Below are 55768 nucleotides of genomic sequence, written 5' to 3' on the forward strand. Positions count from 1 at the left end.
TGGTCGGCAGGTCCGGCGGCGGCAAGACCACACTCACCCGGCTCCTGCTGCGGATGTCGGACATCGTCGACGGACGCATCCTGATCGGCGGGCAGGACATCAGCCGGCTGCGCCAGACCGACCTGCGCTCACTGATCGCCTACGTCCCGCAGGAACCCGCCATGTTCCACCGCAGCCTGCGGGACAACATCGCCTTCGCCCGGCCCGGCGCCACCGACGAGGAGATCCACGCCGCGGCCGCGGCCGCGCACGTCACGGAGTTCGCCGACCAACTCCCCGACGGTTTCGGCACTCTGGTGGGGGAGCGGGGGGTGAAACTCTCGGGCGGCCAGCGCCAGCGCGTCGCCCTCGCCAGGGCCATCCTGCGCGACGCCCCGATCCTGCTGCTCGACGAGGCGACCAGCGCGCTGGACTCGGAGAGCGAGCTCCTCGTCCAGGACGCCCTGTGGCGGTTGATGGACGGACGTACGGCCCTCGTGGTCGCCCACCGTCTGAGCACCGTCGCCGGCATGGACCGTCTCGTCGTCCTCGACCGCGGAAGCGTCGTCGAGCAGGGCCCCCACGCGGAGCTGCTCGCGGCGAACGGTGCCTATGCCAAGCTGTGGCAGCACCAGTCGGGCGGCTTCCTCGGCGAGAGCACCGAGTCGGCCCTCGACCGCCCGGTCCCAGGAGCCGGTTCCAGCGGGCTGCCCGGGCCGGCCGACCCGTTGCCGGACGGGGACCGCAGGAAGTCGTCGCACGCTCGTACGAGCACTGGGTCCACATGACCGCTGGCTGTCCTCCCGCGGCATCAGGCACCGCCTCGCCCGCAAGGGCATCGAGTTCCCGGGCAACGACTCGTCCTGGGCCTTTCACGCACCTGATGAGCCGTCAGGTAAGAGGAGAGCGATGTTTCTCACAGTCATCGGGTCCCAGTGCGCCGTTGTAGAGTGAAGAACGCCTTTGACCTGCAGAAAGCAGGCAGGGAGCCGTCTTCCAGGAGTCCAAAGTGCTGCGTACTCTGTTCAAGTCCAAGATCCATCGCGCCACCGTCACCCAGGCCGACCTGCACTACGTCGGATCCGTGACCATCGATGCCGATCTGCTGGACGCCGCCGACCTGCTGCCCGGCGAGCTGGTCCACATCGTCGACATCACCAACGGGGCGCGGCTGGAGACGTACGTCATCGAGGGCGAGCGCGGCTCGGGGGTCGTCGGGATCAATGGTGCCGCCGCCCATCTCGTGCATCCCGGCGATCTGGTGATCATCATCAGTTACGCTCAGGTCACCGACGCCGAGGCGAGGGCGCTGAAGCCACGGGTCGTGCACGTGGACGGCGACAACCGGATCGTGGCCCTGGGGGCCGACGCCTCGGAGCCGGTACCGGGCTCCGACCAGCGGCGCAGCCCGCAGGCGGTGTCCGCCTGAGTGAGGCGTCGGCCGTACCGTCCGTACGCATCGCACCGGGAGTGCCCATGAGCGACATCGAGATCCGCGACGACCGGGCGGCGGGCCGCCTCGAAGCCGTCGGCGACGGCGGCGAGGTCGTGGGCCGCATCGAGTACTTCGTGCTGGAGTCGCCCGCCCGGGCCCTCGTCCCGGTGCACACCATCGTCGAGCCGGCCCACGAGGGCAAGGGCATAGCGGGCTCCCTGGCGCGCGAGCTGTACGTCACGGCCGCGCGCGAGGGCGTCCCGGTCGCCCCGCTCTGCCCGTACGTCGTGAAGTGGGCCGCCCGCCACCCCGAGGAGGCCCCGGCGGCCGACCCCGAGCTGCTGACCGCCGCCAAGGACTGGCTGCGGGCGCACCCCGGCCGGTTCTGACCACCGGCCGGGCCCACCCGGGTGAGTGGCCAGGGCGGCGCCGGGTACGCGGGGAGTAGTCCAGAGCCAAGCCACGCGACTGGCCGGAGGACACGATGACCACCCCACCCCCCGATCCCGCCCCGCCGCCGGGCCCACCGGACCCGTACCCCAGCCCGGTACCCGGCCCCGAGCCCTCACCGGCCCCCCAGCCACCTCCCATCCCGGGCCCCCCGCCCGAGCCCTCCCCGTCCCCGATCCCTCCAGGCCCGGAACCCGTCCCCAACCCGGAACCGGGCCCACCCCTGACGTAATGACCGGTGAGCGGTGCCTCAAAGACACCGCCCACCCTGACGGGGCGCGGGACTCTGTCGATTTGCGGCTCCGCCGCGTGGGCGCGACCAGCTCCCACACACCCGCACTCGCCGAACCGGAGATCCACCCTCCTCAGTGGGCGTTACGCCGAAACCTCCGACCGATCCCCACCCCACAACGTGTGGAACGCCCCCTCCCGGTCCACCCTCCGATACGTGTGCGCCCCGAAGAAGTCCCGCTGCCCCTGCGTGAGCGCCGCAGGCAGCCGCTCGGCACGCAACGCGTCGTAATACGCCAGCGCCGCGGCGAACCCGGGCGTGGGCACACCCTGACGCGTCGCGGACACCAGCACCTCACGCCAGTCGTCCTGCGCCGCCGCGATCTCGGAGGCGAACGTCTCGTCCGACAGCAGGCTCGGCAGATCCGCCCGCGCGTCGTACGCCGCGCGGATCCGGTCCAGGAAGGCCGCCCGGATGATGCAGCCGCCGCGCCAGATCGCGGAGACGGCACCGAGGTCGATGTCCCAGCCGTACTCCTCGCTGCCCGCGGCGATCTCGTGGAAGCCCTGTGTGTACGACACGATCTTCGACGCGTACAGCGCCTGCTCCACGCGGTCGGCGAAGGCCGCCGCCTCCGCCTCGCCCAGCGGGGCCGCCTTCGGCCCGGCCAGCCCGCGCGACGCGTCCCGCAGCGCCGCGTGGCCGGACAGCGAGCGGGCGAAGACCGCCTCCGCGATGCCCGACACCGGTACGCCCAGATCGAGGGCGATCTGGACGGTCCAGCGGCCCGTGCCCTTCTGTTCGGCCTCGTCCACGACCACGTCCACGAACGGCTCGCCGGTCGCCGCGTCCACGTGGGACAGCACCTCGGCCGTGATCTCGATCAGGTAGGAGTCGAGCCGGCCCGTGTTCCACGTGCGGAAGATCTCCGCGATCTGCGCCGGCGCGTACCCGGCGACATCGCGCAGCAGCTGGTACGCCTCGCCGATCAGCTGCATGTCGGCGTACTCGATGCCGTTGTGGACCATCTTCACGAAGTGCCCGGCGCCGTCCGGCCCGACGTGCGTCACACAGGGCGCGCCGTCCGCCGCCTTCGCGGAGATCCTCTCCAGCATGGGGCCGAGCGAGTCGTACGACTCCTTCGAACCGCCCGGCATGATGCTCGGTCCGTGCAGCGCGCCCTCCTCGCCGCCGGAGATGCCCGTGCCGACGAAGTGGATGCCCTGCTCGCGCAGTTCGCGCTCGCGGCGCCGGGTGTCCGCGAAGTGCGCGTTGCCGCCGTCGATGATCATGTCGCCGGGTTCGAGGAGCGGGGCGAACTCCTGGATGACGGCGTCGGTCGGCTCACCGGCCTTCACCATGATGACCAGGCGGCGGGGCCGCTCCAGCGCCGCCACGAAGTCCTTGGCGGTCTCCGCCGCCACGAACGCGCCCTCGTGCCCGAACTCCTCCACCAGCGCGTGGGTCCGCGCCACCGTCCGGTTGTGCAGCGCCACCGTGTAACCGTTGCGCGCGAAGTTGCGGGCGAGGTTGCGGCCCATGACCGCGAGTCCCGTCACGCCGATCTGCGCTGTAGTGCTCATAAAGCTGGCTCCTAGAAGTGGTGCCCGTCTGTTTCGTTGCTGTTGTTTCCCGCAGGGCCATCCTGACGGGTTTTCCGGTGTTCGTGGGGGAGCCGGAGCGGCTGATTGCCGTCTTGTCACGGGCTGTGAGCGGACCTTACTTTGGCCCCTTCCGACGCATGTCGAGGGGGATCTCCATGGCCGTACGCGGCCGGCACCGCCGGTACCAGCCGAACAGGATCAACCGGGCCTCACTCACGGTCACCGCGGGCGGCGCCGGCATGGCGATACCGCTCATCGGCACCGGCGTCGCCCACGCCGCCGACGTGGACACGTGGAACAAGGTCGCCGCGTGCGAGTCCAGCAACAACTGGCACATCAACACCGGCAACGGCTTCTACGGCGGACTGCAGTTCACCCAGTCGACCTGGGAGGCGTACGGCGGCAAGCGGTACGCGCAGCGCGCGGACCTGGCCACCAAGGACCAGCAGATCGCCGTCGCGGAGAAGGTCCTGGATGGTCAGGGGCCCGGCGCCTGGCCGGTGTGCTCGGTGCGGGCCGGACTGTCCCGGGGCGGCGACAGCCCCGACATCCACCCGAGCGGTACGTCGGACGGCGGCTCCGGCGGTACCTCCAAGGCCGGGAAGACGTCGCTGAAGGACGTACAGCCGCAGTCCACGCCCCAGTCCCGGGCCGGCACGGCTCAGATGTACACCGTCGTCCGCGGCGACACCCTCTCCGAGATCGCCGACACCCAGGAGGTCAAGGGCGGCTGGCGACGGCTCTACGCCGCCAACCGGACCACCATCGGCGCCGATCCCGACCTGATCCTGCCGGGTCAGCGGCTGAAACTGCGCGCCGCGGGCGGCACCTCCACGACCACGACGAGCCCCGGCACCTCCAAGCCGCGGACCGAGAACGACTCCGACGCCGACGACAAGGCGCAGACCGGCCATTCCCTCGTCGCGCCGGTCGCCGCGGCCACCGGAACGCCGTACCACGCGACCGGCTCCTCCTGGTCGAAGGGCTACCACACCGGCGTTGACTTCCCCGTGCCCACCGGGACCTCCGTGAAGGCGGTCGCGTCGGGCACGGTGGTCAGCGCGGGCTGGGGCGGATCCTTCGGCTACCAGGTGGTCATCAGACACGCCGACGGCCGCTACACCCAGTACGCCCACCTGTCCGCGATCTCCGTGCGGGACGGGCAGTCGGTGGGCGGCGGCCAGCGCATCGGGCGTTCCGGCTCCACGGGCAACAGCACGGGCCCGCATCTGCACTTCGAGGTGCGGACGGGACCCGGCTTCGGATCGGACGTCGACCCGCTGGCGTACCTGCGGGCCGGCGGCGTCAGGATTTGACCCGCACCCGGTGCCGGTCGACGGCCGGCACCGGGATGTAGGCGGCGCTGTAGAGCGGGTTGTGGAAGAAGACCGGCGGCACGTCCCGCAGCTCCGCCGGGTCCTCTTCCGAGGAGGGTTCCCCGGCCTGGGCCGGTACCAGCGCCCGGGCCGGCACGAGCAGCTCCTCCTCGAGGGCCTCTTCCTGCCGCGGCGGCGTGACCGGCTGCCGCAGCACCTCCTTGGGCAACTCCTCGGCGGCCGGCGTCAGTGCCGGTTCGGCCTGCGCAGGCGGAAGCCCGGCCACAGCGGATCCGCCTTGAAGACGCTCGGTGGTCAGCAGGATCAGACCGCCCGCAGCCACCACACCACAGCTCAGCGCGAGCACGGTGCCCGTGGTGCCGTAGCGGAACGTCTCGCCGAACATCGTGATGCCGACCGCGGCCGCCACCACCGGGTTGACCACGGTCAGCGTGGCCAGCGGGGCCGCGAGGCCCGCGCCGCGGTAGGCGGCCTGCGACAGCAGCATGCCGGCCGTGGCCAGCACACCGATCACAGCCAGGGAGGGCACGTCGGCCGTGGAGACGCCGTCGGTCCAGTCGACCGCGACGGTCTTGGTGAACACCGACGACATGCCGAAGGCGATGCCCGACGCCGTCGCCAGCAGCATGCTGCGCACCGCCGGGTGCCGGTGCGCGGTCCGCGCGGCGACCATCAGCGCCACCACCGCACCGGCGGTGACCACGGCCACGCTCACCCGCTGCGGGGTGCTCAGCGACTGCGCGTCGGAGGCGCCGACCAGGGCCAGCAGACCCGCCAGACCCACCGTCGCCATGATCGCGCCCCGCCAGGCCGCCGCCCCGGCCCTGCGGCCGACGAACAGCGCGGCCATGGGCAACGCGAACACGATGGTCAGCGCGCCCAGCGGCTGCACCAGACTCAGCGGACCGTAGGCGAGCGCCACCACGTGCAGCAGTCCACCGAGGCCGTTCAGCGCGACCGCCGCCCACCAGCCCGGGCGGCGCAGCGGCGCGTATTCCTCACTGGGGGAGGACACCGCGACCTGCTCCTGCACGATCGCACCGGACGCGTACGCGACGGCGGAGATCAGCGACAGGACCACGGACAACGCGAGGGCGCTCATGAGCTGCTCCTCTGCGTGAGGCCGGGGCTCGGGGCCCGGCGCGGCGAACGGTCGGCTTCCATAACCAACACGATGCCTTGTCGATCTGTTCCCGTCGTCGTACCTGAGCACGCAATGCGTCCTACTGCCGATGGAGTACGACGGACCCACGGTCCTCCCTCAGACGGGTGACGTGTAGGGGATCCCCCTGATCACCCCTCCGAATCCCCTTGGTACTACTGCACGTCGTGGACCTCGACCCCGAACTCGCCGCGCTGCGCCCGCTCGGCGGCTTCTTCCTCCTACGCGTCGCCGGAGAGCCGCCGCGGCCCCTGCCGACCCTCGCGCAGACCTACGCACACCTGTCATCGGACGTTCACGGAGATCCGCTGACCTTCCGCGTCCGGAAAGTGGCCCGGGCACTGCGGGCCCCCGAGGAGCGGATCGGGGCCTCCGTGGCCCAGCAGGGACTCGCGGCCCGGCTGTGGTCGGCCGCGCTGGGCTGTGCCGTCCTGTACGGCGGTCTGCCCGACCTGGACCCGCGGCTGCTGCGCTGGGACCCGGACGGGAGCGCCCCCGACGACCTGTGGCTGACCGAGGTCAGGGCCCTGCCCGGCGACGCGGCGACCCTCGCCGCGACCGTCCTGGACGGTCACCTCGAACCCCTGTCGGCGGCCCTGCGCGCCCGCCACCCCGTCGCCCCGGGCCTGCTGCGGGGCAACGCCGCCTCCGCCCTGGCGGGAGCCGCCCGGCAGCTGGAGCGGTGGGCGCACGCGCACCGGCGCCCCGAGGCCGCCGCACGCGCGCGTGCCCTCACCGCCGAACTCCTCGCCCACCCCCTCCTCGCGGACACCGGCACCCGCACCGACACCCCCGCCGGCACCGCCTTCCGCCGGCGCAGCTGCTGCCTCTACTACCGGGTGCCCGGCGGGGGCGTCTGCGGTGACTGTTGCTTCACACGACCCCCGCGCTCTTCCCCGCACGCCCCGTCTGGGTGACCATGAAGGAACAAGCCGCTGAGAATGGGGGGTTCCGGGTGCGAGTGGGACTGCTGACCCGGGAGTACCCCCCGGACGTGTACGGCGGTGCGGGCGTCCATGTCGAGTTCCTCGCCCGGGAGTTGCGCCGGCTCGTCGACCTCGACGTGCACTGCTGGGGCGAGAGCTCCCTGAGGGAACGGGCGGAGGGCGTCCAGCGCCACCGCCCCTGGTCCGCCCTGGACGGCTCCAACGACGCGCTGCGCACCTTCTCCGTGGACCTCGCCATGGCCGCCGCCCTCGAAGGCCGCGAACTCGTCCACTCGCACACCTGGTACGCCAATCTCGCCGGCCACCTCGCCCAGCAGCTGCACGGCGTCCCGCACGTGGTGACCGCGCACTCGCTGGAGCCCCTGCGCCCCTGGAAGGCCGAGCAACTCGGCGGCGGCTACGCCCTGTCGAGCTGGGCCGAGCGGACCGCCGTGGAGGCCGCCGACGCGGTGATCGCCGTCTCCGGCGCGATGCGCGAGGACATCCTCACCTGCTACCCGGCGCTCGCCCCGGACCGCGTGCACGTCGTGCACAACGGCATCGACACCAGCCTGTACCGGCCCGACCACGGCACCGACGCCCTCGACCGCATCGGCCTCGACCCGGACCGCCCGTTCGTGCTGTTCGTCGGCCGGATCACCCGCCAGAAGGGCGTGCCCCATCTGCTGCGCGCCGTCCGGGACATCGACCCGGCGGCCCAGGTCGTGCTGTGCGCGGGAGCCCCCGACACCCCGGAGATAGACCAGGAGTTCCGCGACCTGTTCGCCGAGCTCAGCCGCGCCCGGGACGGCGTGCACTGGATCCCGCGCATGCTGCCGCGTCCCGAGGTGATCCAACTCCTCACGCACGCGGCCGTGTTCGTCTGCCCGTCGGTGTACGAACCCCTCGGCATCGTCAACCTGGAGGCGATGGCCTGCGGCACTCCCGTCGTGGCCTCCCGGGTCGGCGGGATCCCGGAGGTCGTGGAGGACGGGGTGACCGGACTCCTCGTCCCCGTGGACTTTGGCGGCGACGCCTTCGAGGCGGGCCTGGCCCGTGCGCTGGACTCGGTCCTCGGCGATCCGGAGGCCGGGCGCCGTATGGGCGAGGCCGGACGGGCACGTGCGGTGGACGAGTTCGGCTGGGACGCGGTGGCCCGGCGGACGGTCCGGCTGTACGAGGAGATCCTCAAACAGGCGTAGCGTGCCCCGCAGCGGGGCAAGCATGGGTTCCATACCAGGGTGAGGGGAGCGGCCATGCGGCGTGGCGGACCTTCGGTGCTCGGCATCGTACTCGCGGGCGGTGAGGGCAAGCGCCTGATGCCCCTGACCGCGGACCGCGCCAAACCAGCGGTCACCTTCGGCGGGACCTACCGGCTCGTCGACTTCGTCCTGTCCAACCTCGTCAACGCCGACGTCCTGCGCATCTGCGTGCTGACCCAGTACAAGTCGCACTCGCTGGACCGGCACATCACCACCACCTGGCGGATGTCCAGCCTGCTCGGCAACTACGTCACCCCCGTCCCCGCCCAGCAGCGGCTCGGCAAGCGCTGGTACCTGGGCAGCGCCGACGCCATCCTGCAGTCGCTGAACCTGGTCTACGACGAACGGCCCGAGTACGTGGCCGTGTTCGGCGCCGACCACGTCTACCGCATGGACCCGCGGCAGATGCTCACCCAGCACATCGACAGCGGAGCGGGGGTCACGGTGGCCGGGATCCGCGTCCCGCGAGCCGAGTCCTCCTCCTTCGGCGTGATCACCCCGGGCTCGGACGGCCAGACGATCGAGCGCTTCCTGGAGAAGCCCGCCGACCCGCCCGGGCTCGTGGACGACCCGGAGACGGTGTTCGCCTCCATGGGCAACTACCTCTTCACCACCAAGGCCCTCATCGAGGCACTCCAGCGGGACGCCGAGGACGAGGACTCCGTGCACGACATGGGCGGCTCGATCCTGCCCCAGCTCACCGAGCGCGGCGAGGCCCACCTGTACGACTTCAACGACAACCACGTCCCCGGCGAGACCACCCGCGACCAGGGCTACTGGCGGGACGTCGGCACGCTCGACGCGTACTACGACGCCCACATGGACCTGATCGCCGAGCGCCCCGCCTTCAACCTGTTCAACCGCAACTGGCCCATCTACACCCACTCCAACCAGCTCTCCCCGGCCCGCTTCAACGCCGGCGGCATGGCCAGCGAGTCGATCATCAGTGCGGGATGCCTCATCCGCGGGCAGGTCACCCGGTCCGTGCTGTCGCCGGGCGTCAGAGTCGACCCCGGAGCGGTCGTGCAGGGCTCGATCCTCCACGACAACGTCCACATCGGCCGGGGCGCGGTGGTGCGCGGAGCGGTCCTGGACAAGAACGTCGAGGTACCGCCGGGCGCCACGATCGGCGTCAACCCGGACCGCGACGGGGAGCTGTACACCGTCTCGGAGGGCGGGGTGATCGCCCTCGGGAAGGGGCAGCAGGTGTCATGAACTTAATCGGCTGTTAACTGCGTGTAGCACGGCGGTGCTTGACCGTAATCACCTCGAAGAGGTTGACTGCTTCCTCACCCGTCGTCGACGCGAGGCAAGCCCTTGTCTGCTGATGATCTCCTGGCACCTCTCGACCTGGCGTTCTGGAACATCGAGTCCCCCGAGCATCCGATGCACCTCGGTGCCCTCGGCGTGTTCTCCGCGCAGTCGCCCACCGCCGGTGCCCACGCGGCCGACCTGCTCGCAGCCCGCGCGGCGGGCGTCCCTGGGCTGCGCATGCGGATCCGGGACGTGTGGCGGCCCTTCGACACCGCGCTGCCGCTCGACCTGCGCCGGCCGCTGGCCCTCGGCGGCGCGGTGCGCGAACCCGACCCGGACTTCGATCCCCTCCGGCACGTCCGCCTGCACGCGCCCACCGCCGACTTCCAGGCCGCGGCCGGCCGGCTCATGGAGCGCCCCCTGGAACGCGACCGCCCGCCCTGGGAGGCACACGTGCTGCCGGGGGAGGACGGCGTGTCCTTCGCCGTGCTGTTCAAGTTCCACCACGCCCTCGCGGACGGACTGCGCGCCCTGACGCTCGCCGCCGCCGTCCTGGACCCCATGGACCTGCCCGCACCCCGGCCCCGCCCCGCGGAGCCCGCCCGGGGCCTGATCCCCGACGTGCGCAGACTCCCCGGGCTGCTGCGCGGAGCCGTCTCCGACGTGGGGCGCGCCCTCGACATCGGCGCCTCCGTCGCCGTGTCGACCCTGGGCGTACGGTCCACCCCCGCGCTCGCCGCCGAACCCACCGGCACCCGCCGCACCGCCGGCGTGGTCCTCGACCTCGACGACGTGCACCGCGTCCGCAAGGTCGTCGGCGGCACCGTCAACGACGTCCTGATCGCGGTCGTCGCCGGGGCCCTGCGCCGCTGGCTGGACGAGCGCGGCGACGGCAGCGAGGGCGTCCGGCCGCGTGCGCTGATCCCCGTCTCCAAGCGCCGCCCGCGCACCGCGCACCCACAGGGCAACCGGCTCTCCGGGTACCTGATACGGCTTCCGGTCAACGACCCCGACCCGCTCGCCCGGCTCGCCCACGTCCGCACGGCCATGGACGCCAACAAGGACGCCGGACCGGGCCGGGGCGCGGGGGCCGTCGCGCTGCTGGCCGACCACGTCCCGGCGCTCGGCCACCGGCTCGGCGGACCGCTGGTCAGCCAGGCCGCCCGGCTCTGGTTCGACATCCTCGTCACCAGCGTGCCCCTGCCCAGCCTCGGTCTGAAGCTCGGCGGGAACCCGGTCACCGAGGTCTTCCCGTACGCCCCGCTCGCCCGCGGCCAGTCCCTGGCGGTCGCCGTCTCGACGTACCGCGGCCGCGTCCACTACGGGCTCGTCGCCGACGCCGAGGCCGTACCGGATCTCGACCGGTTCGCGCACGCGCTGACCGCCGAGGTGGAGACACTCATCACGGCCTGCGGTTCCTGACCGGAACGGGTTTGGAGGAGGGGCCCGGCGCTCCGTAGACTTCCCCGTTCGAAAGCGGGCGCGGTCGGAGCGCCGCACGGGTCAGCAGGGAACGGCAGCGCGATGACGGTGACAGAGGAAGGCACGGCGGCGGCCGAGGAGGTCGTGTACGGGCCCGGCATCGACCCCGAGCGGCTGGCCGTCTGCCTCGGCGTGCTCGAGGAGCTCGACAAGCTGGAGGTGGACCACCCCGACGCGATCGCCGTGCGCCGGGCCACCGCGGGCATCTACCGCACGGTCAAGCAGCGCCGCCGCCAGGAGCGCCGGGCCGCCAAGACCGCCCACGACAAGGCGGTCACGGAGGCCACGGCGACCGGCTCCGCCCAGCGCATCGACGACGAGACCGAGGGCATCCTCCCGTCGTCGGTCACCGAGGCGGGCAGGATCGCGGGGATACTCCAGCGCCCGCGCTCCTGCTACACCTGCAAGACCCGGTACGTGGAAGTCGACTACTTCTACCACCAGCTCTGTCCGGACTGCGCCGCCCTGAACCGCGCCAAGCGGGACGTCCGCGCCGACCTCAGCGGCAAGCGCGCGCTGCTCACCGGCGGCCGCGCCAAGATCGGCATGTACATCGCGCTGCGGCTGCTGCGCGACGGCGCGCACACCACGATCACCACGCGCTTCCCCAAGGACGCCATCCGCCGCTTCAAGGCCATGGACGACTCGGCCGACTGGCTGCACCGCCTGGAGGTCGTCGGCATCGACCTGCGCGACCCGGCGCAGGCCGTCGCCCTCGCCGACCAGGTCGCCGAGGCGGGCCCGCTCGACATCCTCATCAACAACGCGACGCAGACCGTACGCCGGCTGCCCACCGCCTACGCCGCCCTGGTCGACGGCGAGAGCGCCCCGCTGCCCGCCGGTGAGCTGCCCGCCCACCACGTCATCGGCGCCTTCAACTCCGGCGCCGTCGACGGACTCGCCGCGCTGCCCCTCGGCACCAGCGGCCTGGACGCGCAGAAGGTCGCCGACCTCGCCCTGGTCGCGGGCAACGCCAGCGTCGCCCGGCACCTCGACGGCACCGCCATCGACGCGGGCGGTCTGGTCCCCGACGTCGTCGAGAGCAACACCTGGGTGCAGACCATCGAGCAGATCTCCCCGGTGGAGCTCCTCGAGACCCAGCTGTGCAACTACACGGCGCCCTTCATCCTGATCAGCAAGCTGCGGCCGGCCATGGCCGCGGCCGCCCGCGCGGCGGCGAGCGGGCGCGCGTACGTCGTGAACGTCTCGGCGATGGAGGGGGTCTTCGGGCGGGGCTACAAGGGCGCGGGACATCCGAACACCAACGCCGCCAAGGCCGCGATGAACATGGTCACGCGGACCAGTGCGGCGGAGATGTTCCAGGCCGACGGGATCCTGATGACCTCCGTCGACACCGGGTGGATCACCGACGAGCGGCCGCACTTCGACAAGCTGCGGTTGGCGGAGGAGGGGTTCCATGCGCCGCTGGATCTTGTCGACGGGGCGGCTCGGGTCTATGACCCCGTTGTGCGGGGTGAGGCTGGGGAGGACGTGTACGGGGTCTTCTTGAAGGACTACGTGCCGGGTAAGTGGTAGTGATTTCGGGTGCGGGTTTGTGGGGGCTGGTCGCGCCCACGCGGCGGAGCCGCAAATTTACACAGCCCCGCGCCCCTCAGCGTGCGATGCGTGCCGCTCGTGATCTCGTACCGCCGTCCACCAGTAGGTCCGTGCCTGTGATCCAGTCGGCGTTGTCCGAGCACAGCCACAGCACCGCTCGCGCCACGTCCTCCGGCTCGCCGATCCGTTCCAGCGGTAAGCCCGCCGCTATCTCCCCCTCTCCCGGCTCCCACACGAACCGTGCCATCTCGGTGCGTACGAGGCCGGGGGAGACCGAGTTGACCCGGACGCCCGGGCCCAGTTCTCCGGCCAGTTGCTGGGTGAGGTGGAGGAGGGCCGCCTTGCTGGTGCCGTAGGCGCCCACGCCGGGGCCCACGTGGCCGGCGCCCTCCGTGCAGATGTTGACCACCGTTCCGCCGTGCTCGCGCATCCAGCCGTGCCAGGCGCACTGCACCAGCCGCAGCGGTGCCTCGACGTTGATCGTGAAGGCCTCGCGCCAGACGTCCGGGTCGGCGGCCATGAGGGGGCCGTACGGCTGGTTCGTCGCCGCGTTGTTGACCAGGACGTCCAGTCGGCCGAACTCGCGCAGGCAGAGGTCGGTGAGGGCCTCCGGATGGCCGGGGTCCGCGACGCTGCCGGCCAGTCCGGTTCCGTCGAGCTCGGCGGCGGCGCGCCGCACCTCGTCGGGGTCCCGTGCGCTCACGCACACCCGCGCCCCCGCGTCCGCGAGGGCCCGTGCCACCGCCCGGCCGATGCCGCGGGTGGCTCCGGTGACCACGGCGGCCCTGCCGCGCAACCCGTACGACGACGTCATCGGCGTACGGTCTCACGGCGCACCCTCAATCGACAGCCCCGAGACGTGAGTTGCGGTCGGCGACCAGTTCCAGCACCGTCCGCCAGTCCTCGAGGACGCCCGCGTCGAAACCGGCGGACAGGCCGTCCTCGTCGGCCTGGCGCAGGCGGTTCAGGTCGTCGTCGGCGGGGGCGCCGAGCCAGGGGTGCAGCCGCAGCAGGTGCGAGACGCGGGGGCCGAGCAGGGGGCGTACGGCGTCGGCGGCACGCTCGGCGCGGCCGACGGGGTCGGTGGGACGCAGGAGGTGCCCGATGGGGTGGACCAGCCCGGTCAGCTGGAGTTCCTTGTCCGCGGGACGACTTCGGCGCAGCAGCGCCGCCGTCTGCAGCGCGTGGTCGTGCAGGTCGACCCCGTGGGCCGGACCCTCCGGTGTCTCCCGTACGCCCCGGCACGCGTACAGCAGGTCCATCAGCTCCTCGACGCTGCGCAGCTCCATGCGTCGGTCCTCCCGCGAGACAGCCGTTCGGTACCTCAGCAGATCATGGCCTGCTTTCGACCGGGCGAACGGGACTTGAACGACACGACAGGCCCGTGGCCGCGTTCGGCTTTGTACGCCGGACGGGTGAACTCGACGCGTACATATGTGACGAAAGGGGTTCAATTCACCTGCGAGGATACGCAGGTGACGCGCCATGGTTACCCCAAATTTTCGGCCCTATCGAGCGGCACCCCGCTCATTTGGTTAATCTGTAGCGGACGGACAGCAGGACGGAGTGCCACCCACACCCACCGTCCGTCTGGGACAAGCCGGTTCACAACGGCCAGCTCTCCTAGGAGTCACCGGCACCACCGCGTCGCCACCGACTCCAGCCAGACCCCAGGGAGCGTTGACAGCCGGACCGCAGACTGGCCGGCACGCCCCGAGGGTGACCCGACACATAAGGAGTGCGCGGTGACACCGGAGAAGACGAATCGCGAACCACGCCCCAAGGAACGCACGGAGCGCGCCGGCCGCAGGCCCGGTGAGATCGGCAGCCTCGACGTGTGGGCGCGCTCCGCCCCGATCCGCCTGGCGGGCTACGAGGAGGACCTCGCCGAGGACCACATCCTGCCCAGCGTGGACTGAGCCCGGCCGGACCCTCGCGATTCCCCCCGCATGGGCGTGTGCGCACCCGGACCACGCCCATGCGGACCCCGACCGCTCGCGCTCAGTCGAGCGGCGCCGTCCGCCGCCACGGACGCAGACCCTCCAACTGCTCCGCCACCCGCAGCAGTTCCGCCTCCGACCCCGGCCGCCCCACCAGCTGTACGGCGGCCGGCGCACCGGACGGCAGGGTGCCGAACGGAACCGCCATCGCGGGCCACCCGGTCAGGTTCCACGGCGGGGTCAGCGGCGAGTAGTTCGTGTTCACCAGGACATTGCGCAGCCAGCCCCGCTCGTGCCACGGCTCCGACCGCGGCGAGCGCCGCGCCAGCGCCGGGGTGAGCAGTACGTCGTACTCCTCGAAGAACGGCTCGAGGCGCCGGCGCAGCTCCTCCCGTGCCGAGCCGCCCCGCACCCCGTTCAGGAAGCGCCTGCCGAGCGCCGCGTGCACCCGGGTGCGGCGGGTCAGCAGCCGCGGGTCGAGCGCCGCCGCGTCCACCGCCGTGCCCGCCGTCCAGTGGGCGAGCGAGGTGACGCCCAGCGAGAGCGGATACCGCGGGTCGGCCCGGCGCACCTGATGGCCCGCCTTCATCAGCACGCCGGCCGCGTCCCGGGCCGCGGCCGCGTACGGGGCGCTCACCGTGACGCCGGCCAGCGGGCTGCGCACCGACACGGCGACCCTCAGCGCACCGGGCTCCCCGTCCCGCCGTACGGCCCCGGTGTCCGCCAGGACCGACAGCATCAGCCGGGCGTCCTCGACGGTCGTGGCCAGCGGGCCGTTCTCCGACATCCCGAACCAGTCGCCGTCGCCGATGCCCGCCGGCACCACCCCGTGGCCCGGCTTGATCGTCACCAGACCGCAGTTGGCGGCCGGTATGCGCAGCGAGCCCATGCCGTCGTTGCCGAGCGCGATCGGCACCATCCCCGCGGCGACCGCGGCCGCGCTGCCGCCGGACGAGCCGCCCGCCGTGCGCGAGGTGTCCCACGGATTGCGGGCGGTGCCGTGCACACCCTCCGTGGTGCCGAAGACACACAGCTCCGGCACGTTCGTCAGACCCACGACCACCGCGCCGGCCGCCCGCAGCCGGGCCACGGTCACATGGTCGGCGTCCGCCGGGATCTCCGGGGTCGCGGCCGAGCCGACCCGCGTCGACTCGCCCCGAACGGCCAGGTTGTCCTTGACCGCCACCGGCACCCCGGCCAGCGGCAGTTCGGCCAGATCGCCCCGGGCGGCCACCTCGTCCGCCTCGGCGAGCGCGGCCTCGGCCCGCACCACCCGGAACGCCCCGATGCCCCCGTCCAGCCGTTCGATCCGCGCGAGATGCTCCGCCACCACCTCGCGCGCAGTGGCCTGCTTCTCCCGCACGGCGGCGGCGATCTCGACGGCGGTCCGGCCGACCCAGGTGGTCACGGCAGCTCCTTGGCGCTACTGGTGAGTACGTAGGGAGAACTGTGCCCCGCCCGGCCCCTCGCGTCGAGGGTCCGCCCGTATCGCAGCGGGGCTCAGGAACCCACCTGCGCCCTGAGCCACTCCTCCACCTCGCCCACATGAGCGGCCGCCGCCGCCCGGGCCGCCTCCGGGTCGCGGGCGGCGAGCGCGCGATGGATGGCGGTGTGCTCACGGCGGGTGCGGTCGAAGGCGCCCTCCTCGCGGTAGCCGCGCCAGACCCGGGCCCGCAGGGTGCGCGAGGACAGGCCCTCCAGGATCGCCGCCATCGTCTCGTTGCCCGCCGCCCGGGCGATCTCGCGGTGGAAGGCGAGATCGTGGGCGAGGATCTCCTCCGGGTCGTCCGTGGCGTTCATCGCGGCCAGATGGCCCTCCACGACGGCCAGTTGCCCGGGTGTGATCCGGGCGGCGGCCAGCGCGGTCGCCGTGGACTCCAGGATCCGCCGGACCTCGAGCAGCTCCACCAGCCGGGGCCCGCGCGAGAGATCGGCGACGACCCCGAACGTCTCCAGCAGACCACCGGCCTGGAGCTGCGTGACGTAGATGCCGGAGCCGTGCCGGGCCTCCAGCACGCCGAGGACCGTCAGCGCCCGGATGGCCTCACGCATCGAACTGCGGGAGATGCCCAGCTGGACCGCGAGATCACGCTCCGTCGGCAGCCTCTGGCCCGGCTCCAGCAGCCCTTCGCCGATCATCGCCTTGATCCGCTCGATGGCGCGCTGGGTCACCGTGCCCTTCGGGGCACCCCCGCCCTGTCGCGGCTCGTCCACGTGCTCTCTCCTGTCGCCGGTGCCGCGCAGTCTAGCCATCGATGTGGTCTGACCACTTGGGTCAATCATGCGGCTGTTTCCCGGTTGAGGGCTGTTGTCAGACGGAAGTGGTCTGATAAATATGCGGCTGTCGCATGAGTACGCCAGATAGAGGAGCCGGCCGATGGCGCCGCCGACCACCGCCCGCGTCACCGCGGTCGAGACCCACGACGTCCGCTTCCCCACCTCGCGCGAGCTCGACGGCTCCGACGCGATGAACCCGGACCCCGACTATTCGGCCGCCTACCTCGTGCTGCGCACGGACGCCGCCGACGGCCCCGAGGGACACGGCTTCACCTTCACCATCGGCCGGGGCAACGAGGTGCAGGTCGCCGCCGTCGAGGCACTGCGCGAGCATGTCGTCGGCCGGTCCGTCGACGAGCTCTGCGCCGACCCGGGCACGCTCAGCCGCGACCTGATCGGCGACAGCCAGCTGCGCTGGCTCGGCCCCGAGAAGGGCGTGATGCACATGGCGATCGGCGCGGTCGTCAACGCCGCCTGGGACCTCGCCGCCAAGCGCGCGGACAAGCCCCTGTGGCGGCTGCTCGCCGAGGCCGACCCCGAGTGGCTGGTGAGCCAGGTCGACTTCCGCTACCTCACCGACGCCCTCACCCCCGACGAGGCCCTCGACCTGCTGCGCCGCGGCCGGGACGGCGCCGAGGAGCGCACGGCCCGCCTCCTGGAGCGCGGCTACCCCGCCTACACCACCTCCGCCGGCTGGCTCGGCTACGACGACGAGAAGCTGACCCGGCTCGCCACCGAGGCCGTCGCCGACGGCTTCCGGCAGATCAAGCTCAAGGTCGGCGCGGACCTCGCCGACGACGTACGGCGCTGCCGCGTCGCCCGCGCCGCCGTCGGACCCGGCATCCGGCTCGCTGTCGACGCCAACCAGCGCTGGGACGTCGACGAGGCCATCCGCTGGACCCGGGCCCTCGCCGAGTTCGACCCGTACTGGATCGAGGAGCCCACCAGCCCCGACGACGTCCTCGGCCACGCCGCGGTCCGCAGGGCCGTCGCCCCCGTCAAGGTCGCCACCGGCGAACACGTCCAGAACCGCGTGATCTTCAAGCAGCTCCTCCAGGCCGACGCCCTCGATGTCCTCCAGCTCGACGCGGCCCGCGTCGGCGGCGTCAACGAGAACCTCGCGATCCTGCTGCTCGCCGCCAAGTTCGGCGTCCCGGTCTGTCCGCACGCGGGCGGCGTCGGCCTGTGCGAACTCGTCCAGCACCTGTCGATGTTCGACTACGTCGCCCTCACCGGCACCACCGAGGACCGCGTCATCGAATACGTCGACCATCTGCACGACCACTTCCTCGACCCGGTGGTGATCCGCGAGGGTCACTACACGGCGCCGACCGCGCCCGGCTTCTCGGCCGCCATGCGGCCCGAGTCCATCGCGCGGTACACCTACCCGGACGGCACCTTCTGGGCCGCCGACCGGGATCCCGCAGGACGGAAGGAGAGCGCGGCGTGAGCGACTTCGAAGGGCTGAGCGCCCTGGTGACCGGCGGCGCGTCCGGCATCGGCCGGGCCACCGCCGAGCTGCTGGCCGAACGCGGCGCCCGGGTCGCCGTCCTCGACCTCGACCCCTCCGGCGTCGACAAGCCCCTCCTCGGCTTCCGCGCCGACGTCACCGACGACACCTCCGTCCGCGAGGCCGTCGCGGCCGCCGTCGCCGACCTCGGCGGCCTGGACGTACTGGTCAACAACGCGGGCATCGGCGCCCAGGGCACCGTCGAGGACAACGACGACGCCGAATGGCACCGCGTCCTCGACGTCAACGTGGTCGGCATGGTCCGCGTGGCCCGCGCCGCCCTGCCGCACCTGCGCGTCTCCGACCACGCCGCGATCGTCAACACCTGCTCCATCGCCGCCACCGCGGGCCTGCCGCAGCGGGCGCTGTACAGCGCGACCAAGGGCGCGGTGTACGCGCTGACCCTCGCCATGGCCGCCGACCACGTCCGCGAGGGCATCCGCGTCAACTGCGTCAACCCCGGCACCGCCGACACCCCGTGGATCGGCCGCCTCCTGGGCGCCGCGGACGACCCGGCCGCCGAACGCGCCGCCCTGGAGGCCCGCCAGCCCACCGGCCGTCTGGTCAGTGCCGCCGAGGTCGCGGGCGCCATCGCCTACCTGGCCAGCCCCCTGTCCGGCGCCACCACCGGCACCTCCCTCGCCGTCGACGGCGGCATGCAGGGCCTCCGACTCCGCCCGGCGACGAACCGATGACCGGCACCCCCACCCGCGGAGGCGACCCGGTGGCCGGCCCGGGCCAGAGCGACGACCCGACGACCGCCCCCGGCCCCAGCGGCGGCCCGGCGGCCGCGCCCGGCTCCGGTGGCGGCTCGGCGGCCGCGCCCGGCTCCGGTGGCGGCTCGGCGGCTGCGCCCGGCTCCGGTGGCGGCTCGGCGGCTGCGCCCGGCTCCGGTGGCGGCTCGGCGGCTGCGCCCGGCTCCGGTGGCGGCTCGGCGGCCGCGCCCGGCTCCGGTGGCGGCCCGATGGCCTCCCTCGGTCGCGGCCGCGACTCGGTGACTGCCCCCGGCTCCGGCGGCGATCCGGCGACCGCGCCCGGCTCCGGTGGCGGCCCGGTGGTCGGCCCGGGCCAGAGCGGCGATCCGGCGACCGCTCCCGGCCCCGGCGGCGGCCCGATGGCCTCCCGCGGCCGTGGCGGCGGCCCGGTGGTCGGCCCGGGGCAGAGCGGCGGTCCGACGACCCCCCTCGGCCGCAGTGCCGTTCAGGTCACCGGTCTCGGCCTCGGTGCCGCTCCGCTCGCCAACCTCTACACCGAGGTCACCGAGGAGCAGGCGTACGGCACCGTGGCCGCGGCCTGGCGTCGGGGTGTGCGGTACTTCGACACCGCGCCCCACTACGGGCTCGGGCTGTCCGAGCGGCGTCTCGGCGCGGCCCTGCGCGAGCATCCGCGCTCCGCGTACACGGTGTCGACGAAGGTGGGCCGCCGCCTGGAGCCCGTCTCGGACGGCGGCGACGACCTCGCCCACGGCTTCGCCGTACCCGCCACGCATCGGCGGGTGTGGGACTTCAGCGCCGACGGCGTACGCCGCTCGCTGGAGGACTCCCTCGAACGGCTGGGCCTGGACCACGTCGACGTCGTGTACCTGCACGACCCGGACGACCACGCCGAGCAGGCCTTCCGCGAGGGCTACCCGGCCCTGGAGCGCCTGCGCTCGGAGGGCGTGGTGGGCGCCATCGGCGCAGGGATGAACCAGGCCGAGATGCTCACCCGGTTCGTCCGCGAGACGGACGTGGACGTGGTGCTCTGCGCGGGCCGCTACACCCTGCTCGACCAGCGCGCGAGCGCCGAACTGCTGCCCGCCGCCGTCGAGCGGGGCGTCTCGGTCGTCATCGGCGGTGCCTTCAACTCGGGCCTGCTGGCGGACCCCCGACCCGGGGCGACGTACAACTACGACCGGGCGCCCGCCGAGTTGCTGGAGAAGGCCCTGCGGATGAGGGCCGTCGCCGAACGCCACGGCACCACCCTGCGGGCCGCCGCGCTCGCCTTCTGCGCGGCCCATCCGGCGGTCGCGAGCGTCCTGGTCGGTGCCCGCTCCGCGGCCGAGGCCGACGACTGCGCCGAACAGTTCGCCACCCCCGTCCCCGCCGCCCTCTGGGAGAAGCTGAGGGACACCGGACTGCTCCCTTCGGAGTCCTTGGAGGAACCGTCATGAGGGTCGCCCTGCACACCAGGGTCCGCGCCGACCGCATCGCCGAGTACGAGGCCGCGCACCGCGAGGTCCCCAGGGAACTGACGGACGCCATCAGCGCCGCCGGAGCCACCTCCTGGACCATCTGGCGCAGCGGCACCGACCTCTTCCACGTCCTGGAGTGCGAGGACTACGCCCGTCTCCTCGCCGAGCTGGAGAAGCTGCCGGTCAACGTGGCCTGGCAGGCCCGTATGGCCGAACTCCTGGACGTCGTGCACGACTACTCCGACGCGGGCGCGGACGCCGGTCTGCCGGTCGTGTGGGAGCTGCCGTGACCGTCGACGCCCACCACCACGTGTGGGACCTGTCCGTCCGGGACCAGGACTGGATCGGCGCGGGCAGTCCGATCCGCCGCGACTTCACGATGGCGGACCTGGAACCCGAGGCCCGCGCGGCCGGAGTCGACCGCACGGTCCTCGTCCAGACGGTCACCGTCGCCGAGGAGACCCCGGAGTTCCTCGCGCTCGCCGCCGCCCACGAACTGATCGCGGGAGTCGTCGGCTGGACCGACCTCACCCGCCCCGACGTGGCCGGCGAACTGGCCCGGCTGCGGGAGCTCCCGGGCGGCCGGTACCTCAAGGGCATCCGGCACCAGGTCCAGGGCGAACCCGACCCCGGGTGGCTGCTGCGCCCCGACGTCCACCGGGGCCTGGCCGCCGTGGCCGACGCGGGCCTGGTCTACGACCTGGTCGTCCTCCCGCGCCAGCTGCCCGCCTGCGCGAAGGCGGCCGCCGCCCTGCCCGGACTCACCTTCGTCCTCGACCACCTCGGCAAACCGCCCATCGCCTCCGGCGCCCTCGAACCCTGGGCCTCCGACGTCCGTGCCCTCGCCGCCCTCCCCAACTCCGTCTGCAAGCTCTCCGGCATGCTCACCGAGGCCGACCCCGCAGCCTGGACCGCCGACGAACTGCGCCCGTACGCGGACACCGTCCTGGACGCGTTCGGCCCGGACCGGCTGATGTTCGGCTCGGACTGGCCCGTGTCCACGCTCGCGGCCCCGTACGGCGCGGTGCTCGACGTCACGGCCGCCCTGCTGAGCCCCACCGAACGCGACCGGATCCTCGGGACCACCGCCGTCCGCGTCTACGGCCTCCACGACTCCTGACCCGGCTGGAACCTCTGGGCCGCCGCCGTCAGCCGCGTCGGCGGCAGGTACTCGCGCACGTACGTCCGGTCCCAGCAGGCGCCCGTCTCCCTCAGCTCCCGCCAGGTGGTGTACCGGTAGCGGAACAGACGGGCGCGGACGTAACGCGGCGGTTCGTCGGGCGGGAAGGGGGAGCGGCGCAGCAGCCTCAGGGTGTCGCGGTCGTTCTCCAGCAGCCGCTCCACCAGCGCGCCGAACCACGGGCCGGCGTACGCCGGGGAGAGCGCCGCGAACCACATCAGCCAGTCCAGGCGCAGATGGTAGGGGGCGAACTGGCGCGGCCAGTGCCGGGGATCGCCCGGCTTGCCCCGGAACTCGTACTCCCGCCAGTCGGAGTCCTCACGCGGCACGTCGTCGAGCGTGCCCTCGACCACCACCTCGTAGCGGATCCGGCTCACGCTGCCGAACGCGCCGTAGGTGTTGACCAGGTGCAGCGGATCGAACGAGCGGTTCATGACCTGGCGGCGGGAGAGCATGTTGACCACCGGGTGGTAGCTGAGGAGGACGATCAGCGCCGCCGCGGCGAGGACCACCACCTCGTACCAGAGCGGCGGACCGGCGACCCGCCGGTGGTCCGTGGGCAGGTCCAGCGCGGGCACGGCCAGCACCACGGTGATCCAGTTCAGCCAGGAGAAGTTGCCCGACAGGATCAGCCACAGCTGGGTCAGGATCATCAGCGACGCGGCCGCCGTGGCCACCGGCTGCGGAGTGAACAGCAGGAACGGCACGAGGAGTTGCGTGACATGGTTGGCGGCCACCTCGACCCGGTGCAGCGGCTTCGGCAGATGATGGAAGAACCAGCTCAGCGGGCCGGGCATCGGCTGGGTCTCGTGGTGGTGGTACAGACAGGTCAGCTTCCGCCAGCAGGCGTCGCCCCGCATCTTGATCAGGCCCGCCCCGAACTCCACCCGGAACAGCAGCCAGCGCAGCAGGAAGAGCACGACGATCGGTGGGTCCACCTCGTCGTTGCCGAGGAACACCGCGAGGAAGCCGGTCTCCAGCAGCAGCGACTCCCAGCCGAACGCGTACCAGGTCTGGCCGACGTTCACGATCGACAGGTACAGCGCCCACGGCACCAGCCACAGCAGCATCCCCGCCCACAGCGGGAGCCGGCTGTCGAGCCCCGCCAGCAGCGCCGCCGACACCGCGCACCCCGCCCAGGCGCAGCCCGCGAACAGACGGTCGGAGTAGCGCCACTGGAACAGACTCGGCGCCCGCCGGAACGGCACCCGCTCGACGTAACGGGGGACCGGCAGCATCCCGCGCTCGCCCAGCAGCGCCCGGAACTGCAGGGCCGCCGTCAGGAACGCGACCAGGTACACACCGGCCAGCGCCCGCTGGAACACCAGTCGGCTCAGCCAGTAGTCGGGTGCGGTGAACCAGTCCACGGCCGCGCTCTCCTTCTCTCCGTTCCGACCATCGTGACGGTGCGTGTTCCAAGCCTCCGCTTGCGTAACCCGAGCGAGTGAAGCAGACAATAGTGGGCGAATGGCCCACTTCGTTCGGGAGGTAGAGGTGCGAGTACCCGTTGCGACCCTCACCGCCTGCGCCCTGTCGGCGGTGCTTCTCGTCGCCGGACGCGGTGGTACGGCGACGGCCGGCGAGGAGAACGGCACACCGCCGGACGCCGGAGTCGTCCTCCCGGCGGCCGAGGGACAGGATGCCGTCGAGGACACCGGGGAGGCCGTCGAGGACACCGGGGAGATCGGTCCCGAGACCGTCCCCGAGCTGCCCGACCTGCCCGACGGCGGCGGCCTGGTGCCGGACGGGCCCGACGAGTCCGACACGACCGAGGTGGTCGACGGCATCGCCCTCGACTGACAGCGCCCCCTCCCCGGTCGAAGAATCGGACGAATCCTGGCAAGGTGGCCCCATGGCTGATCGGGGAGCGAGTGCCCTGTCACTCCCGGACGACTGGCCCGCCCACCCGGATCCGATCCTGGCGCTCAACCGCATGGGCAGCTTCGACTGGGACCTGGACTCGGGGCTGTTCCACATGGACGCCCGGGCGCACGAGATCTTCGACCTGCGGCCCGACGAGTACGACGGCAACCCGGTCTCCCTCGCCGTGCGCGTCCCGCCCGGTGAGGGCGAACGCCTGGACGAACTGGTCTCCCAGGCCATCAAGGACGGCAGCGAGAACTACGGCGCCTACTTCCGCATGCGGCTGCGCGACGGCACCCTGCGCTGGACCCACACCCAGGGCTACATCCGCCGCGACGGCACCGGCCGTCCCCGCCGGATCGTCGGCATCGTCCGCGACGCCACCGACGAGCTCAACGACCTCGCCGAGCGCCAGGAGGCGGCCGCCGTCGACGACGCGCGCCGCGAGCAGACCAACGTCGTGCAGCTGACCACGGCCGCCCTCGCGCACGCCCGGACCGTGCAGGACGTCATCGACGTCCTCAAGGACACCCAGGGCCTCACCCACCTCGGCGCGACCAGCCTCGTCATGGGCCTGGTCGAGGCCGGCCGCATCCGGCTGATCGCCGAGGGCCCCGAGGGCAGCTTCGTCCCCGGCACCCTGGTCACCGGGATCGACGAGCCGTACCCGATGAGCGAGGTCGTCCGCACCCTCACCCCCCGCTTCATCGAGTCGCCGGAGGAGTTCGCGGCCGGCTATCCCGTGCTCTGGCCGCACATCACCGACCTGAGGATCACCTCCGCGGCCTATCTGCCGCTGATCGTCCAGGCCCGCCCGATCGGCGCGATGGGCCTGCTCTACAGCAACCGCGAGGGCTTCAGCCAGGAGGAGCGCAACATCCTCGTCGCCCTCGGCAGCAGCATCGCCCAGAGCCTGCAGCGGGCCATGTTCTACGAGCAGGAGAAGGACATCGCCCAGGGCCTCCAGCAGGCCATGCTGCCGCGCACCATCCCCAGCGTGCCCGGCGCCGACGTCGCCGTCCGCTACCGCGCCGCCACCATCGGCGGCTCCCACGGCCGGGACATCGGCGGCGACTGGTACGACCTCATCCCGCTGCCCGGCGGCCGGGTCGGCGCCGTCATCGGCGACGTCCAGGGCCACGACACACACGCCGCCGCCGTCATGGGCCAGCTGCGCATCGTCCTCAAGGCCTACGCCGCCGAGGGCCACACCCCGGCCACGGTGATGGCCCGCGCCTCCGTCTTCCTCCACGAACTCGACACCGACCGCTTCGCCACCTGCCTCTACGCCGAGGCCGACCTGTCCACCGGCGTCGTCCAGGTGGTCCGCGCCGGGCACATCGACCCCCTGCTGCGCGGCCCCGACGGCACCTGCCGGCGCGTCCCCGTCCCCGGCGGGCTGCCGCTCGGCCTGTCCGCCGAGTTCGGCAGCCTGGAGTACCCGGTCGGCACCGTCGAGCTCGACCCCGGCCACACCCTGCTGCTGTGCACCGACGGCCTGGTCGAACAGCCCGGCGCCGACCTCGACGACGGCATGCGCAACCTCGCCGCCCTCATCGCCGCCGGGCCCGCCGACGTACGCCGCCTCGCCGACCAGCTGATCGACGTCGCCGAGGAACGCGGCGGGGACGACGACGTCGCCCTGCTCCTGCTGCGCCGGCGCGGACTGGACACCGCGCAGACCGGCGGCCGGCTCCAGCAGCACGTCGCGCCCGGCGACCCGGAGGCCCTCGCCGCCGCCCGGCACATGATCAGGGCCGCCGTCCGCGCCTGGGGCGCCCGCGACCGCGCCGACGAGATCGAGCTGGTCGCCGACGAACTGGTCACCAACGCCCTCATGCACACCGAGGGCGCCGCGATCGTCACCCTGCGGGTCCTCACCGGCGGCGGCGACCGGCGGCTGCGCGTCGAGGTCGAGGACTCCTCCAGCGCCCTGCCGCGCCGTCGCGAGGCCGGCGAGTCGGGCGTCTCCGGACGGGGCCTGCTCCTGGTGGACCTGCTCGCCGACGTGTGGGGCGTGGAGGCGCGGGGCGGCGGCAAGTGCGTGTGGTGCGAGTTCGTCGTACGCGAGGACCGCTGACCCCTCGTGGCACTCTGGACGTATGCCGGAACTCCCCGAGGTCGAAGCGCTGAAGGACTTCCTGACCGAGCACGCCGTCGGCCATGAGATCGTGCGCGTGCTGCCGGTGGCGATCAGCGTCCTGAAGACGTACGACCCTCCCCTCGCCGCCGTCGAGGGCCACGAGGTCACCGCGGTGCACCGGTACGGGAAGTTCCTCGGCCTGGAGACGGAGGGCGGCCCGTTCCTCGTCACCCACCTCGCCCGGGCCGGCTGGCTGCAGTGGAAGGACCGCCTGCCCGACGGCCCGCCCCGCCCCGGCAAGGGCCCCCTCGCGCTGCGGGTCGCCCTGGAGACGGGCGAGGGCTTCGACCTCACCGAGGCCGGCACCCAGAAGCGGCTCGCGGTGTACGTCGTCCACGACCCGCAGGAGGTCCCCGGCGTGGCGCGCCTGGGCCCGGACCCCCTCGCCGCCGACTTCGACGAACCGCGCCTGGCCGCGCTCCTGGCGGGTGAACGCCGGCAGCTCAAGGGAGCGTTGCGCGACCAGAGCCTCATCGCGGGTGTCGGCAACGCCTACAGCGACGAGATCCTGCACGCGGCGCGGATGTCCCCGTTCAAACTCGCGGCCTCCCTCACCCCGCAGGAGACCCACACCCTCTACGAGGCCCTGCGCGGCACGCTCACCGAGGCGGTCGAGCGCTCCCGGGGGCTGGCCGCCGGGCGGCTGAAGGCCGAGAAGAAGAGCGGGCTGCGCGTCCACGGCCGCACCGGGGAACCCTGCCCGGTCTGCGGCGACACCATCCGCGAGGTCGCCTTCAGTGACTCCTCCCTCCAGTACTGCCCCACCTGCCAGACCGGCGGCAAACCACTCGCGGACCGGCGGATGTCGCGGCTGCTGAAGTGACGCCGGCGGGAGCCGGGTTCACCAGACGCTGTTGGTGATCGGGTACGCGATCACCATGATCGCCCCCACGACCAGTGCCGGGACCGCCAGCAGCCTCGCCGTCCAGATCACCGAGCCGGTCGTACCCGCCGAGGAACTCGTGTAGTGGCGCGGGCGCGCCTCCAGTTCGTGCCGGGCGAGGGCGCACAGCAGCAGGGCCACCGCCGCCGTGACCAGCGAGGCGATGAGCGCGACGAACATGCCCGAGTCGCGGACGTGGTCCCCGAGGTCGCCCTTCAGGTCCTGCAGCGCCTGCAGCGCCGACCACCCCTTGAAGACGGCCCGTGCGGCGGTGCCGACGGAGACGACGGCGAGGACCAGCGCGCACCCCGCGAGCACCGGTGCCCGCTGTGCGGTCGTCGTCCGGGTCCGACCGGTGGTACCGGCCGAGGGCCCGGGCGAGCGTGCGGGCGCGGGCGCCCGGCCCGGCGCGGGCGGTCGCTGCGGCGCGGGCTCCTCGCGGACCGACGCGGACGTCCCGCCCGGCCGGGTCGGCGCTCCGCCGTCGCCGTGGGCGGGTGCGTTGCCATGGGGCGCGGCGCGGGGAGGGGTGTGGCCCGTGCCGCGGTTGCCCCTCAGCAGGCGTCCCCGAAGCAGGCCTCCGCCCCGGCTCGCGGGCCCGCCCTTGCCCCCGGCAGCCCGGCCCTCGCTCGTCGGCCTGTCGTGGACTTCGGCCCGGCCGCCGCTCGCCGGCCCGTCATGAACCCCGGCATGGCCCCCGCCCCATCCCGGCCCGTCATGAACCCCGGCACGACCGTCACCCGTCGGCCCGCCGAACATCTCGCCCCGGCCCTCGCTCGTCGGCGCGCCAGGCACCCCGCCCCGGTCTCCGCTCGTCGGCGCGCCAAGGGCGCCGGCCCCGCCCCCGCCCCCGCTCGTCGGCCCGGCCTGGACCCCGGCTCCGCCTCCGCTCGTCGGCCCGCCGGGCACCCCGCCCGCACCCACCGGCGCGCCGGGTACCCCGCCCGCCGGCCCGCCAGGCACCCCGCTCTGACCGCCTGTCGCTCGCGCGCCAACGCCCTCGGCTCCGCCCCCGCTCGTCGGCCCGCCCGGGCCCTCGGCTCCGCCCCCGCTCGCCGGCCCGCCGGGCACCCCGCCCGCACCCACCGGCGCGCCAGGTACCCCGCCCGCCGGCCCGCCAGGCACTTTAGGCACTCCAGCCCCGCCATGGACGCCGACCCCGTCTCCCCTCGTCGGCTCGTCGTGGACGCCGCCCGCGACGGCTCCCCGTGCCGGCTCGGCGGTGGGCAGGATTTCCTCCACCGGTCGTCTCATCGGCGGTGGCGGGGGAGGGGGAGGCGGGGGAGGTGGTGCCTCGGGCTCGGGCTGGGGGACGGGTGCCGGTACGACCTCCGCCTCCACGCGCAGCGTCACCTCACCGGCGGCGCCCCTCAGCTGCAGTTCCCCGCTGAGCCGCCCCGGCTTGGAGGTGTCGATGCTGACGTCCAGCCCCTCGGGCGACTCCTCCGCCCGCAGCCAGTCGCCCGCCGGAGGTGCGGGATGCGCGGTGACGGTGTGGGCCAGGGGCGGGCCGAGCAGATGGACGGGCCGGTGCGGGGCCTGCGCGTCCTGCGGTACCCGGCCGAAGTCCAGCCGCACCGGATCGGGCCGCAGATCGGAGTCGGCCACGGCCTTCCTCGCCTCGTCCGAGACCACCCGTATGTCGTTCTGCACGATCTCCTCGAGCGCCTCGCGCGCCCCCAGCGCCTTGGCGAGGTCCGTGCTCTCCAGCCAGGCGTGCAGTTCGGCCACCGCACCCAGCCGGGTGTAGAAGTTGGCGGCCTCCATGGCCTTGCGCAGGGCCGGCGGGACCGGCTTGGCCACGATGCGCCGTCGCCGGCTGTGCGCGAGGTACATGTCGCCCTGCATGTCGACGGTGCGGCCCGGCGTCTGGTTCGGGCTCTGCTGCCGGACGTGGTCGAAGACGTACTCGTACAACTCGTCCAGGGAGACCTCGCCGTCCGCGTCGAGGTCGGCCTCACCGGTGGTCAGGCCCTCCACCACCGCGTGGGTGAAGACGGAGGGCCGCGGGGCGGCGGTCCGGGTGAGCTCGGTGCCCTCGAAGGCGTACTCCATGGAGTTGGAGGCGGTGATCACGGCCCAGCCCCGTCCGCCGCCGAGCCGCTCCCCGGCGAAGGACTCCAGGACGTGGACGTCCCCGGTGGCGCGGACCGAGGACGCGCCCCGGGAGAACGCGCCGCCGTAGCAGCAGTCGAGGAACAGCACGGTGCGCCGGGCCCGGGTGCGGAACATGCAGTGGCGGACGAACTGCGCCGAGATCGCCGTCGCCTCCAGCAGCCGGGGCTCCGTGTCACGGGCGGCGAAATACAGGGATCCGGATTCGCTTTTCAGGCCGTGACACGAGAAGTGCACCATCAGCGTGTCCTCGCGGCTGCCCTCGGAAAAGAAACGCTCGACGCCGCGCCGGATGGCATCCACCCGTTCGTTTCTCAACACTTCCACATCGAAATCGCCGACCTCGGGATCGCCCAGGACTTCGGCGAGCAAGACGGCGTCCTGCGCCGGTGCCCGCAATTGTCTGAGGCCCTGGTCGTCGTACTGGTCATTGGCGATGATCAGCGCATGCCGGGTGGTGGTCATGGCTCACGCCTCGATCGTGGAATGGCGGCTGACGAACAGGTCGAACGCCTCCGACACCTGTTCCGTCGTCGCCTCGGTGATCTCCAGCTCGTCGTGGTCCAGGGTCAGCCGCAGGGTGGGGCGCGAGCCCCGGCAGCGGCCGAGCCAGTCCCGGAGGGCGTTCATGACCTGGGACAGTCCGGCGGCGGAGCTCCCCAGGCTCACCAGCAGGGCGCCGATCGTGGTGACGTCCACGGCCCGGGCGCCGGGTGGGAGCTCTTCCTCGCCGGTGACCGTCGTGACCTCGTCCACGTCGAGCTGCAGCAGTTCTTCGCGCAGAAAGCCGGTCAGTGCCGCGATGTCCTCGGCTTCCGCGCCTTCCTCGGTCAGGAGGATTCGCAAAGTCTTTTCCATCGTTGGCTCCACGTCTCGACAACATTTTGTGCCGAAACGCGTGCCGACGCAAATCACGATTTGTCGGATTTCTCCGAGCGGAATGCTGCCCGGAATCACCGTCCGGAGGAATCGCTGTCCGGTGAAATCACTGTGCGGGCTTTTGGTTGAACGTCGTCCTCGAAGTGACCTGAACTCACTCCGGGCCGGTGTCAGTGGGAGGGCAGCGTGACCAGGTGCTCGCCCTCGGCCGTGCGCAGTTCGTACCGGGCGACCTCGTCGGGGTGATAGGCGGTGCCGCCCTTCATCGTGTTCGGGCGGGCGTCGTGCAGGGGAACGTTCCAGCTGGTGACGGTCTGCTCGGAGCCGTCGTGGCCGACGGCGATCAACCGGCAGTCACGGGGACCCGCCCCGTCCTTCACCTGCAGCTCGATGTCGCTGCCCCACGCCTCGTCCTCGATGGTCACCTGCGCCCACACGCCCGACTTCTCGTCGGTGGCGGTGACCTGTACCGCGTCGTCGCCTTCGCTGCCGCCGCCCGCCATCATCGCGACTGCGGGGCCGACCAGCGCGATCACCACGGAGGCCGCCAGGGCGAACATGACCCGCCGGCGGGCGGCCCGGTGCCGGACGGCCACCTCGGCGAGCAGTTTGTCCAGCATCCGCGGCCCGGGCCCCGCGAAGGGGTGCACGGTGCGCGGCGTGGCCCGCCGGTAGAGCATCATCTGCCGCGCGGTGGGGCCGAACTCCGTGACCGCCGCCGCGCATTGAGGACACTCCATGAGGTGGTCCTCGAAGCGGAAGGCCTCCGCCTCGTCCAGCACGCCGAGCGCGTACGCGCCGACGTCGCGATGCCTCTCCAGGGACCTCATGCCGAAACCTCGTGCCGTTGAGTGCCAGTGGGGTTACTCCTTGCTCCCACCGGTACGGACCAGGCACTCGAATCACTCAGGCGCGTACCGAATCGTGACCCAGATGTTCGGAGCGGCCGGGTCCCCGGATTGGTCCCAATCTAAAAAAGATGGATCGCGAGGTGTCCGAGGGGCAGTCCGAGCTGCCACGCGGGCGTCCAGACCTTCGGTCCCTCGTCCTCGCCGACCGGCGTACCGCCCGGCACCGCGTTGAGATCGGGGGCGAGCAGCTCGGTCTCCTCCAGCCATCGCCAGGCCGCCGCGGCCAGCTCCAGATCGGGAGCGGGCCCCTCCGACTCGGCGGCCTCGGCCGTCAGTTGATCCATACGTTCGGCGACCCAGTCCTGCCACGGCTGGTCGTACGCCGTGAGCGAAAGCCAGGTCTCCAGTTGGGTGACCACCCGGATGCCGGGCAGTTCGCCGTCGGTGTCGGACAGGAAGATGGTGAGCGCCAGGGCGTCGCGCCCGGCGCGGAACTCGAAGGACGTCGGCGGCATCAGATCGCCGGTCCGCAGCAGTTCGTCGGCGATGTACTCGGCGTACAACCAGGCCATGGGGACGGTCAGTTCACCGCCGCCGGCGCCGTCCGTGCTCTGATGACCTCTGTGCAGCATCCCTTCCTGCCTTCCTCCGGTGCGTGCGCGTCGCCCGTCGCCGGGCCCCTGGAGTCCGGTGGCCGGCCCTCAGTCCGGAACACGGATAAGGACACCCGATTACTCAACCGGGGTCCTCGGCAAGGCGCTTTACGAAGGCTTGACTCGGCCGTGGGTTTCAGCCCAGGTCGGGCGCGTAGCCGGGAAGCACCCGGCGCAGGGCGCGCAGCGCGTAGTACGCGCGGGACTTCACGGTACCGGGCGGGATGCCGAGGGTTTCGGCGGCCTCCGCCACACTCGCCCCCTGGAAGTACACCAGCACCAGGACTTCACGGTGTTCGGGAGTGAGTGTCTTCACAGCCTCGCGCACATCGAGGGTCGCGGCGGCCCGCTCGGCGTGGTCGGCACAGACCGGCGCGTTCTCCAGCACCGCGTCCCCGACCTCCGGGGGCCGCGCCTGCCGGGCCCGCCGCGCGTCGATCGCGAGCCGCCGGCCGACGGTGAGCAGCCAGGGCCGTACGGACTCGAAGGCGTCGGTGCGCAGGGCTTCGGGATGCTGCCAGGCGCGGACGAGGGTCTCCTGGACGAGGTCCTCGGCGCGCTGGCGGTCGCCGTCACAGAGCCTCAGCAGCAGCGCGAAGAGCGGCCGGCCGTGCTCGCGCTGCAGTGCGGCGAGTTCGTGGTCGGCGGTCGTCGTCCGTGTGGTGAGGGTGGTTCCGGCGGTCATGGGCGTATGGCACCGCAAGGGACCGGTTCCGGACAGGGCGCGCACACGGCTCTGCGACGGACGGTCGATCGCGTCGACGAACGGTTCGACGAACGGTCGGGGATGAGGGTCCGTCCTCCGGATCGGGGCGGGTGCTTAGGCCGTTCGCGCGCAACGGGCGGGCCGTCGGGAGCGGCGGGTCGGTCTGTCCGGGGTGATGCGCTAGGAGTGAAGCATGCGTAAATATGACAATCCATCCGAAGCGGGGTGATCCATGTTCCTCGCGCGCAGACACCAAGTGGCCCTGGCCGTCACCGCCCTCCTCGCCGCGGGCGCCGCCTGCCAGGCCCATGAGCGGCAACCGCCCCAGCGGCCGGGTCCCCCGGCCTCCTCCGCCGCCCGCGGGTTCACCCTCGTCGCCTCCGGGGACGTCATCCCGCACAGCTCGGTCATCGAGCGCGCCCAGTTCGACGCCGGCGGCACCGGCTACGACTTCCGCCCCATGTTCGAGGACGCCAAACCCGTCGTCTCCCGGGCCGACCTGGCTCTGTGTCACATGGAGACCGTCTACGGCGCGAACGGCTTCTACACCGGCTCCCCCGTCTTCAGGTCCCCGCCCGAGATCGCCCAGGCCCTCGCCGCCACCGGCTACGACGGCTGCTCCACCGCCTCCAACCACAGCCTCGACGACGGCGTGGCCGGTGTGCAGCGCACCCTGGACGCCCTCGACGGCGCGGGCGTACGGCACGCGGGCACCGCCCGCTCCCCGTCCGAGGCCGACTCGGTCACCCTGCTGCGCGCGGGCCCCGCCAAGGTCGCCCACCTCGCCTACACCTACGGCACCAGCTCCCCGGTGCCCCAGGGACAGCCCTGGACCGTCGACCTCCTCGACGAGAACCGCATCCGCGCCGACGCCAAGGCCGCCCGGAAGGCGGGCGCCGACGTGGTCGTCGTCTCCCTGCACTGGGGTACGGAGTGGCAGGACGCGCCGGACGACCGCCAGCTCGCCGTCGCCCGCACGCTCACCGCGTCCCGCACCGGCGACCGCCCGGACATCGACCTGATCCTCGGCACCCACGCCCATGTCCCGCAGGCGTACGAGAAGGTCAACGGCACCTGGGTCGTCTACGGCATGGGCGACCAGATCGCCGGTGAGATGTTCAACCTCCAGGGCGTCCAGGACCCGCGCGGCAACGAGTCGACCGTCGCCCGCTTCACCTTCGTCCCGCCCGCCCGGGCCGGCGGCCGCTGGGAGGTGGCCAGGGCGGAGTTCGTGCCGCAGCAGTTCGACGTCGACGCGGGCCGGGTGGTCGACCTCAACGAGGCGCTGGCCCGGGGTGCCGGTGTCCAGGGCGTACGCGACCGGATCCGGGACGTCGTCCTCAGCCGGGGCGCGGCGAAGGACGGGCTGGTGATGGGGGAGTAGGCGGTCACTCCTCGACGTCGACGTGCTCGAACGTCCTCAGCATCTCCGTCAGCACACGGACGCAGCCGCGGACCTCGGCGTCGGTGAGGCCGCCGCCGACCTGGCGGTTCAGGGTGTGCTCGCGGTCGAGGACGGCGGTGACGAGCGCCCGGCCCGGTTCGGTGAGCCGGATCAGCGACGAGCGCTGATGGGCCGGGTTCGGGATGCTCTCCACCCACCCCTGTGCCGCCGCGTCGTTGACCATGCGCTGGACGAACTGCCGGCTCAGCGCCATGACCCGGCCCATCTGCGGAACCGTCATGTCCCCTTTCTTGCGCAGCAGGTCCAGCACGGAACGGACGCCGACCGAGGCGCCTTCGACCGTCTCGCCCTGCTCCACCTTGCGCAACGCGCGCCGGTAGAGCGGTCCGACGAGGTCGAAGACCTCGGCGAGACGCCGGCCCAGTTCGTCGGGCGGGAGGGGTGCGTCGCGGTCGTCGGCGGCTGCGGGACTGGCGGTGTCGTTCACCCCCACATCATGCACGCCCCCCACATGACAACCAGGTTGCCAAAATCTGGGAAGGATGACACCTTGGTTGTCATGACTGCTGCTTCGGAACTGAAGTACTTCACCTCCTCCGACGGCGACCTCGCCTACCGCGAGGCCGGGGCCGGGGACCTCGTGGTCCTCGTCCACTCCGGATTCGTCGACCACCATGTCTACGACGCCCAGCTGCCGGCGCTCGCCCGGACCCACCGGGTGATCGCGCCGGACGTGCGCGGCCACGGCTCCTCCGCCAACGCGTCACGGCCGTTCCGCTGGACCGACGACCTCGCCGAGCTGCTGCGCCACCTCGACGCGGGCCCCGCCGTACTCGTCGGCGTCTCGATGGGCGGCATCATCGTCAGCGACACGCTGCTGGAACACCCGGAGCTGGTCCGCGCGGCCGTCGTGTGCGGCGCCTCCACCGGCGAGTTCGAGGACTCGGACCCCTGGCACCAGGAGATCCAGGCCGAGACCACGCGCGCCCTGGCCGCGGGAGACATCGAGGGCTGGATGAAGGCCTTCCTGGCCTACGCCCCCGGCCCCCGCCGCACGCTCGACGACGTCGCCCCGGACATCCCGCGCCGACTGCGCGAGATGGCTCTCAGCACCCTCTCCAAGCACACCCCGGGAGAGAAGGACTGGCTCGTGCGGGTGACCGACACCTGGTCCCGGCTGCCGAAGGTCGACGTCCCGGTGCTCACCCTGAACGGCGCGCTCGAGACCGCCGACGTGATCACCGCGGCGCGGCGGCTGGCCGACACCGTCCAGAACGGACGGTCCGTGCTCATCGAGGGCACCGGGCACTACCCGAACATGGAGAAGCCGGAGGAGTTCACCGCGACCATCCGGGAGTTCCTCCGCACCCTCTGAACCCTCCGAACAGCACCTGCGGCTACGGCACCACCGTCACCGGCCACCGTCCCGCCTTCACCAGCCGCACCGCCACCGAGCCCACGATCCGGTGTCCGGCCTGCTCGGAGGCGCCCACCACCACCGCGTCGGCCTTCAGTTCGTCCGCGGCCTTCGACAGCCCGGTGAACGGATCGCCGTGGAAGGTGTGGAACTCCCAGCGCACGTCGAATATCCCGCGCATGCGCTCGGTGGCCTCCCGGATCTGCGCGACCAGGTCCTCGGCGATCTGCCCGGTCGTCTCCGCCACCGGCACCCCGAAGGCCGCACCCGCCGCCATCACCGGCTGCACGTACACGACGGCGAGCAGCGCGTGCTGGCGGCGGGCCAGACCGCCCGCGTAGGCCGCGGCACGCAGGGAGGAGTCGGAGCCGTCGACCCCGACCAGGATGACCTTGGGGCCGTCCGTCCCCCGCTCGAACCGCTGCGAGGGCTCCTGCGAGGGCTGCTGCGAGTGCTGTTCCGTCACGGCCCCGAGGCTATCGGAACCCCCAGGTCCGGCCCCTGCCCGGGCCGCACCGCGAGCTCGGCCGGCGGCAGGCCGCCCACCACCGCGGCACCACGCTGGGGGGAGCCGTTTTCAACTCCTGGGACTGAATCGGCGCTGCGCCGGAGGGTGGAATCGTGTGACCGGTGCGGTGCGGCCGGGGCCGGGCGGGCGACTGATGAGTGCATGAAGACGGATCAGTTGTTCACGCGGCGCCGGGTGTTGCTCGTCGGCGCCACCGCCGCCGCAGGGGCGGCCGGAACCGCAGGACTGTTCGCGTGGGGTCCGGACGGGACATCGGGCAAGGCCGCCGGTCCGGCCTCCGGCGCGCCGGCCCGCGGCCTCGCGCTCAAGCCCTCCGCCTACCGACTCCAGCCGCTCACCGGATACGGTCCGCCGCCCACCACCCCCGGCCGCACCCCGGTCCGCCGCGCACCGCTGCTGAGGCTGCCCGGCCGCGGCCGCACCATGGTGCTGACCTTCGACGACGGCCCCGACCCCCGTTACACCCCCCGCATCCTCGACATCCTCGCCGAGTACGACGTCCGCGCGATGTTCTTCGTGTGCGGGGAGATGGCCGTCGACCACCAGGACCTGCTGGCGCGGATGGCCGACGAGGGGCACGTCGTCGGCAACCACACCTGGTCCCACCCCCTGCTCACCAGCCTCTCCCGCCGCCGGATCCGCTCCGAGATGACCCGCACCAGCGAGGTCATCGAATCCGGGTACGGGGAGCGCCCCCGCTGGTTCCGCGCCCCCTACGGCGCCTGGAACCGCGCCGCCTTCCAGCTCGGCGCCGAACTCGGTATGGAACCCCTCGCCTGGACGGTCGACACCCTCGACTGGACCACCCCCGGCACCCGCACCATCGTCGACCGCGTCCGCAAGGGCGCCGGCCCCGGCGTCGTGATCCTCTCGCACGACGCCGGCGGCGACCGCACCCAGAGCGTCAAGGCCCTGCGCCGCTATCTGCCCCGGCTGCTGGACGCCGGCTACCACATCACCGTCCCGAAACGGCAGTACACCTGACCGGACCGCCCCGCCCGCCCGGCCGGGAACCGCTCAGCGGACCTCGACCAGGCGGGCGAAGGCGACGACATTCCCGTCGTATCCGTTCGCCTTCGAAAAACCGCCCCCGCAGGTGATGACCCGCAGTTCGGGCGCCCCCTTGGAGGCGTAGACGCGGTCGCCGGGGAAGTTGTTCTTCGCGAAGACCTCGATGCCGTAGATCTCGAAGACCGCCGTCTTTCCGTCCTTGCGGGTCACCTCGACGCTATTTCCCTTTTTCAATGCCCCGAGTCCATAGAAAACGGCCGGTCCCAGTTTGTTGTCGACATGGCCGACCACCACCGCCGTGCCTTTTTCACCGGGCGACACCCCACCGGTGAACCAGCCCGCCAGATTCGGGTCCTCCGGCGGCGGCGCCCCCACCCAGCCGTCCGCGTCGAGCCCGACCGGCACCACCGGGGCGTTCACCTGGATGGCGGGAATCGCGACCCGGTCGGGCAGCGCGTACGGCAGCGGGTCCGGCGCCTGCCCGAAGGCGCCCGCGGTGCTACGGCTGTCCGGGGCCGCCGCCGAGGCGGGCTGCGGCGGGCCGAAGTCGAACTCCCCCGAACCATTCCGGATGAGCGCGAGACCGGTCAGCAGCACCAGCGCTATCACGCCCCAGGGGGCACGCCTTCTCCGCCGTTCCTCCTCTTCCGCCACCTCGAACAGTTCGTACGCAGACATGCGGCATCCCCTTTCGACGCGGCCGCCGCCGCGTCCCTTCGCGCATAGCAGAACGCTAAGTCCCCTATCGGAAACCGGCGACGGCTCACGTGCGAACGGGTGGCCGCCGCGTCTTTCGGTGCGCCATCCGAGTCGCCACCGAAAGTAATTTTCTGACGGTCCGTGACCTGCGGCGATATCCGATTGCGTGCTTGTCCCCCGGCGTGTCCTCTCACCAGGACGGACCATTCCCGAAATGCGGGCGCGTGCACGGCAACTGAGGGTCGTTGCGGGAGGCGTTCTCTCGCCGACAGACCGGGGACGGGACCCGGGGCGCCTTCCGCGGAGGATCACATGCGCACCACTCGTCTACTGACGGCCTCGGCGGTCTCCGCCGCCGCGGTCGCCGCCCTCGGCCTCGCGGCCCCCGTGGCCGTCGCGCGCGACGGCGTGAACATCAGCCCGATCAACATCGTCGTCCTGCCCAGCGTGATCGCCCGGGGTGGCCAGATCACCGTCACCATCGACGGCTGCCCGGGGGGCGGCACCATGACCTCGGACGCCTTCGGGACCGCCACCCTCAGCTCGTTCGGCGGCGGTGGCAACCAGTCCGCCAGGGGCACCGCGACCATCAGCGGCAACGCCCGCCCCGGCACCTACGACCTCACCGTCAACTGCTCCGGCCGCACCCTGGTCAGCCCCCGCGCGTTCACCGTCCTCGGCGGTGTCCGCGGCGGTCTCGGCGGCGGCAGTTCCAGCGGCGCCACGCCGACCGACATCGCCATCGGCGGCGGGCTCGTCGCCGCGGCCGTGGCCGGCGGCGGAGTGTTCTGGATGCGCCGCCGCGCCGAACGCCGCGTCTGAGCCGCGTGCTCGCACACACCTGACGGCACCGCCCCGGGCGGTGCCGTCAGACGCCGTCCACACCGCCGCGCCGACGCGAGAGGCGGTACGCCGCCCCGACCGAGCCCGCGACCAGCGCGGCGCCCAGGCCGATCTCCTTCGGATCGAAGCCGGCGACGGTGCCGCCCCCACCGGCGTGCACCCCCTCGGGGACCGGGTACGGCTCCTCGGTGGGCCCGTGCCCGGCGGAGACGGTCAGCTCCTTGACGGCACTGAGGCCGCCGCACGTGAACGTCACCCGGTACACCGCCCCGACCCTCGCCTCCCGGTCGACCAGCGCCACCGCCGACGTCGAGCCGCTGGGGATGACGACCGCCCCGAACACCTCCGACGACACCGTCACGGACCCCCTGCAGCCACTCGCGCCGCGGTCCACCTGGAGCGTGACCTGGCCTCCCACCACGACGGTGGCGGGCAGCAACCCGTAGCCACCGGACATGACGTAGTGGTCGTCGTCGTCGCTCGCCACGGCGGCCGGTGCGGCGACGGTCAGAGCCGTCAGGCACAGCAGGGCGGCCGAGGCGACGCGTATCGCGGGCATGGCGGATCCTCCGGTCCCCGAGGAGCGGCTGCGGACCTGTTCCGCTCGTGCCGGAAATACACCTCGGTGACCGAAACGCTAGGAACAGGTGTGCGTCCGCGCGATCGCAGTCGCGCGAATGGGGCATAGGCGTGGGCCGCTCGGGGGACATCCGCTGCCGCGAACGGGGGACGGCCACGGCGTGGCGGCCGCGTCCGTCCCCGCGACGGTGCGTCGGGCCCCGCGGTCAGCCCCCGGCGTTGGGGAACAGGGTCAGGAAGGGTTCGGCGGACGCGCTGATGCCCCGGCTGTAGGGCGCGTCGAAGTCCCAGATGAGGAACAGCAGGAAGGCGATCAGGGCGGAGAACAGTCCGGCCAGGACCAGCTCGCGGGGTGTGCGCCGGATCTGCAGGGCGAAGACCATGCCGATGGTGATGACACCGCCGGCGAGCAGCCCGAACCACACCACTCCGGGCATGGTCGCCCCGGTCGCGCCCGCCCGGGCGTGGCGCGCCTCGTCCGCGGCGGCCATCTGGTCCAGGAGCGGCTGGTAGGCCTGCGCCTGGAAGTCGTCCTTGGGTTCGTAGTCGGTGACGTCGACCCGGACCCGCTGCAGGAGTTCGTCCCCGCGCTCCGTCACCTCGCCCTTGTCCTTCATCGTCTTCCACTCCGTGGTGACGACGTGTCCGACATAGGCGTTGACATCCTCCCGAATGCGGTCACGGACGTCGGCCGGGTACACCCGCACCCGCTCCGAGATCTCGTGCAGCGCCTGCGCCTCCGCCTGGACGTGGTCCTCGGCGCTGCCCCGGGCGTCCCAGACACCGGCGATGGCCAGCCCGAGGACGATGGCGTACACCACGCCGATCCACATCGTCATGTACTCGATGACGTCCGGCGTCTCGGAGGGGTCCTCGTCCTCGGCCGCCGTGCGGTGCCGTACGAGGGTCACGATGATCACCACCGCGCAGGCGGCGAGCATCGCGAAGGTGAGAACAAGCCATTCCGGCAAGACAGGCCTCCTGGATCGGCGCTAGCGGGGCCGCAGCGCGGCGACGGCGGCCAGCGCGGGCACGGTGATGAGCAGGACGTAGGTGACCGGCGGTGTGCTGTCGCCGGACGGCCGCGGGCGCGGCGCGGAGTGGTACGCCGGGTAGCTCACGGGGGTCGCCGAGGGGCGTGGCGTGGGCTTGGGCGGCGTGGGTCTCGGCTTCGGCGGGGGGGTGGGGGTGGGCGTCGGCCGGGGGAGCGGTGCCGCGGGAGCGGGCGGCGGGGGCTTCGGCGCGGGCCGGTGGGTCGGCCTGGGGCTCGGCTTCGGGGGAGGTGTGGGCCTGGGCGTCGGTTTCGGCGTCGGGGTGGGCTTCGGTTCCGGCTTGGGCGGAGGCGGCGGAGGAGGTGGGGGTGGCGGTGGGGGCTTCGGGGTCGGGCAGACCGTGGGCATCGGGGGCTCGGGGAACTTCGGCGGTGCCGGTGCCGGTGGCGTCGGCGGCGTCGGCCAGGAGCGGCTTCCCGCGACCGCCACCGCCGTGGTGCCGTCCGGGCCCGTCGAGGCGTACGCGCACGCGTCGGCCGCGGCCGTCCCGGCCGGCGCGGCCGCGAGGATCCAGGCCGCGGTCACCAGGGACAACGCCCTGGCGACGAGGGCGGATCGGGTCGGTTCGGGTCCATGCACGACGGAGATCATGCGGCGCGCCACGCCCCCGTACGCCCCAGCTCGAGGGGATTGCCCCGAACGGGGGAAGTCCGCGCCCCGGGGTTTGGCGGGCGGATGTTCGCGCGTCCACCCCGCGCACAAGTGTGCGACCCCCGCGGCGCGCGCCGCCGCAGCCCGCGGCACGCTCCGCGGCCTGGCCGGAAGCAGTCCCCGGCCCCCCGGATCACAGACGTCGGAAAGAAATTTGTGCCGCGTTTGAACACAACGACGCCCGCCATGCGTACCCAGTGCCGTGCGGCGGCGCAGCAGGGCGCTGCAACATCCTTTGAACTATCAGGGAGTTGTTGACGATGAAGACCTCCTGGCGGAGCGCCTCACTCGTGGCGAGCGTCGTGGGCGTGCTGACGCTGACGACGGCGTGCGGTCAGGAAAGCGGCTCTGCGTCGAGTCAGAACGTGGGCGCCACGGCCCAGGCCGGCAGCATCGCGGGCGTCGGCAGCGGCACCGGCACCGGCATCACCGGCGGTGTCGGTACCGGTACGAGCGCCAGCCCGAGCGCCGCCGGCGGGGCCGGTGCCCAGGGCGCCGCGGGCGAGCTGGCCATTTCCACCAACGCCGAACTCGGCAACATCCTGACCGACTCGAAGGGCATGACCCTCTACCGGTTCGACGCGGACACCGCCGAGCCCCCGAAGTCGAACTGCGACGACGACTGTGCCGCCGCCTGGCCGCCGGTCTCCGCCGACGACGTCAGCGCCGGCGACGGCATCGACAAGTCGCTGCTCGGCGAGGTCACCCGGTCCGACGGCACCAAGCAGCTCACCGTTGACGGCTGGCCCGCCTACTACTACGCCAAGGACGCCAACCCCGGTGAGACCACCGGCCAGGGCGTGGGCAACAAGTGGTTCGCGCTGGCCCCCGACGGCAAGAAGGCCAAGGCCGAGTCCGCCAGCGCGGGTCTGTCGGTCCGCAACGACCCCAAGCTCGGTGAGATCGTCGTCGACAAGAACGGCATGACGGTCTACCGCTTCCTCAACGACAAGGCGTGGCCGAAGCCGGTCTCGAACTGCAACGACGCCTGCCGGGACAAGTGGCCGATCGTCGACCCCGTCGACTTCGCCGACACCAAGGGGATCCAGGAGAAGGGCTACATGAACTTCACCCGGTCCGACGGCGACAAGCAGCAGACCATCAACTGCTTCCCGATCTACACCTTCTCCGGTGACAAGTCCCCCGGCGACATCAACGGCCAGGGTGTCGGCGGCACCTGGTACGCCGTGTCCCCGAAGGGAGAGCTGGTCGGCGCGCCCAAGCAGTAGCGATCACCTCCCCAGGGCTGATCCCCGCACCTGCTGAACGAGCGCGTTCGACCCCCGGTCCGCCCCCTCTGCGCCGCACGGAGGGGGCGGATCGCCGTTTTCCCGTTCATCCCGGGTGTGCGTAGACTTTCGCCGCCCTTCAGGCCTTCCGGAACTCTCCGGAATGTCCCGGGTACTTTTCGTAGGCCCTTCGGGGAAGTCGATCCGGCACGTGCCGCAGGCAGTGACCGGGAACGGACGGTCAATTTCCGTTTCCACTCGCCCCTTTGGCGGGCGATCAGTAGCCTCAGCTCGAACACCGGATCGCCTACGCCTTGGAGAGATAGATGGAGCGTCCCGCCTGGGCCCCCCGGAGCATCGACATCTCGGTGCCCAGCGTCTCGCGGATCTACGACTACTTCCTGGGCGGTTCGCACAACTTCGAGGTCGACCGGGAAGCGGCCCGCAAGGCCATGGAGTTCATGCCGGGACTCCCCAAGATCATGCAGGCGAACCGGGCGTTCATGCGGCGCGCGGTGCGCTGGGCGGCCGGCCAGGGCATCACCCAGTTCCTCGACGTCGGCTCGGGGATACCGACCTTCGGCAACGTCCACGAGGTCGCCCAGGCAGCACGCCCCGGGGCCCGCGTCGTCTACGTCGACCACGACCCGGTGGCCGTCGCGCACAGCCAGGCCGTGCTCGAGGGCAACGAGGACGCGGACGTGGTGGCCGCCGATCTGCGCAAGCCGCAGGACATCCTCGGCAGCGCGCGCGTGCGCGATCTGATCGACTTCGACCGGCCGGTGGCGCTGCTGCTCGTTGCCATACTGCACTTCGTGGAGGACGCGGACGACCCGTACGCGGCGGTGGCCGAGCTCGGCGCGGCGCTGGCACCCGGCAGCGTGCTCGTCCTCAGCCATGCCTCGTACGAGGGAATCCCGCTGCCCCAGAAGCGGGCCGAGGGAGCGGTGGGCGTGTACAAGGACATCCGCAATCCGCTGATCATGCGCTCGCGTGACGAGATCGCACGGTTCTTCGAGGGGTACGACATGGTGGAACCCGGACTGGTGCCCATGCCGGAGTGGCGGCCGGAGACAGCGCCGGAGGACGAGGATCCCTATGCCTTCTCCGGTTTCGCCGGCGTGGGGCGTACCGCGTGACGGCCGCGCCGGACGAGCCGGAGGACAGACTGCGCCGCTTCGCGACGATCTGGAGCCGGGCCGTGTTCCCGGTGACGTCGACGTCGTTGACCCGGCCGGAGTTCGAGGAAGAACTGCTGCCGTCGGCCCGGCGGTTGCGTGAGGCGCTGCTGGCCAGGACCTTCGACGCCGACGCGGGCAGGGCGGTGGGCGCGGCCCTCGTCGAGGCGCACTGCACCGACCCCGAGGCGCTCAGCCGCGCCCTCGACTGCGTCGACGCCTACCTGGTGCTCTACTGCGGCGAGGACGGCCCCCAGGAGGACCTGCGTACCCGCGCCTCCCGGCTGCAGCACGCCATGGCCGCCGGATACGCCCAGGCCCTGCGCGAGCGCACCCTCGCCGAGCAGGAGGCCATCGCACGGGCCGCGTTGCAGGCCCAGGGCGTGGTCGCGCAGGCGCTGCACGCGAGCGAGGCCCGCTTCCGCGCGGTCTTCGAGGGCGCCGCGATAGGGATCGGCATGGCCGATCTCGAAGGCAACATCCTCCAGGTCAACGGCGCCCTGCTGCGCATGTTCGGCATCTCCGAACAGACCATGCACGGCCGCAACGTCAGGGAGTGGACGCACCCCGAGGACGCGCCGCAGACCTGGAAGCTGTACGACGAACTCGTGCGCGGCGAACGCGAGCACTACCACCTGGAAAAGGCGTTCTACCGCCCTGACGGAACGGTCCTGTGGACCAATCTGACGGTGTCCCTGCTGCGCGACGCGGACGGCAACCCGCAGTACCAGCTGGCCCTGATGGAGGACACCACCGAGCGCCGGCTGCTCAACCTGCGGCTGCGCTACGAGGCCACCCACGACGCGCTCACCGGCCTGCCCAACCGCACACTGTTCTTCGAGCGCCTGGAGAAGGTGTTGGGCGCCGGCGAACACCAGCGCTTCGGCCTGTGCTACCTCGACCTGGACGGCTTCAAGACCATCAACGACAGCCTCGGCCACGCGGCCGGCGACCAGCTGCTCGTCGAGGTCGCCGACCGGCTCCAGTCCTGCGCGACCGCGCCCGGCGAGATGGTGGCCCGCCTCGGCGGCGACGAGTTCGTGGCGCTGACCACCGGCCCCGACACCCGCAGCGAGGTCGACGAACTCGCCGCCCGCATCCAGAACGTGCTGGTCGCGCCCGTGCGCATCGACGGCCGTGAGCTGACCGTGCGCGGCAGCATCGGCATCGTGGAGGGGCCTGCGGCGGAGCGCAGCGCGGCGGAGGTGCTGCGCAGCGCCGACATCACCATGTACCGGGCCAAGTCCGCGGGCGGCAACCGCTTCGAGCTCGCCGACCCCGAGGCCGACGCCCGTGCGATCACCCGCCACGGCCTCACCACCGCCCTCCCGGCGGCGCTGGAGCGGGGCGAGTTCTTCATCGAGTACCAGCCGCTGGTCCACCTCGGCGACGGCAGCGTGCGCGGCGCCGAGGCGCTGGTGCGCTGGCTGCACCCGCAGCACGGGGTGCTCGGCCCCGACCGGTTCATCCCGCTGGCCGAACACACCGGGCTGATCGTGCCGTTGGGCCGCTGGGTCCTCGAACAGTCCGTCCGGCAGGCCCGGGAGTGGCGAGAACGGGGCGGGGACGGCGACCCCTTCGGCCCGCTGCGCATCAACGTGAACCTCTCGCCGTGCCAGTTGCACCACCCCGGGCTGGTGCAGGACACGGTGGAGATCCTGGAACGCGCGGGCGTCGAACCGCAGGCCCTGTGCCTGGAGGTCACCGAATCGGCGCTGATCGGCGCCGACGACGACCTGCTCAAACCGCTGCGCCGGCTCGCCGAGATGGGCGTCGACATCGCCCTGGACGACTTCGGCACCGGCTACTCCAACCTCGCCAACCTGCGCCGCCTGCCGGTGAGCGTGCTCAAGCTGGACCGGTCCTTCACCCAGGGCATGCAGCAGTTCCCGGCCGACCCCGTCGACCTCAAGATCGTCGAGGGGATCGTTTCGCTCGCCCACAGCCTCGACCTCGCGGTCACGGTCGAGGGCGTGGAGACCGGCGCCCAGGCCGAACAACTCCGCATACTCGGCTGCGACACCGCCCAGGGCTGGTACTACGCCCGCCCGGGCCCACCGGAACGGCTGCACGAACTGGCCCTGGTGGACGCGACGGGCTGACCCGACGCCCGGCCAGGGACGGCACCGACGGACGCCGCCCCTGGCCGGCGTCGGCCCCTTCCCGCGCCGGAGGCCACGTACGCCCCTCGGCTTCCGACCGGAGACACCGCATCTGCTGACCGCGCGCCCGGCAGGGAGCACGCCCGCCGGGCGGGACGACGCGCCCCGAGATGCCGCGCACGTCCGGTGTGGTCGGGCACGCGGGGGGCCGTGGTCAGCCCGCGGCGCGGTCCTCCCGGGTCGGCCGCGCGACGGGCGGGGAGCACGCCCGTCGGGCGGGACGGCGCGCCCGGAAAGACGCCCCTGAGGTGCCGCGCATGTCCGGTGGGTCCGGTCCGCTCGGGCCGGGGTCAGCCCGCCGCCCGTTCCTCCCGTTCGTGTGCGACCGACACCGCCGCGCGTACGAGGGCCGCTGTCGCCGTCGAGCGGGAGTGCTGGGGCCAGGCGACCGCGAGGACCGCGGGCGGGGCGTCCAGGACCGGGCGGTAGACGACCCCCGGGCGGGGATAGCGTGCCGTGACGGACTCGGGCAGCAGGGCGACGACCTCGTCGAGGCCGACGAGTGTGAGGAGCTGGGCGAGGTCCTTCCCCTTGCCGCGGACCTCGTCGATGTACCGGTACGCCTCGTCGGGGCGCAGCCCCAGGTCGGCGAGGCGCAGCCCGGCCCGGGAGGCCAGCGGGTGGCTCGCGGCGAGGGCGGCGACGCGCGGTTCGGTGGTCAGGCGCTCCGCGTCGAGGCCGGTGCGGTCGTCGTACGGCTCGTAGACCAGGGCGACATCGGCCTCGCCCTCCCGCAGCAGCCGGGACTGTTCGTGCCACGCGCTCAGCCGGACGGCGACCGGGAGCGCCGCGGGGTCGGCCGCGTACCGCGCGAGGATCGCCTCCAACAGCCCGGCGTCCCCGTCCGCCTTCACCGCCAGGACCAGCTTCGGCTCGGTGGCGGCCGCCCGCCGCGCCCGGCGCCCCGCGGCCTCCAGCGCCCGCAGCGCGAACCTGGCCTCCGTCAGCAGGACCTCACCGGCCGGGGTCAGGGACACGCGGTGGGTGGTCCGCTCGAAGAGGACGGCCCCCAGCTCCCTCTCCAGCTGACGGATCGCCCGGGACAGCGGCGGCGGCGAGATGCCCAGCCGCTCGGCGGCCCGGGCGAAGTTCAGCTCCTCGGCGACGGCGACGAAGTAACGCAGCGGACGGGACTCCACGACCTGCCCTCCGATCGGTATTGCCCTCAGGGTAACAAGCGTGAGCGAAGCGGTCCTTCAGTTCGGCGGCGCCGGGCGGCAGGCTCGAGGCATCCCAACAGAGCCTGTTCCAGGAGCAGTTCATGATTGTCGTCACCACACCCACCGGGCAGATCGGCCGTGAGGTCGTCGCCCGCCTTCTCGACGCGGGCGAGGGCTCCGCACCGGTCAGGGTGATCGTCCGCGACCCCGCCGCCCTCGCCCCGCGGGTCCGCGAGCGCGTCGAGGTCGTCCAGGGGTCGCACGCCGACCCCGCCGTCCTGAAGGAGGCCTGCCAGGGTGCCGACCGGGTGTTCTGGCTGGTGCCCCCGACGCCCGGCGCCGACGGCGCCGACGGCTACTTCGAGACCTTCACCGAGTCGCTGCGCGAGGTGATCGCGAGCCAGGCCGTCGAACGGGTCGTGGCCGTGTCGACCCTGGGCCGCGGCGTCGCCCGGAACGCCGGACCGATCTCGGCCTCGCTGGCCATGGACGAGGCGATCGCCGCGACGGGCGTGCACTACCGGGCGCTGTGCCCGCCGTTCCTGATGGAGAACCTGCTCCGGCACGTGGCCTCGATGCGCGACGAGGGGGTGTGGCCCTCGGCACTGGTGCACGACCGGGTGATACGGACCTGCGCCACCCGAGACGTCGGCGCCACCGCCGCCCGGCTGCTCCTCGACGACACCTGGACCGGGAACGCCGACGTGCCGCTGGTGGGCCCCGACGAGCTCACCCCGGACGGCATGGCGCGGGTGGTCTCCGAGGTGCTGGGCCGACCCGTACGCGTGCAGCGGCTCACGATCGCCGACCTGAAGGCCGCGCTGACGCGCTTCGGGGCGAGCGAGGGATGGGCGCAGGGCGTGGCCGACATGACGGATGCCCAGAACGTGCAGGGTTTCTACGGCGCCGTACAGCCCAGCACGCCCGACACCGCCCCCACCGGCCTGCGCCAGTGGTGCGAGGAGGTCCTCCGGCCGGCGGCGCGGAGCTGACCGCTCACCGCTCCAGCAGCATCCGCTGAAGTTCCCGCGCCGCCCGCGGCGGTGCCACGTCGCTGCGGTGCGCGAGGGCGATCGTGCGGTGCAGACCGGGCCGGGCGAGCGGGGTGACCCGTAGGCCCCGGCCCGACCGGGCCGCCACCATCCGGGGCACCACGGCCACCCCGAGCCCGGCCCGGACGAATCCGAGGACCGCGTCCATCTCCCCGCCCTCGACCGCGAAGGCGGGCTCGAACCCCTCCGCCCGGCACGCGGCCACGGTGAGTTCCCGCAGGTCGTAGCCGTGCCGGAACATCACGAGCCGCTCGCCCTCCAGATCGGCGATCCGCACGGTCCGCCGTCCGTCGCCCGGCTTGGGGGCCTCGGGGGAGGACACCACGACCAGGTCCTCCCGCAACAGCTCCACGGTGGTCAGCGCCGGGGAGGGGGTCGGCAGGGGCAGCACGACCAGGGCGAGGTCGAGGGCGCCGCGGGCGAGCTGCCGTACGAGATCGTGCGAGCCGCCCTCCTCGATCAGCAGCCGGATCCCCGGATAGCGGTCGTGGAAGGCGCGCAGCACGTCCGGCAGCAGACCGGTGCACAGACTCGGGGTGGCCCCGAGCCGCACCCGCCCGCTGCGCAGCTGCACCAGCTCCTGCACCTCGTACCGGGCGGTCTCGGTGTCCGCGAGGATTCGCCGGGCCAGCGGCAGCAGCGCCTCGCCCGCGTCGGTGAGCGTGATGTTGCCGCGCGCCCGCAGGAACAGATCCGCCCCCAACTCCCGTTCCAGCGCCCTGATCTGCTGCGACAGCGACGGCTGGGCGACATGGACGAGCTCGGCGGCCCGGGTGAAGTGCCGGGTCTCGGCCACCGCCACGAAGTACTGGAGCTGCTGGAACTGCACCCCCTCAGCATAGTCCGTGCCTATGGAAACGAGCCGGTTCATGTCTTGGACCGATGGGGCCGAACGGCCCTAGCGTCTGGAGACATGGCTCTGGCAACGCGGACGGACCGACGGCCGTCCATGGCGCGCACCGTGTGGGACTCCTCCGTCGGCAAGAAGACGGTGATGGCCGTCAGCGGCTTGATCATGCTGCTGTACCTGGTCGCCCACGTCATCGGCAATCTGAAGATCTTCTTCGGTGCGGAGGAGTTCAACCACTACGCGCACTGGCTGCGCACGGTCGGCGAACCGTTCATGCACTACGAGTGGACGCTCTGGCTGGTCCGCGTGGTGCTGGTCGTGGCCGTGATCGCCCACGCGACGTCCGCGTACCAGCTCAGCCGCCGCGACCTCAGGGCGCGCCCCAGCAAGTACGTGCACAAGAAGCCCCGGGCGAGCTACGCCACCCGCACCATGCGCTGGGGCGGGATCATCCTCGCCCTGTTCATCGTCTGGCACATCCTGGACCTGACGACCGGCACCGTGCACCCCGGCGGCTTCCAGGAGGGCCACCCGTACCAGAACGTCGTGGACACCTTCTCCACCTGGTACGGCAACGTCATCTACATCGTCGCGATGCTCGCGCTCGGCCTGCACATCCGGCACGGCTTCTGGAGCGCCGCCCAGACCCTCGGCGTCGGCAGCCGCACCCGCGACCGCGCCCTCAAGGCCACGGCCGACGTCCTCGCGCTGCTGCTCACGGCCGGCTTCATCGCCGTCCCCGTGGGCGTCATGACCGGAGTGGTGAGCTGAACATGACCTACACCGAGTACGCGGCCGGCGAACCCCTCGTCGACACCAAGGCCCCCTCGGGCCCCGTCGCCGAACGCTGGGACACGCGCCGCTTCGAGGCCAAGCTGGTCAACCCGGCCAACCGGCGCAAGCACACGGTGATCGTCGTCGGCACGGGCCTCGCCGGCGGCTCGGCGGGCGCCACGCTCGCCGAGCAGGGCTACCACGTCGTCCAGTTCTGCTACCAGGACTCCCCGCGCCGCGCCCACTCGATCGCCGCACAGGGCGGCATCAACGCGGCCAAGAACTACCGCAACGACGGCGACTCGATCCACCGGCTCTTCTACGACACCGTCAAGGGCGGCGACTTCCGGGCACGCGAGTCCAACGTCCACCGGCTCGCACAGATCTCCGTCGAGATCATCGACCAGTGCGTGGCCCAGGGCGTGCCGTTCGCCCGCGAGTACGGCGGCCTGCTCGACACCCGCTCCTTCGGCGGCGTGCAGGTGTCCCGGACCTTCTACGCCCGCGGCCAGACGGGCCAGCAGCTGCTGCTCGGCGCCTACCAGGCCCTCAGCAGGCAGATCGCCGCCGGGAACGTCGAGATGCATCCGCGCACCGAGATGCTCGACCTGATCGTCGTCGACGGCCGGGCGCGCGGGATCGTCGCCCGGGACCTGATCACCGGGAGGATCGACACCTACTTCGCGGACGCCGTCGTCCTCGCCAGCGGCGGCTACGGCAACGTCTTCTACCTGTCGACCAACGCCATGAACTCCAACGCCACCGCCGTCTGGCGGGCGCACCGGCGTGGCGCGTACTTCGCCAACCCCTGCTTCACGCAGATCCACCCGACCTGCATCCCGCGCACCGGCGACCACCAGTCGAAGCTGACGCTGATGAGCGAGTCGCTGCGCAACGACGGCCGGATCTGGGTGCCGAAGGCCAAGGGCGACACCCGCCCGGCGAACCGGATCCCCGAGGACGAGCGCGACTACTACCTCGAGCGCATCTACCCGTCCTTCGGCAACCTGGTCCCGCGTGACATCGCCTCCCGCGCCGCCAAGAACGTCTGCGACGAGGGCCGGGGCGTCGGCCCCGGCGGCCAGGGCGTCTACCTGGACTTCGCCGACGCCATCGAGCGCATGGGCCGCAAGGCCGTCGAGGCCAAGTACGGCAACCTCTTCGACATGTACCAGCGGATCACCGACGAGGATCCGTACGAGGTGCCGATGCGCATCTACCCGGCTGTGCACTACACGATGGGCGGCCTCTGGGTCGACTACGACCTCCAGACCACCGTCCCCGGACTGTTCGCGATCGGCGAGGCCAACTTCTCCGACCACGGCGCGAACCGGCTGGGCGCCTCCGCGCTGATGCAGGGCCTGGCGGACGGCTACTTCGTCCTCCCGGCCACGATCAACGACTACCTCGCCCGCAACCCGCACCAGGACGCGGTGACCGACGCGCACCCCGTCGTCCAGGAGGTGCTGGCCGAGACCCAGGACCGGCTGAACCTCCTGCTGTCCGTGGACGGCGACCGCACACCCGACTCCTTCCACCGCGAGGTGGGCGAGCTGATGTGGGAGTTCTGCGGCATGGCCCGCACGGACGCCGGACTGCGCAAGGCGCTGGAGCGCATCCCGCAGATCCGCGAGGAGTTCTGGCGCCGCATCAAGGTCCCGGGCACCGGCGAGGAGTTCAACCAGTCCCTGGAGAAGGCCAACCGGGTCGTCGACTACCTGGAGCTGGCCGAGCTGATGTGCCTCGACGCCCTGCACCGCGCCGAGTCCTGCGGCGGCCACTTCCGCGAGGAGTCCCAGACCCCGGACGGCGAGGCGGCCCGCAGGGACGAGGAGTTCGCGTACGCGGCCGCCTGGGAGTTCACCGGCACCGGTGCGGCGCCCACCCTGCACAAGGAAGACCTGGTCTTCGAGTACGTCCACCCCACCCAGCGGAGCTACGCATGAAGCTCACCCTGCGCGTCTGGCGGCAACGCAACGCCGACGCCGACGGCGCCATGTCCACGTACGAGGTGGACGGCATCTCGCCCGACATGTCCTTCCTGGAGATGCTCGACACGCTCAACGAGGAACTCATCCTGCGCGGTGAGGACCCGGTGGCCTTCGACCACGACTGCCGCGAGGGCATCTGCGGCGCGTGCAGCCTGGTGATCAACGGGGACGCGCACGGCCCCGAGCGCACCACCACCTGTCAGCTGCACATGCGGTCCTTCCAGGACGGCGACACGATCGACGTGGAGCCGTGGCGGGCGTCCGCGTTCCCGGTGATCAAGGACCTGGTCGTCGACCGGTCGGCGTTCGACCGGATCATCCAGGCCGGCGGATACATCACCGCGCCGACGGGCTCCGCGCCGGAGGCGCACGCGACGCCGGTGCCGAAGCCGGACGCCGATTTCGCGTTCGAGCACGCGGAGTGCATCGGCTGCGGGGCGTGTGTCGCCGCGTGCCCGAACGGCGCGGCGATGCTGTTCACCTCGGCGAAGATCAACCACCTGAACGTCCTGCCGCAGGGGGCACCCGAGCGTGAGACCCGGGTCCTGGACATGGTGGCGCAGATGGACGAGGAAGGCTTCGGCGGCTGCACGCTGACCGGTGAGTGCGCGACGGCTTGCCCGAAGGGCATTCCCCTGGTGTCGATCACGAGTATGAACAAGGAGTGGCTGCGGGCTACGCGGAAGGTGGGGAGGAGGTAAAGCCGTCGGCGGGTGCGGGTCCGTGGGGGCTGGTCGCGCAGTTCCCCGCGCCCCTTCAGGGCGTTGCCCTGCCGTTTCCCGGAAGAGGCACGAACGCCTGGCATTCAACATTCCCACATCCGTTCTCCCGGCACCGGTCACGTACACGCCAACCAGGGTCGGGAGAAACAGGGGGAGCGCCACCGTCCCCGATGTGGCCCGTGTCCAGGAGTGAGCCATGACCGGCGTTTCCACGCTCGACCGTCCCCAGCAGTCCACGGCACCCGTCCGCTACACCGTCACCCTGGCCCGCGACGAGGCCGATGTGCGGGCCGCCCAGCGGCTGCGGCACGACGTGTTCGCCGGTGAGATGGGCGCCCTGCTGTCCTCCCCGCAGCCGGGCCTCGACGCCGACCCGTTCGACGCCTACTGCGACCACCTGCTGGTGCGCGACACGGAGACCGGTCAGGTCGTCGGAACGTACCGGCTGCTGCCGCCGGAGCGGGCCTCGGTCGCCGGACGCCTCTACTCGGACGGCGAGTTCGACCTGACCGCGCTCGACCCGATCCGGCCCGGCCTGGTCGAGGTCGGCCGCTCCTGTGTGCACCCCGACCACCGCGACGGCGCCGTCATCGGCCTCATCTGGGCCGGCATCGCCCGCTACATGGTGGACCGCGGCCACGAGTGGCTGGCCGGCTGCTGCTCGGTCCCGCTCGCCGACGGCGGCGCCCTCGCGGCGGGCACCTGGGACCGGGTGCGCGAGAAGCACCTGGCCCCCGAGGAGTTCCGGGTACGTCCGCTGCTGCCCTGGGTGCCCCGGGAGGCGGCGCCGGCCGCCCGCACCGAACTGCCCGCCCTGCTGCGCGGCTACCTCCGCCTCGGCGCCTGGGTGTGCGGGGAGCCCGCGCACGACCCCGACTTCGGCGTCGCCGACATGTACGTGCTGCTCTCCATGCGCCGGGTCAACTCGCGCTACCTGCGGCACTTCCTCTCCCTCGTCCCCGCGTCATGAGCGTCTGGCTGCCCGGCGCGCCCTGCACCCCGCGGGCGTGCGTCGAGGCGACGGCGTCCGCGACGGCCGTACCCCGGGCCATCCTGCGGGTCACGGCGGTCGTCCTCCTCGTCCTCGTCGGTGTTGTGCTGTCCCCGGCCGGGGCGTGGATCCCGGCCGGGGCGACCCGGCGCTGGAGCCGGGCGGTGGTGCGCGCCGCCGGGGTCCGGATCCGGGTGACCGGCGGGACCGCGCCGCGCACCGGAGGACTGCTGCTCGTCGCCAACCACATCTCCTGGCTGGACATCCCCCTGCTGGCGGGCGTCCGCCCGGCCCGGATGCTCGCCAAGACCGAGATCCGGAACTGGCCGGTGGCGGGCGCGCTGGCCGCGCGCGGCGCGCTGTTCATCGACCGGGACCGGCTGCGCGCCCTGCCCGGCACGGTCGCCCGGATCGCCGAGGCGATGGGCTCGGGGCAGGCGGTCGCGGTGTTCCCGGAGGGCAGCACCTGGTGCGGCCGCGCTCAGGGACACTTCCGGCGGGCCGCGTTCCAGGCCGCGCTGGACGCCGGCGTCCCGGTCCAGCCGGTGCGCATCCGCTACCGGGACGGCCGGGGAGCGGCCAGCACGGCAGCCGCGTACGTCGGCGACGACTCGCTGCTGACCTCCCTGTGGCGGGTGGCCTCGGCGCGCGGACTGGTCGCGGAGGTCGAGGTGCTGCCGCTGATCGAGCCGGGCGGCCACGCCGACCGCAGGACACTGGCCCGGGCCGCCGAGGCCCGCACACTGGGCCGGACGCGTCGGACGCAGGTCGTCGCCCCGGACGCCCGGCACCGCACCGTTCCCGGCCCCTGATCGGCTCGGCTGCTCGTCGCGGTCTCCGGCCCCGTCCGACGGCGGAGGGGCCCCTGCCAGGCATGCCGCGTGCGGACGTACGCTGGCTTCATGTCGCCCAATCCTGCCAAGTCAGGACATGTCGGGGCAGGGTCGTCGACCGGCGCGCGTGCCTCCGTGTTCGTCGACTCCTCGGGCCGGCGTGCGCTGATCCTCCGGCGCACCGGATACGGGTTGGCCGGGTTGGCTGTCGCCTACATCGTGGTGCTGACGCTGAGCCTGATGGGAGCAACACCCTTCGCCCCGCGGACGATCCTGCCCGTCCCCGGGGACGCGCCGGCGCCCGCCGCACCGCAACGGGACCCTCCGGTCCGAACGCCCTCGGCGCCCGGCGACCCCTCGCCGTCGGTCCGCCCGGGGCCGTACGGACCCGGGGTCGCAGCCGGTCCGGACGCCCTCCTCCTTCCGCAGCTCACTCCGCTCGTTCCGCAGCTCACCCCGCTGGTTCCCCAGCTCACTCCGCCGGGCCCGCCCGGTGCTCCGTCCCTCGCGCCCGGCAGCCCCTCGATCACCATCGCGCCGATACCCGTGGCCACCGCCGTACCGGAGGCACCGACGACACCGACTACACCGGCGCCCTCCGCGCCCGGGCAACCCACGACCCCGGCCGGCGATCCGCCCACGCCCACACCGGAACCCGGCACCGGCGGCACTCCCGTCCCACCCTCGCCGTCACCTGAGCCCGCTCCGGAAACCAGTGCCCCCTCCGCCCCACCGTCACCCGAGCCCACCACACCTACGCCCCAGCCCACCCCGTCGACGACCAGCCCCTCCACACCGTCCGGGACGACCAGCCGCTCCACACCGTCCGGAGAGACGAGTACGCCTCCGGCCTCCGACACACCGCTCGCCGAGGCTCCCTGATGCGTCGGCACCCTCACCGGCCGGTCCGCCGCTCACCGACGTCACCCGGTCCCCGGCGGAGCCGAGCGAGGCTGCCGTTCCGGCACCGCTTCCGCATCGTCGTACCGCTCGTACTGCTGGCCTTCCTCGTCTCGGTCCTCCTGGTCGAGGGGTACACCACCCGGGGCTTCACCGGCGACCAGGCAGGGCGCGCCGCCGGATCGGCAGCCGGCGTCCCCCGGGCGGTCACCGACGGCGGCCCGATCGTCGACACCACCCGCCATCAGCAGCGCACCTACCGCACGCCGGACAAGACGGTGGTCCTGACCTTCGACGACGGCCCCGACCCCACCTGGACGCCTCGCGTACGGGAGGTTCTCGACCACTACGGCACACCCGGCACCTTCTTCGTCACCGGGCAGCAGGTCGCCCGCCACCCCGGAGTCCTGCGCGACCTCATCCGCTCCGGTCACGAGATCGGCGTCCACACCTTCTCCCACCCGGACCTGACCACCCGGTCCGCGAGCCAGGTCGATCGTGAGCTGGCGCTGACCCAGCTCGCCCTCGCGGGGGCCGGGGGCATCAACAGCTCGCTCATCCGGATGCCCTACTCCTCGACCCCGTCCGCCCTGGACGACGCGGCATGGTCCGTGGCCCGGCGCCTGGGCGACAAGGGGTACATCCTGGCCTTCATCGACCAGGACACCAACGACTGGCGACGGCCGGGCGCCGGGGCGATCGTGGACGCGGCCACCCCGAGCGCGCCGGGCCGGGGCGCGGTCGTCCTCCTGCACGACGCGGGAGGGGACAGATCGCAGACCGTCGAGGCTCTCAAGACCCTGATCCCCCGGCTCCAGGCACAGGGCTACCGCTTCGCCACCCTCGCGGACGTCCTCGGCACCGACCGTCTCACCGGCCCCGTCGACACGGCGGAGCTGTGGCGGGGCCGGATCTTCGTGGCCGCCGTGACCGTGTCGGGGACGGCGGTGTCCGTCGCCGGTGTGCTGCTGCTGGTGGTCGGATCACTCGTCCTCGCCCGGTGTGCGCTGCTGCTCGTACTGGCCCGCCGCCATGCCCGTCGGGTCCGGCGTACCCGTGCCGACCCGGGCCGGCCCGTCACCCGGCCGGTCAGTGTCGTCGTCCCCGCCTACAACGAGAGCCTGTGCATCGCCAAGACGCTCCGCTCCCTCGCGGTCGGCGACCACCCCGTCGAGATCATCGTCGTGGACGACGGCTCCGACGACGGCACCGCGGACGTCGCGGAATCACTCGCCGTCGAGGGCGTCACCGTCGTCCGCCGGCCGAACGGCGGCAAGTGGTCCGCCCTCAACACCGGCATCGTGCGGGCCTCCCACGACCTCGTCGTCATGCTGGACGCGGACACGGTCTTCGCCCCCTCGACCGTCCACCGCCTGGTGCAGCCGTTCGCCGACCCCCGGGTCGGCGCCGTCGCCGGGAACGCCAAGGTCGGCAACCGGCGGGGGCTGCTCGGCCGGTGGCAGCACATCGAGTACGTCATGGGCTTCAACCTCGACCGCCGCGCGTACGACCTGCTGCGCTGCCTGCCCACCATTCCCGGTGCCGTCGGGGCGTTCCGCGCCACGGCGCTGCGGGACGCCGGAATGATGAGCGGGGACACACTCGCCGAGGACACCGACATCACCATGGCCCTCCACCGGGCCGGATGGGAGATCCGCTACGCGCAGGACGCCCTCGCGTGGACCGAGGCACCGGCATCGCTGCGCGAACTGTGGCGCCAGCGCTACCGATGGAGCTACGGCACCATGCAGGCCGCGTGGAAACACCGTCACGCGCTGCTCGAGCGCGGCCACGCGGGCCACTTCGGCCGTATCGGTCTGCCGATGCTGGCCGTCTTCCAGATCCTCACCCCGCTCCTTGCCCCACTGATCGACATCCTGACCGTCT

The 55768-nt window shown here is 72.5% G+C and carries 53 protein-coding genes (2 of these 53 running past the window's edge); 33 read left to right on the forward strand and 20 right to left on the reverse strand.

What is annotated here, in order from left to right; genetic code table 11:
• From ACIRF9_RS09025 to ACIRF9_RS09035, 3 genes are all read left to right on the forward strand, one after another.
• A protein-coding gene (locus ACIRF9_RS09025) for an ABC transporter ATP-binding protein (RefSeq protein ID WP_403818453.1) crosses the window boundary here: on the forward strand, nt 1-767 show its end. The gene continues 1153 nt to the left of window position 1, outside the view; 767 of the gene's 1920 nt are visible here — the last part of the coding sequence; its start codon lies beyond the left edge, outside the window; its stop codon occupies nt 765-767.
• A 221-nt stretch (nt 768-988) separates the two neighbouring features.
• On the forward strand, nt 989-1408 hold the full coding sequence (panD, locus tag ACIRF9_RS09030) for an aspartate 1-decarboxylase (protein WP_403818454.1): 420 nt from the start codon (nt 989-991) through the stop codon (nt 1406-1408).
• A gap of 47 nt (nt 1409-1455) precedes the next feature.
• Nucleotides 1456-1803, forward strand: a complete 348-nt coding sequence (locus ACIRF9_RS09035) for a GNAT family N-acetyltransferase (RefSeq protein WP_403818455.1) — start codon at nt 1456-1458, stop codon at nt 1801-1803.
• 436 nt (nt 1804-2239) lie between these two features.
• Here the strand turns inward: ACIRF9_RS09035 and gndA are convergent, their stop codons facing one another.
• Nucleotides 2240-3679, reverse strand: a complete 1440-nt coding sequence (gene gndA / locus ACIRF9_RS09040; RefSeq protein WP_403818457.1) for an NADP-dependent phosphogluconate dehydrogenase — start codon at nt 3677-3679, stop codon at nt 2240-2242.
• 176 nt (nt 3680-3855) lie between these two features.
• Between gndA and ACIRF9_RS09045 the strand changes: the two genes are divergently transcribed.
• Nucleotides 3856-5016: a transglycosylase family protein gene (locus ACIRF9_RS09045; protein WP_403818459.1), complete on the forward strand. Its 1161-nt coding sequence runs from the start codon at nt 3856-3858 to the stop codon at nt 5014-5016.
• Here ACIRF9_RS09045 and ACIRF9_RS09050 read toward each other — a convergent pair.
• A complete protein-coding gene (locus ACIRF9_RS09050; RefSeq protein WP_403818460.1) occupies nt 5006-6139 on the reverse strand; it encodes a DMT family transporter in 1134 nt (377 codons plus the stop codon). The genes ACIRF9_RS09045 and ACIRF9_RS09050 overlap by 11 nt on opposite strands.
• A 227-nt stretch (nt 6140-6366) precedes the next feature.
• Between ACIRF9_RS09050 and ACIRF9_RS09055 the strand changes: the two genes are divergently transcribed.
• The 5 genes from ACIRF9_RS09055 to ACIRF9_RS09075 all read left to right on the forward strand — a co-directional run bounded on the left by ACIRF9_RS09055 (nt 6367) and on the right by ACIRF9_RS09075 (nt 12659).
• Entirely contained in the window at nt 6367-7116 is a 750-nt protein-coding gene (locus ACIRF9_RS09055; protein WP_403818462.1) for a (2Fe-2S)-binding protein, read from the forward strand.
• Between the two features lie 38 nt (nt 7117-7154).
• Nucleotides 7155-8327, forward strand: a complete 1173-nt coding sequence (gene glgA, locus ACIRF9_RS09060; protein WP_403818464.1) for a glycogen synthase — start codon at nt 7155-7157, stop codon at nt 8325-8327.
• Between the two features lie 54 nt (nt 8328-8381).
• Nucleotides 8382-9602, forward strand: coding sequence for a glucose-1-phosphate adenylyltransferase (gene glgC, locus ACIRF9_RS09065; protein WP_403818465.1), 1221 nt, complete (start codon nt 8382-8384; stop codon nt 9600-9602).
• 102 nt (nt 9603-9704) lie between these two features.
• On the forward strand, nt 9705-11063 hold the full coding sequence (locus tag ACIRF9_RS09070) for a wax ester/triacylglycerol synthase family O-acyltransferase (protein ID WP_403818467.1): 1359 nt from the start codon (nt 9705-9707) through the stop codon (nt 11061-11063).
• A gap of 102 nt (nt 11064-11165) precedes the next feature.
• Nucleotides 11166-12659 (forward strand): SDR family NAD(P)-dependent oxidoreductase, encoded by a 1494-nt coding sequence (locus ACIRF9_RS09075; RefSeq protein WP_403818469.1) that lies wholly within the window; start codon nt 11166-11168, stop codon nt 12657-12659.
• A gap of 76 nt (nt 12660-12735) precedes the next feature.
• Here ACIRF9_RS09075 and ACIRF9_RS09080 read toward each other — a convergent pair whose 3' ends face one another.
• Entirely contained in the window at nt 12736-13494 is a 759-nt protein-coding gene (locus tag ACIRF9_RS09080; protein WP_403818471.1) for an SDR family oxidoreductase, read from the reverse strand.
• Nucleotides 13495-13519: 25 nt separating this feature from the next.
• On the reverse strand, nt 13520-13969 hold the full coding sequence (locus ACIRF9_RS09085) for a hypothetical protein (protein ID WP_403818473.1): 450 nt from the start codon (nt 13967-13969) through the stop codon (nt 13520-13522).
• 456 nt (nt 13970-14425) lie between these two features.
• Here ACIRF9_RS09085 and ACIRF9_RS09090 point away from each other — a divergent pair, with 456 nt between their 5' ends.
• A complete protein-coding gene (locus tag ACIRF9_RS09090) occupies nt 14426-14599 on the forward strand; it encodes a hypothetical protein (protein ID WP_403818475.1) in 174 nt (57 codons plus the stop codon).
• An 82-nt stretch (nt 14600-14681) separates the two neighbouring features.
• Here the strand turns inward: ACIRF9_RS09090 and ACIRF9_RS09095 are convergent, their stop codons facing one another.
• Nucleotides 14682-16028 carry an amidase gene (locus tag ACIRF9_RS09095; protein WP_403818477.1) on the reverse strand — a complete coding sequence of 449 codons (1347 nt, stop codon included), beginning with the start codon at nt 16026-16028 and terminating at the stop codon, nt 14682-14684.
• Between the two features lie 92 nt (nt 16029-16120).
• A complete protein-coding gene (locus tag ACIRF9_RS09100; protein WP_403818478.1) occupies nt 16121-16873 on the reverse strand; it encodes a FadR/GntR family transcriptional regulator in 753 nt (250 codons plus the stop codon).
• A 124-nt stretch (nt 16874-16997) separates the two neighbouring features.
• Here ACIRF9_RS09100 and ACIRF9_RS09105 point away from each other — a divergent pair, with 124 nt between their 5' ends.
• The 5 genes from ACIRF9_RS09105 to ACIRF9_RS09125 all read left to right on the forward strand — a co-directional run bounded on the left by ACIRF9_RS09105 (nt 16998) and on the right by ACIRF9_RS09125 (nt 21700).
• Nucleotides 16998-18347, forward strand: a complete 1350-nt coding sequence (locus tag ACIRF9_RS09105) for an L-fuconate dehydratase (RefSeq protein ID WP_403818480.1) — start codon at nt 16998-17000, stop codon at nt 18345-18347.
• Nucleotides 18344-19102: an SDR family NAD(P)-dependent oxidoreductase gene (locus ACIRF9_RS09110; RefSeq protein WP_403818482.1), complete on the forward strand. Its 759-nt coding sequence runs from the start codon at nt 18344-18346 to the stop codon at nt 19100-19102. Before ACIRF9_RS09105 ends, ACIRF9_RS09110 begins: the two co-directional genes overlap by 4 nt.
• A gap of 419 nt (nt 19103-19521) precedes the next feature.
• The gene (locus ACIRF9_RS09115) at nt 19522-20559 is read left to right on the forward strand and encodes an aldo/keto reductase (protein WP_403819019.1); all 1038 of its coding nucleotides are present in this window, start codon (nt 19522-19524) and stop codon (nt 20557-20559) included.
• Nucleotides 20556-20870, forward strand: a complete 315-nt coding sequence (locus ACIRF9_RS09120; protein WP_403818484.1) for an L-rhamnose mutarotase — start codon at nt 20556-20558, stop codon at nt 20868-20870. Before ACIRF9_RS09115 ends, ACIRF9_RS09120 begins: the two co-directional genes overlap by 4 nt.
• Nucleotides 20867-21700 carry an amidohydrolase family protein gene (locus ACIRF9_RS09125; protein ID WP_403818486.1) on the forward strand — a complete coding sequence of 278 codons (834 nt, stop codon included), beginning with the start codon at nt 20867-20869 and terminating at the stop codon, nt 21698-21700. The genes ACIRF9_RS09120 and ACIRF9_RS09125 overlap by 4 nt, the downstream gene beginning before the upstream one ends.
• Here ACIRF9_RS09125 and ACIRF9_RS09130 read toward each other — a convergent pair.
• A complete protein-coding gene (locus tag ACIRF9_RS09130; RefSeq protein WP_403818488.1) occupies nt 21679-23127 on the reverse strand; it encodes a lipase maturation factor family protein in 1449 nt (482 codons plus the stop codon). The genes ACIRF9_RS09125 and ACIRF9_RS09130 overlap by 22 nt on opposite strands.
• Nucleotides 23128-23254: 127 nt before the next feature.
• Between ACIRF9_RS09130 and ACIRF9_RS09135 the strand changes: the two genes are divergently transcribed.
• The 3 genes from ACIRF9_RS09135 to ACIRF9_RS09145 are packed head-to-tail and all read left to right on the forward strand — an operon-like array spanning nt 23255 to nt 26589.
• Nucleotides 23255-23560 (forward strand): hypothetical protein, encoded by a 306-nt coding sequence (locus tag ACIRF9_RS09135; protein ID WP_403818489.1) that lies wholly within the window; start codon nt 23255-23257, stop codon nt 23558-23560.
• A 52-nt stretch (nt 23561-23612) separates the two neighbouring features.
• Nucleotides 23613-25703 (forward strand): SpoIIE family protein phosphatase, encoded by a 2091-nt coding sequence (locus tag ACIRF9_RS09140; protein ID WP_403818490.1) that lies wholly within the window; start codon nt 23613-23615, stop codon nt 25701-25703.
• A 22-nt stretch (nt 25704-25725) separates the two neighbouring features.
• Nucleotides 25726-26589 carry an Fpg/Nei family DNA glycosylase gene (locus tag ACIRF9_RS09145; protein WP_403818492.1) on the forward strand — a complete coding sequence of 288 codons (864 nt, stop codon included), beginning with the start codon at nt 25726-25728 and terminating at the stop codon, nt 26587-26589.
• A gap of 18 nt (nt 26590-26607) precedes the next feature.
• Here ACIRF9_RS09145 and ACIRF9_RS09150 read toward each other — a convergent pair whose 3' ends face one another.
• The 5 genes from ACIRF9_RS09150 to ACIRF9_RS09170 all read right to left on the reverse strand — a co-directional run bounded on the left by ACIRF9_RS09150 (nt 26608) and on the right by ACIRF9_RS09170 (nt 31832).
• The gene (locus tag ACIRF9_RS09150) at nt 26608-29229 is read right to left on the reverse strand and encodes a caspase family protein (protein WP_403818494.1); all 2622 of its coding nucleotides are present in this window, start codon (nt 29227-29229) and stop codon (nt 26608-26610) included.
• A 3-nt stretch (nt 29230-29232) separates the two neighbouring features.
• Nucleotides 29233-29622 (reverse strand): hypothetical protein, encoded by a 390-nt coding sequence (locus tag ACIRF9_RS09155; RefSeq protein ID WP_403818496.1) that lies wholly within the window; start codon nt 29620-29622, stop codon nt 29233-29235.
• Between the two features lie 191 nt (nt 29623-29813).
• Nucleotides 29814-30473: a zf-HC2 domain-containing protein gene (locus tag ACIRF9_RS09160; protein WP_403818497.1), complete on the reverse strand. Its 660-nt coding sequence runs from the start codon at nt 30471-30473 to the stop codon at nt 29814-29816.
• Nucleotides 30474-30613: 140 nt separating this feature from the next.
• A complete protein-coding gene (locus tag ACIRF9_RS09165) occupies nt 30614-31126 on the reverse strand; it encodes a hypothetical protein (RefSeq protein WP_403818499.1) in 513 nt (170 codons plus the stop codon).
• Nucleotides 31127-31283: 157 nt separating this feature from the next.
• Entirely contained in the window at nt 31284-31832 is a 549-nt protein-coding gene (locus ACIRF9_RS09170) for a sigma-70 family RNA polymerase sigma factor (RefSeq protein ID WP_403818501.1), read from the reverse strand.
• Nucleotides 31833-32085: 253 nt separating this feature from the next.
• Here ACIRF9_RS09170 and ACIRF9_RS09175 point away from each other — a divergent pair, with 253 nt between their 5' ends.
• Nucleotides 32086-33237 carry a CapA family protein gene (locus tag ACIRF9_RS09175; RefSeq protein WP_403818503.1) on the forward strand — a complete coding sequence of 384 codons (1152 nt, stop codon included), beginning with the start codon at nt 32086-32088 and terminating at the stop codon, nt 33235-33237.
• Between the two features lie 4 nt (nt 33238-33241).
• Here the strand turns inward: ACIRF9_RS09175 and ACIRF9_RS09180 are convergent, their stop codons facing one another.
• Nucleotides 33242-33751: a MarR family winged helix-turn-helix transcriptional regulator gene (locus tag ACIRF9_RS09180; protein WP_403819021.1), complete on the reverse strand. Its 510-nt coding sequence runs from the start codon at nt 33749-33751 to the stop codon at nt 33242-33244.
• A gap of 66 nt (nt 33752-33817) precedes the next feature.
• Between ACIRF9_RS09180 and ACIRF9_RS09185 the strand changes: the two genes are divergently transcribed.
• On the forward strand, nt 33818-34633 hold the full coding sequence (locus tag ACIRF9_RS09185; protein WP_403818505.1) for an alpha/beta fold hydrolase: 816 nt from the start codon (nt 33818-33820) through the stop codon (nt 34631-34633).
• 22 nt (nt 34634-34655) lie between these two features.
• Here ACIRF9_RS09185 and ACIRF9_RS09190 read toward each other — a convergent pair whose 3' ends face one another.
• Complete coding sequence (locus ACIRF9_RS09190; RefSeq protein ID WP_403818507.1) at nt 34656-35141, reverse strand: universal stress protein; 486 nt, start codon at nt 35139-35141, stop codon at nt 34656-34658.
• A gap of 204 nt (nt 35142-35345) precedes the next feature.
• On the opposite strand from ACIRF9_RS09190, the gene ACIRF9_RS09195 reads away from it, so the two are divergent.
• Nucleotides 35346-36188: a polysaccharide deacetylase family protein gene (locus ACIRF9_RS09195; RefSeq protein WP_403818508.1), complete on the forward strand. Its 843-nt coding sequence runs from the start codon at nt 35346-35348 to the stop codon at nt 36186-36188.
• Between the two features lie 33 nt (nt 36189-36221).
• Here ACIRF9_RS09195 and ACIRF9_RS09200 read toward each other — a convergent pair whose 3' ends face one another.
• On the reverse strand, nt 36222-36893 hold the full coding sequence (locus ACIRF9_RS09200) for a class F sortase (RefSeq protein ID WP_403818510.1): 672 nt from the start codon (nt 36891-36893) through the stop codon (nt 36222-36224).
• 333 nt (nt 36894-37226) lie between these two features.
• Between ACIRF9_RS09200 and ACIRF9_RS09205 the strand changes: the two genes are divergently transcribed.
• Nucleotides 37227-37736, forward strand: coding sequence for a hypothetical protein (locus tag ACIRF9_RS09205; RefSeq protein WP_403818511.1), 510 nt, complete (start codon nt 37227-37229; stop codon nt 37734-37736).
• Between the two features lie 46 nt (nt 37737-37782).
• Here ACIRF9_RS09205 and ACIRF9_RS09210 read toward each other — a convergent pair whose 3' ends face one another.
• From ACIRF9_RS09210 to ACIRF9_RS09220, 3 genes are all read right to left on the reverse strand, one after another.
• Nucleotides 37783-38316, reverse strand: a complete 534-nt coding sequence (locus ACIRF9_RS09210) for a hypothetical protein (protein WP_403818513.1) — start codon at nt 38314-38316, stop codon at nt 37783-37785.
• Between the two features lie 226 nt (nt 38317-38542).
• On the reverse strand, nt 38543-39307 hold the full coding sequence (locus tag ACIRF9_RS09215; RefSeq protein WP_403818515.1) for a hypothetical protein: 765 nt from the start codon (nt 39305-39307) through the stop codon (nt 38543-38545).
• A gap of 21 nt (nt 39308-39328) precedes the next feature.
• Entirely contained in the window at nt 39329-39457 is a 129-nt protein-coding gene (locus tag ACIRF9_RS09220; RefSeq protein ID WP_403818516.1) for a hypothetical protein, read from the reverse strand.
• Nucleotides 39458-40299: 842 nt separating this feature from the next.
• Between ACIRF9_RS09220 and ACIRF9_RS09225 the strand changes: the two genes are divergently transcribed.
• The 3 genes from ACIRF9_RS09225 (at nt 40300) to ACIRF9_RS09235 (ending at nt 44548) form a co-directional block, all read left to right on the forward strand.
• Nucleotides 40300-41268, forward strand: coding sequence for an SCO0930 family lipoprotein (locus tag ACIRF9_RS09225; protein ID WP_403818518.1), 969 nt, complete (start codon nt 40300-40302; stop codon nt 41266-41268).
• Between the two features lie 326 nt (nt 41269-41594).
• Nucleotides 41595-42407, forward strand: a complete 813-nt coding sequence (locus tag ACIRF9_RS09230) for an SAM-dependent methyltransferase (protein ID WP_403818520.1) — start codon at nt 41595-41597, stop codon at nt 42405-42407.
• On the forward strand, nt 42404-44548 hold the full coding sequence (locus tag ACIRF9_RS09235; protein WP_403818522.1) for a putative bifunctional diguanylate cyclase/phosphodiesterase: 2145 nt from the start codon (nt 42404-42406) through the stop codon (nt 44546-44548). Before ACIRF9_RS09230 ends, ACIRF9_RS09235 begins: the two co-directional genes overlap by 4 nt.
• A gap of 350 nt (nt 44549-44898) precedes the next feature.
• Here ACIRF9_RS09235 and ACIRF9_RS09240 read toward each other — a convergent pair whose 3' ends face one another.
• Nucleotides 44899-45747: a LysR family transcriptional regulator gene (locus ACIRF9_RS09240; RefSeq protein WP_403818524.1), complete on the reverse strand. Its 849-nt coding sequence runs from the start codon at nt 45745-45747 to the stop codon at nt 44899-44901.
• A gap of 122 nt (nt 45748-45869) precedes the next feature.
• Between ACIRF9_RS09240 and ACIRF9_RS09245 the strand changes: the two genes are divergently transcribed.
• Entirely contained in the window at nt 45870-46760 is an 891-nt protein-coding gene (locus tag ACIRF9_RS09245; protein WP_403818525.1) for an NAD(P)H-binding protein, read from the forward strand.
• A 4-nt stretch (nt 46761-46764) separates the two neighbouring features.
• On the opposite strand, the gene ACIRF9_RS09250 is transcribed toward ACIRF9_RS09245, so the two are convergent.
• Nucleotides 46765-47649, reverse strand: coding sequence for a LysR family transcriptional regulator (locus ACIRF9_RS09250; protein ID WP_403818527.1), 885 nt, complete (start codon nt 47647-47649; stop codon nt 46765-46767).
• A 120-nt stretch (nt 47650-47769) separates the two neighbouring features.
• Here ACIRF9_RS09250 and ACIRF9_RS09255 point away from each other — a divergent pair, with 120 nt between their 5' ends.
• The 7 genes from ACIRF9_RS09255 to ACIRF9_RS09285 all read left to right on the forward strand — a co-directional run.
• Nucleotides 47770-48441 (forward strand): succinate dehydrogenase, encoded by a 672-nt coding sequence (locus ACIRF9_RS09255; RefSeq protein WP_403819023.1) that lies wholly within the window; start codon nt 47770-47772, stop codon nt 48439-48441.
• Nucleotides 48442-48443: 2 nt separating this feature from the next.
• The gene (locus tag ACIRF9_RS09260; protein ID WP_403818529.1) at nt 48444-50390 is read left to right on the forward strand and encodes a fumarate reductase/succinate dehydrogenase flavoprotein subunit; all 1947 of its coding nucleotides are present in this window, start codon (nt 48444-48446) and stop codon (nt 50388-50390) included.
• A complete protein-coding gene (locus ACIRF9_RS09265) occupies nt 50387-51136 on the forward strand; it encodes a succinate dehydrogenase/fumarate reductase iron-sulfur subunit (RefSeq protein ID WP_403818531.1) in 750 nt (249 codons plus the stop codon). The genes ACIRF9_RS09260 and ACIRF9_RS09265 overlap by 4 nt, the downstream gene beginning before the upstream one ends.
• A gap of 217 nt (nt 51137-51353) precedes the next feature.
• A complete protein-coding gene (locus ACIRF9_RS09270; protein ID WP_403818533.1) occupies nt 51354-52127 on the forward strand; it encodes a GNAT family N-acetyltransferase in 774 nt (257 codons plus the stop codon).
• Nucleotides 52124-52960, forward strand: a complete 837-nt coding sequence (locus tag ACIRF9_RS09275; RefSeq protein WP_403818535.1) for a lysophospholipid acyltransferase family protein — start codon at nt 52124-52126, stop codon at nt 52958-52960. The genes ACIRF9_RS09270 and ACIRF9_RS09275 overlap by 4 nt, the downstream gene beginning before the upstream one ends.
• A 90-nt stretch (nt 52961-53050) precedes the next feature.
• Complete coding sequence (locus ACIRF9_RS09280; protein WP_403818537.1) at nt 53051-53863, forward strand: hypothetical protein; 813 nt, start codon at nt 53051-53053, stop codon at nt 53861-53863.
• Nucleotides 53863-55768 carry the 5' portion of a bifunctional polysaccharide deacetylase/glycosyltransferase family 2 protein gene (locus tag ACIRF9_RS09285; RefSeq protein WP_403818538.1) on the forward strand. Its footprint extends 281 nt past the window's final position, so 1906 of the gene's 2187 nt are visible here — the first part of the coding sequence; the start codon lies at nt 53863-53865; its stop codon lies beyond the right edge, outside the window. The genes ACIRF9_RS09280 and ACIRF9_RS09285 overlap by 1 nt, the downstream gene beginning before the upstream one ends.

Source organism: Streptomyces sp. NPDC096132 (assembly GCF_044763345.1).
GTDB lineage: Bacteria > Actinomycetota > Actinomycetes > Streptomycetales > Streptomycetaceae > Streptomyces.

What these genes read in the sequence shown, in the direction of transcription:
- ACIRF9_RS09035 (WP_403818455.1), top strand. Translation starts at nt 1,456, where the DNA reads ATGAGCGACATCGAGATCCGCGACGACCGGGCGGCGGGCCGCCTCGAA.
- gndA (WP_403818457.1), bottom strand. Translation starts at nt 3,679, where the DNA reads ATGAGCACTACAGCGCAGATCGGCGTGACGGGACTCGCGGTCATGGGC.
- ACIRF9_RS09045 (WP_403818459.1), top strand. Translation starts at nt 3,856, where the DNA reads ATGGCCGTACGCGGCCGGCACCGCCGGTACCAGCCGAACAGGATCAAC.
- ACIRF9_RS09050 (WP_403818460.1), bottom strand. Translation starts at nt 6,139, where the DNA reads ATGAGCGCCCTCGCGTTGTCCGTGGTCCTGTCGCTGATCTCCGCCGTC.
- glgC (WP_403818465.1), top strand. Translation starts at nt 8,382, where the DNA reads ATGCGGCGTGGCGGACCTTCGGTGCTCGGCATCGTACTCGCGGGCGGT.
- ACIRF9_RS09075 (WP_403818469.1), top strand. Translation starts at nt 11,166, where the DNA reads ATGACGGTGACAGAGGAAGGCACGGCGGCGGCCGAGGAGGTCGTGTAC.
- ACIRF9_RS09080 (WP_403818471.1), bottom strand. Translation starts at nt 13,494, where the DNA reads ATGACGTCGTCGTACGGGTTGCGCGGCAGGGCCGCCGTGGTCACCGGA.
- ACIRF9_RS09085 (WP_403818473.1), bottom strand. Translation starts at nt 13,969, where the DNA reads ATGGAGCTGCGCAGCGTCGAGGAGCTGATGGACCTGCTGTACGCGTGC.
- ACIRF9_RS09100 (WP_403818478.1), bottom strand. Translation starts at nt 16,873, where the DNA reads ATGGCTAGACTGCGCGGCACCGGCGACAGGAGAGAGCACGTGGACGAG.
- ACIRF9_RS09105 (WP_403818480.1), top strand. Translation starts at nt 16,998, where the DNA reads ATGGCGCCGCCGACCACCGCCCGCGTCACCGCGGTCGAGACCCACGAC.
- ACIRF9_RS09115 (WP_403819019.1), top strand. Translation starts at nt 19,522, where the DNA reads ATGGCCTCCCGCGGCCGTGGCGGCGGCCCGGTGGTCGGCCCGGGGCAG.
- ACIRF9_RS09120 (WP_403818484.1), top strand. Translation starts at nt 20,556, where the DNA reads ATGAGGGTCGCCCTGCACACCAGGGTCCGCGCCGACCGCATCGCCGAG.
- ACIRF9_RS09140 (WP_403818490.1), top strand. Translation starts at nt 23,613, where the DNA reads ATGGCTGATCGGGGAGCGAGTGCCCTGTCACTCCCGGACGACTGGCCC.
- ACIRF9_RS09145 (WP_403818492.1), top strand. Translation starts at nt 25,726, where the DNA reads ATGCCGGAACTCCCCGAGGTCGAAGCGCTGAAGGACTTCCTGACCGAG.
- ACIRF9_RS09150 (WP_403818494.1), bottom strand. Translation starts at nt 29,229, where the DNA reads ATGACCACCACCCGGCATGCGCTGATCATCGCCAATGACCAGTACGAC.
- ACIRF9_RS09155 (WP_403818496.1), bottom strand. Translation starts at nt 29,622, where the DNA reads ATGGAAAAGACTTTGCGAATCCTCCTGACCGAGGAAGGCGCGGAAGCC.
- ACIRF9_RS09160 (WP_403818497.1), bottom strand. Translation starts at nt 30,473, where the DNA reads ATGAGGTCCCTGGAGAGGCATCGCGACGTCGGCGCGTACGCGCTCGGC.
- ACIRF9_RS09165 (WP_403818499.1), bottom strand. Translation starts at nt 31,126, where the DNA reads ATGCTGCACAGAGGTCATCAGAGCACGGACGGCGCCGGCGGCGGTGAA.
- ACIRF9_RS09170 (WP_403818501.1), bottom strand. Translation starts at nt 31,832, where the DNA reads ATGACCGCCGGAACCACCCTCACCACACGGACGACGACCGCCGACCAC.
- ACIRF9_RS09175 (WP_403818503.1), top strand. Translation starts at nt 32,086, where the DNA reads ATGTTCCTCGCGCGCAGACACCAAGTGGCCCTGGCCGTCACCGCCCTC.
- ACIRF9_RS09185 (WP_403818505.1), top strand. Translation starts at nt 33,818, where the DNA reads ATGACTGCTGCTTCGGAACTGAAGTACTTCACCTCCTCCGACGGCGAC.
- ACIRF9_RS09195 (WP_403818508.1), top strand. Translation starts at nt 35,346, where the DNA reads ATGAAGACGGATCAGTTGTTCACGCGGCGCCGGGTGTTGCTCGTCGGC.
- ACIRF9_RS09200 (WP_403818510.1), bottom strand. Translation starts at nt 36,893, where the DNA reads ATGTCTGCGTACGAACTGTTCGAGGTGGCGGAAGAGGAGGAACGGCGG.
- ACIRF9_RS09205 (WP_403818511.1), top strand. Translation starts at nt 37,227, where the DNA reads ATGCGCACCACTCGTCTACTGACGGCCTCGGCGGTCTCCGCCGCCGCG.
- ACIRF9_RS09210 (WP_403818513.1), bottom strand. Translation starts at nt 38,316, where the DNA reads ATGCCCGCGATACGCGTCGCCTCGGCCGCCCTGCTGTGCCTGACGGCT.
- ACIRF9_RS09225 (WP_403818518.1), top strand. Translation starts at nt 40,300, where the DNA reads ATGAAGACCTCCTGGCGGAGCGCCTCACTCGTGGCGAGCGTCGTGGGC.
- ACIRF9_RS09230 (WP_403818520.1), top strand. Translation starts at nt 41,595, where the DNA reads ATGGAGCGTCCCGCCTGGGCCCCCCGGAGCATCGACATCTCGGTGCCC.
- ACIRF9_RS09245 (WP_403818525.1), top strand. Translation starts at nt 45,870, where the DNA reads ATGATTGTCGTCACCACACCCACCGGGCAGATCGGCCGTGAGGTCGTC.
- ACIRF9_RS09255 (WP_403819023.1), top strand. Translation starts at nt 47,770, where the DNA reads ATGGCGCGCACCGTGTGGGACTCCTCCGTCGGCAAGAAGACGGTGATG.
- ACIRF9_RS09260 (WP_403818529.1), top strand. Translation starts at nt 48,444, where the DNA reads ATGACCTACACCGAGTACGCGGCCGGCGAACCCCTCGTCGACACCAAG.
- ACIRF9_RS09265 (WP_403818531.1), top strand. Translation starts at nt 50,387, where the DNA reads ATGAAGCTCACCCTGCGCGTCTGGCGGCAACGCAACGCCGACGCCGAC.
- ACIRF9_RS09270 (WP_403818533.1), top strand. Translation starts at nt 51,354, where the DNA reads ATGACCGGCGTTTCCACGCTCGACCGTCCCCAGCAGTCCACGGCACCC.
- ACIRF9_RS09275 (WP_403818535.1), top strand. Translation starts at nt 52,124, where the DNA reads ATGAGCGTCTGGCTGCCCGGCGCGCCCTGCACCCCGCGGGCGTGCGTC.
- ACIRF9_RS09280 (WP_403818537.1), top strand. Translation starts at nt 53,051, where the DNA reads ATGTCGCCCAATCCTGCCAAGTCAGGACATGTCGGGGCAGGGTCGTCG.